Genomic DNA, 55,564 nt, shown 5'->3' with positions numbered 1-55,564 from the left:
GACACCCCGTCGCTCCACACGTTCATCCGATCATGGGCCCCACGACGGCGTGACCTCCGTGGAACCGCCGGCCGTCACCGGCCGCCCCGTCCGGGCGAGCACGGGGCCGCTCGTGCGACCTCTGCCCAGGTACCCGGCGGGGAGGGGTTGGGCAAGGCTTGAGGTGTGGCGCTGGCCACCCTCACACCCCCGGCAGCGTCCACCCGGGAGGCCCGTCCGCCCGGAAAGGACGAATCGGACCGGTCGTCTCGGTGTCCGACACCGGTGCCACCGGGCGGATCGGCCCGGTCTTCTCCTGCTCGGACTCCGCGAAGGCGGGCCCACCGACCCGGAACAGCGCGTCCGCGTGGTTCTCGCGGTCCTCCGGAGAGGGCCCGGCAGGTCTGTTCAGCTGCACGATGTACGACGCGCCCGACCCGAACATCTCCTCCACGGAGGCCTCGGCCTCCGAGTCGTCCTCAGGCCGGCCGGTCCGGAACAACGACTCCATGCTGAACGCCGTCCCCGCTCCCGGGTCCGACCCCACCGCGCGCTCCTCGGCCACCGCGCCGAACGACTCCCCCGGCCGGAAGCCCGTGTCCGCGGGCTCGGCCTCGACGGGACGGTCCGGCTGGTCCACCACCGCGGCCTGCGCCGCAGGTTCGTCGGACGACCACTCCGGAGCGGCCAGGTCCGACGCGTCCAGCTGCTCCTCGTCCGAGCGCCGCCCGGTCTCGTACGCGACCAGCGCCTCGGCCAGCAGGTCGGCGAGGCTCATCTCGCTCGGCCTGCGGCGACTGCTCGGACGGCCCGCCGGGTCTTCCGACACCGCGGCGGCGCTGATCTTCTCGGTGGCCGCGTCCCCGCCCTCGGACCTGGTGGCGAAGAAGTCGTACGACTCGACCGAGTCGGGTGACGCGGTCGCGCTGGACCCCAGGTCCGTCGCGGTCGACGGCTGCGGGTCCGCCGCGCTCGGGTCGGAGGTGAGCTCTGCCGAGCCGGGGGACGCCGTCTGGCCGGTGGCCTGCCCGGGCTCCGCGCTGTGGGCGAAGTCCGTGCTGTACGCGGACTCCTGGCCGCTACCGGACCCCGCGCCGCGACCTGGACCGGTGCCGGCGCCCCACTCGTCGCCGTTGCCCTGCTCGGTGCCGCCCGCCTCCGTGCTGCGGCTGGGCGCGCTGCCGTACTCCGCCTCGATGCTGTAGACGGGCTGCGCACCGAACCCCGCCTGCCCGCCGAAGGCCGGCTGCCCACCGAAAGCCGACTGGGTGCCGAACGTCTGCGTGCCGAAGGTCGGTTGCGTGCCGAAGCCGGCCTGGCTGCCGAAGGTCGGCTGGGCCTGCTCGGCCTGCTGTGCGCGGACCGGGGTCGTGGGGACGTCCGACGGGTCGTCGTCGACGTCGGCCGAGCTCAGGAAGCTCGTCGACAGCAGATCCGGTTCGGGGGTCTTCGGGATCTCGTCCGGGACCGGCACGTCCGGGACCGGGTCCGGGAGGGGCGGGAGCGGCTTCTTCTCCGGCTCCGCCGGGTCCGGGTGCTCCTCGGGCGCGGGCGGCGGGGACGGGACGGACGCGGTCGACTTCGAGGCACCGAAGTCGAGGCCGCTGAAGTCCAGTCCGCTGAAGTCGAGGTCGGGGAGCCTGCGCTCGTCCGGGTCGGCCGTGACGGCCGGGAAACCGTCGGCCGGGGTGTGCAGCGGGAAGGCGGGCTCGTCGGTGTGGGGGCCGAAGTCCGGGGACTCCGGTGGGCGCGAGAACGCCGCGGCCAGGCCGGACCGCGCCGGACCGTCCGGGTTCACCTGGTCGGCCAGCCGTTCGGAGCGGGAGCGGGTGCCGGCATCGGCGAAGTAGTTCGGCGACGCGTCTGCCGCCTGGTCGTCACGGCGCCGGCTCGACGGCGGTTCAACACGCCACGACGGGGCGCCGGACTGCGACTCGGCTTCGCGCGCCCGGCGGCGGCCGCCTGCCCGCAGGCCCTGCGCCTTGAGCATGTCGAGGACGCTTTCCGGCTGCGCCCCGGACGCGTCGGCGCGGCCGGCCTCCGCGCGGGCGGCTTCCTCGCGTTCGAGGGCCTGGCGGGCGGCCTCCTCGCGTTCGACGGCCTGGCGGGCGACCTCCTGGTGTGCCGCCTCCTGCCGGGCGACGTCCCTGCGCACCGCTTCCTGACGCGCCGCCTCGCGGCGGGCCTCCTCCTGGCGCACGCTCTCCAGGCGAGCCACCTCGTGGCGCACCGCCTCGTCGCGGGCGGCCAGCTGACGGGCGGCTTCTTCACGAGCCGCTTCCAGACGAGCGGCCTCTTCGCGGGCGGCTTGCTCCCGCGCCGCCTCCTGCCGCGCTGCCTCCGCGCGAGCCTCTTCCAGGCGGGCCGCCTCCTGGCGCGCGCTCTCTGCACGGGCCGCCTCCAGACGGGCGGCCGCTTCACGCTCCGACTCCAGTCGAGCGGCTTCCTTGCGCGCGGCCTCTTCGCGAGCCGCCTCCTGGCGGGCGGCCTCTTGGCGAGCCGCCTCCAGGCGGGCGGCCTCTTCGCGCGCCGCTTCCTGGCGGATCGCCTCCTGACGCGCGGCCTCTTGGCGAGCCGCTTCCTGGCGCGCCGCCTCCTCACGGGCGGCTTCCTGGCGGGCCGCCTCCTCGGCGGCCCGGGCCTCGCGTTCGGCCTGGGCGCGTTGTTCGGCGCGGGCCTGGCGTTCCGCCTCGATCTGGCGGCGCGCCTCGCGCTGCAGCTCCATGAGCTGCTGCTCGACCTTGCGCTTGCGTTCCTGCTCGACGGTCAGCTGGGGCCGCGACTCGGCCTGGGGCGGCTGCTCCGGCTCGGGAGCCGCGGGGGTGATGGGGATTTCGGCGATGGTGGTGGGCCGGTCGTCGTCGATCTCACCGGCGGCCACGCGGGCGGCACGACGCCGGCCGCTCACCATGGCGCCCGCGGAGGCGATCAGGCCCGACGCGGGGACCGTGCGGTCGGAAGGGGAAGAGGAGGGAGAGGAAGAAGGCAGGGGTGCGGGTGGCGGTTCCACGGCTTCCGGGGTCTTGTCATCGGGCTCGCCGAACGGCTGGACCATGCGCCACCGGTCGGCGGCGTGTTGTCGGGCCGCGGACAAACCCTCCACGGTCATGTCTTCGGCAGCGCGCCGAGCACGCTTGGCATTCAGCCCGTCGCCCTTGCGGACCTGGACCGGGCGCCACTGCCGGAGTTGTTGCTTCAGTGCGGCGGACAGCACGCCGTCGGTGACCACCTGCATGCCCTCGACCGGCCTGAGCACGCTCGCCAGTTGCTGGTGCAGGTCGGCCGGCTGGCGGTGCACACCGGCGAACTCCGCGGCGAGCCGGGCGCGCACCGCGTAGACGGCGCGGGCGCGGCGGCGTTCTGCGGCGTGGGCCGAGCGCAGGTCCTTCAGCGCGTCGGCCAGGTCGCCGGACACCTCGTGCACGTGGGCGAGTGCCAGCAGGCCTTCCGCCAGCAGCGTGTCGAGCTGGTGGCGCTCGGCGCTCGCCACGGCCTCGCGCAGCATCTCGCGGGCCAGTCCGACCCTGCCCGCGGGCAGGTGCACCCGCGTGGCCAGGGCCAGGCGCAACCAGCCGGTGGTGGACGCCGAAGGCGCGCGCACCGAGCGGTCGAGCAGCGGGGCGCCGACGTCGCTCGCGTCGAGCAGCCGGTTCGCGTCCATCAGCGCGAGCGCGAGTTCCAGCCTGAGCCTGCCGACGCCCTGACCGCTGTCCGCATCGGGATCGGAGAACCTGCTCAGCAGGTCGAGGCCCTCGCGTGCGGCCCCGATCGCCGCGGCGAGGTCGCCCCAGCGCCGGTGCTGGGCGGCCTGCACGGCACGGATCTGGCCACGCAGCAGCAGACGCGTGTCCTCGTCGAGCGTGGTGTCGGCGACGTAGAGCTGATCGGCCTCGGCGAGCGCCCGCGCGGGTTCGTCGCCGCGGCCGACCGTGACGAGGCATTCACTCGCCTGCACCAGGGCCGAGGCCCGCAGTTCCGCGGGCACGTCCGGCGCTTCCAGCACCGGGGTGACCGCCGCGAACCCCGTCAGCGGTGCGCCCACGGACCGGGCGCACGCCGCGAGCTCGACCCGCAGCAGCCACCCGGTCTCGTGCTCACCGGCGACCTGGGCCGCCTTCAGGGCGTCGATCGCCCTGTCGGCGACGCGGACGCCGCGGCCCATGCGGTTGCCCGCGAAGACCACGAGCGACTCCGCTCTCAGGCGGTCGGCTTCGTCGCGGCGGGTCGAGGCGAGCGCGACAGCGCGCTCACCCAGCACCAGAGCGAGCTCCGGTGCGCGCCAACGCAGCATCCAGGCGGGCACGACCAGCGTGCTCACCTCGACGTTCGCCTGCGTCTCGCCCCTCGCCGCCACGACGTCGCCGTTGCCCTCTCAGTCCCGTGTCAACTTGCGGTACGTGACACGGTGCGGCCTCGCGGCGTCGGCACCCAGGCGCTCGAGCTTGTTCTTCTCGTAGCCCTCGAAGTTGCCCTCGAACCAGTACCACTTCGACGGGTCCTCGTCCGTGCCCTCCCACGCGAGGATGTGCGTGGCGACGCGGTCGAGGAACCACCGGTCGTGGGAGATGACCACGGCGCAGCCGGGGAACTGCTCGAGAGCGTTCTCCAGCGACCCCAGGGTCTCGACGTCCAGGTCGTTCGTCGGCTCGTCCAGCAGGATCAGGTTGCCGCCGAGCTTGAGCGTGAGCGCCAGGTTCAGGCGGTTGCGCTCACCACCGGACAGCACGCCCGCGGGCTTCTGCTGGTCCGGGCCCTTGAAGCCGAACGCGCTGACGTACGCGCGCGAGGGCATCTCGACGTTGCCGACGTGGATGTAGTCGAGCCCGCCGGACACGACCTCCCACACGTTCTTCTTCGGGTCGATGCCGCCGCGGTTCTGGTCGACGTAGGACAGCAGGACCGTCTCGCCGACCTTCACGTCGCCGTTGTCCGGCTGCTCGAGACCGACGATGGTCTTGAACAGCGTGGTCTTGCCGACGCCGTTCGGGCCGATGACGCCGACGATGCCGTTGCGCGGCAACGTGAACGACAGGTCGTTGATCAGGACCCGGTCGCCGAAGCCCTTCTTGAGCTTGTCGACCTCGACCACGACGTTGCCCAGACGCGGGCCCGGCGGGATCTGGATCTCCTCGAAGTCGAGCTTGCGGGTCTTCTCCGCCTCGGCCGCCATCTCCTCGTAGCGGTCGAGACGCGCCTTGGACTTCGCCTGGCGGGCCTTGGCGCCGGAGCGCACCCACTCGAGCTCGTCCTTGAGGCGCTTCTGCAGCTTCTGGTCCTTCTTGCCCTGGACCGCGAGACGCTCGGCCTTCTTCTCCAGGTAGGTGGAGTAGTTGCCCTCGTACGGGTGGGTCCGGCCGCGGTCGATCTCGAGGATCCACTCGGCCAGGTTGTCCAGGAAGTACCGGTCGTGGGTCACGGCGAGCACGGCGCCGGTGTACTGCGCGAGGTGCTGCTCCAGCCACAGGACGCTCTCCGCGTCCAGGTGGTTGGTGGGCTCGTCGAGCAGCAGCAGGTCGGGCTTGCTCAGCAGCAGCTTGCACAGCGCGACGCGGCGGCGCTCACCACCGGAGAGCTTGGTGACGTCGGCGTCGGGCGGCGGGCAGCGCAGGGCGTCCATCGCCTGCTCCAGCTGGGAGTCGAGGTCCCACGCGTCGGCGTGGTCGAGCTCCTCCTGGAGCTTGCCCATCTCCTCCATCAGCTCGTCGGAGTAGTCGGTCGCCATCAGCTCGGCGATCTCGTTGAAGCGGTCCAGCTTCACCTTGATCTCGCCCAGGCCCTCCTGGACGTTGCCGAGGACGGTCTTCTCCTCGTTGAGCGGCGGCTCCTGCTGCAGGATGCCCACGGTGTAACCGGGCGACAGGTACGCCTCGCCGTTGTTGGGCTGGTCCAACCCCGCCATGATCTTGAGCACGCTCGACTTGCCGGCGCCGTTGGGACCGACCACACCGATCTTCGCGCCGGGGTAGAACATGATCGTGACGTCATCGAGGATGACCTTGTCACCGTGCGCCTTGCGCACCTTTTTCATGGTGTAGATGAACTCGGCCATGGCGGCGATCGTAGAGCGGTGCCCAGAGGCTCCTGACCTCGGTCGCCGACAAGCAGCCGCCCACACCCGCGACGAGCGTCACGTGAGTCGGTGACCTGCTTGTTCCGTTCGAAGGTGAACGGTTGTCGGCGATCGGTCCTCAGCGGCTCCGACCTACGAGCTTCCCTCCTTCTCCGTGGATCTCGGTACTTACATCTTCTCCGGCGCGCGCTACCCGATCGGGTGGGTTCCCGAAGTCCGGCACAGGGTTGCCCCGAACGGCTCAGAACGGAACGGGTTCCTCCGAGAGATCTTCGGCGGCCCGAGGCTCAACGAGCGTGGCGGCGCCCAGTGACTGCACGCGGCTCAAGTCCAACCCGACGTGCATGGCGTCCACGTGAACGGAGAGCTTCTTCCCGTCGTCCTTCTCGTAATAACGCATGCGCAACTTGCCCTGGACGATCACCGGATCGCCCTTGGACAGCGTGGTCTTCACGCTGTCGGCGAGCTTCCGCCAGCACGAGACGTTCATCCACAACGTCTCCCCGTCCTCCCAGTCGCCGGCCGCCGTGTTGTACCGGCGCTCGGTCGAACTCATGCGGAAGAACGCGTACGTCTTGCCGTCTTCGCCGTGCTTGTACGTGATCTCGCTGACGACAGTGCCAACGCAGGTGATCAGTGTGGAATTCCAGGACATCGGGCTCGCCTCCAGGTCGCGGGGTCGTGGTCCAGGCTGCTCCGGGAGCGGGCGGACCGGGCGGGGCGGCGGCGGATCTGTGGACAACTCGCGAGCTGGGGACAGGTCGAGATCTTGAACGGGCTCGGACCGCGGAATCGTCAGGGGTGTGTGCTAGGCCGCCGCGAGTGAGTGAGCGCCCACTCATTGACATGAGTGAGTACTCACTCATACAGTGGCGGACGTGTCAGAGGAACCACGCCGCCGCCGCGCCCCCGCGATGAGCCCGGAAGACCGCCGCGAGGCGATCGTCCAGGCCACGCTGCCGCTCGTCGTCAAGGCGGGCGCGAACGTCACCACCAGCCAGATCGCCGCCGCGGCCGGCATCGCGGAAGGCACGGTGTTCCGGGTCTTCAAGGACAAGGCGGAGCTGTTGGAGGCGTGCGTCCAGCGCGCGCTGCATTCCGACGAAGAGGTCGCACGCCTCGATGCCATCCCGTCGGACGTGCCGCTGGAGGAACGGCTCACGGCGGGAGTCGCCGCGTTCAGCGGCTACCTCGACCGCATGTGGGGCCTCATCGGTGCGCTCCGCGAGTCCGGCTACCACCCGAACGACGAGGACCACAAGAAGCACAAGGGGCCACCGATCGGCATGCAGCAGCTGTCCGACGCCGTCGGCCGCCTGTTCGGCGACGCGGACCTGCGCGTGAGCCCCGACCTGGCCGGACGGATGCTGCTCGGCACCGTCTTCACGAACCGCATGGGCTCGGGCTTCGGCCAGACCGCCGCCGAACCCGCCGCCATCGTCGAGCTTTTCCTGCACGGCGCACTCAAGGGGGAGACAAGATGAGTGAGCTCATGATCGAAGCGCATGACGTGAGCAAGAGGTTCGGTGACGTGAACGCGCTCGACGGCGTGAGCGTCACCGCGAAGAAGGGTTCCGTTCTCGGCCTCCTCGGCCACAACGGCGCAGGCAAGACCACACTGGTCAACCTCCTCACCACGATGCTGCCGCCCTCCGGCGGCACCGCGAAGGTCGCGGGGTTCGACGTGGTGGAGCAGAGCCACGAGGTCCGCAGCCGCATCGGCCTGACCGGCCAGTTCGCCGCCGTCGACGAGCAGCTGAGCGGCCACGACAACCTGGTCCTGATCGCCCGCCTGCTCGGCGCGAGCCGCAGGCAGGCCCACTCCCGCGCGGACGACCTGCTGGCGCAGTTCGACCTCACCGACGCCGCCAAGCGCAACGCCAAGACCTACTCCGGCGGCATGCGGCGGCGCCTCGACCTGGCCGCGTCCCTGGTCGGCAACCCCGAGGTGCTGTTCCTGGACGAGCCGACCACCGGCCTCGACCCCGCCAGCCGCCTCGCGATGTGGGAGATCGTCGAGAAGCTCGTCGCGGACGGCACGACCGTGCTGCTCACGACCCAGTACCTGGACGAGGCCGACCGGCTCGCCGACTCGATCACCGTGCTGTCCCACGGCAAGGTCGTCGCGTCCGGCACCTCGGCCGAGCTCAAGGCGCAGGTCGGCCAGCGCACGGTGACCGTCACGCTCGACTCGGTGTCCGAAGTGGACACGGCGCTCAAGGCCATCAACTCCGTGGGGCTCACGCCGGTCGCGGAAGGCCTCACGCTCACGACCCCCGTCAGCGCGTCACGCGACCTTGCGACGGTCGTGCGCGCGTTGGACGACAACGGCTTGGAGGCGCACGAAATCGGCCTCAAAGAGCCCACGCTCGACGACGTCTACCTCACTCTCGCCGCGAACTAGGGGGAATCATGGCGACCTTGACCTGGCACGGCAGCAGCTACCCGACCCAAGTCCTCGTACTGACCGGCCGCTCTCTGCGCGCGCTGCTGCGCACGCCCGCACTCGTGTTCTTCAGCATCCTGCAGCCGCTGATCATGCTGACGCTGTTCAGCCAGATCTTCGGCAGCATCACGTCCACGGCGAACTTCCCGCCGGGCATGAGCTACATCAACTTCCTGCTGCCCGCGATCCTCGTGAACACCGCGATGCAGTCCTCTCTCGCGTCCGGCATCGGACTCGTGCAGGACATGTCGAACGGTGTGCTCGCACGGTTCCGATCACTGCCCATCCGCCCGAGCACGGTCCTGTTGGCGCGCAACCTCTCCGACGCGGTCCGCACGGCGTTCCAGCTGGTGCTGATGATCGCGTTCGGCGTCCTGGTGTTCGGCTTCCGCCCGGACGGCGGCATGCTCGGCACCCTCGCCGCACTGGGCCTGGCCCTGGTCGTCGGGTGGGCGCTGAGCTGGGTGTTCATCGCGATCGCCGCCTGGGTGCGCAAGGCGGAGCTCATGCAGACCGTCGGCTTCCTGGCGATGTTCCCGCTGATGTTCGCGTCCAGCGCGTTCGTGCCGGTGAGCGGCCTGCCCGGCTGGCTGCAGGCGATCGCGAAGGTCAACCCGCTGACCTACGCGGTCGACGCCGCCCGCAGCCTGGCGCTCGCCCACCCGGTCACCGGTGTGGCCGGCGCACTGGTCACGAGCGGCGTGATCGCGGCGGTCGGCGCGTTCTTCGCGGTCCGCGGCTTCCGCCGCCCGCTGTCGGTCTAACCCTTCTCGGAGATCTTCCGCAGCATCGCGTTGTAGGCCTCGAGGTCGGCGTCCCCATCGGCGTCGGCCTTGCGGTCGTACCGCTTCGCGTCCCGGCCGTCCTGCCGCGCCCACTGGGTGAGCAGGGCGACCATGACCACCAGCAACGGGATCTCCCCCGCCGCCCACGCGATGCCGCCGCCGAGCCGCTGGTCCTCCAGCAGGTTCTGCACCCACGGCAGCGAGAGGCCGCGGTAGAACTGCTCGCCGATCACGGTCGTGGAGCTCATCAGGATGACGCCGAAGAACGCGTGGAACGGGATCGACGCGAACAACAGCCCCAACCGGCCGAGCGGCGGGAGCTTGTTCGGTGACGGGTCCACGCCGATCACGGGCCAGTAGAAGACGTACCCGGCGAGGATGAAGTGCGCGTTCATCGCGAGGTGCGCCCAGTGGAACGGCAGCGCGGCCTCGAAGAGCCCCGAGAAGTACAGGGCGTAGAACGAGCCGACGAACAACCCCAGCGCCACGAACGGGTTCGTCAGCAGCCGCGCGACCGGGGAGTGCACGAACGCCAGCACCCACTCCCGCGGCCCCGGCACCTCCTTGTTGACCGGCAGCGCGCGCAACGCCAGCGTGACGGGCCCGCCCAGGACGAACAGGATCGGTGTCAGCATGGATAGCACCATGTGCGCCTCCATGTGCACGCTGAACATCGCCGGCGAGTACCGGCCCATGCCCGACGACGTCGCGAACAACAGCGAGAAGCAGCCGCAGAGCCACGCGACGGTGCGTCCGACCGGCCACTTGTCACCGCGCTGGGTCAGCCTGCGCACGCCCAGCACGTAGAGCGCGGCCAGGACCAGCGCCGCGGTGCCGAAGATCAGGTCGAAGCGCCAGTCGAACAGGACGGCCGCGAGCGTCGGCGGCCCGTCGAGGTCGTAGCCGATCGCGATCTCCGTGCGGCTGGGCAGCTCGGTGCTGCCGCCGGGCGGGGGCGTGCGGGCGAGCGCCACGGCCAGGCCGATGGTGAACATCATCAGCAGGATCTCGAGGCCGGCCAGCTTGAGCAGGGCGTGCGGCCTGCCGTCGACCACGCCCTTCACGCCGCGTTCGCGCTGGAAGTAGCCGAACACGCCGAGCACCAGCAGACACGCCAGCTTGCCGAGCGTCAGCCAGCCGTAGGTGGACGTCACCAGGTCTGCCGGCGTGATGCGCACCAGCGCGTTGACCACGCCGGAGACGGCCATGACGATCCAGCAGACCAGCGCGATCTTCGAGAACCTCGTCGCGGCGAGCGGGAGGTGCGCACCGCCACGTCTGCCGTGCGCGAGCAACGCGATCAGGCCGCCCACCCAGAGCACCGCGGCGACGAGGTGGAACAACAGGCTGTTCGTCGCCATGTCGTGCGAGCCGCCGGACGACGAGTGGCCCGTGACGGCGACCGGCACCAACGCGAAGATGGCGCCGAACAGCAGGACGGTCGTCCATCCCCACGTGAGCACTAGACGGCACCCCAGTGCGAGCAACGCCACGATGATCGCCGTCAGCAGCCATGCCTTCGACTGCTCCAGCAGCATCGCCGTCGCGATCATCTGGCTGAAGGTGAACGAGCTCACCGGCCTGTCGATCGCGGCCGCCGTGGTGAACGGCACCGACAGCAGTGCACCGACGAGCCACACGAGCGCGAACCACCCAGCGGTGCGCATCGCCGCGTAGCCGTCCGCTGCGAGAGTGCCGGACTTCTGCGGTGGCACGAGGAACGCCGCCAGCAGCAACGAGCCGATGGTCACCACCGCACCCGTCTCGGTCAGCACCCGCACGATCTGCACACCGACCGGCGGGTTGCTCTCGAACGAGCTCAGCGCGACGGCCGCGAGGGCGGCCACGGCGAAGCCGATGGCGACGAGGGGCACCAAACCCGTTCTGGTGGAGCGTTCGATTGGCACGCCCCGGAGCCTACGACGCTCTAGTGTTGCCCCGTGTGAGACGTTCTCTCCTCCTGCTGTTCGTGCTGGTCTCGCTGACCGGCTGCGCGTACTCGGTCCAGGGCGACCCGGTCGCGGCCCCGTTGCCGCCGCTCGCCATCGCGACCCCGCGCAAGACCGCCGGCGTCGACCCGTGCGCCCTGGTGACGGAGAAGGACCTCAAGCCGCTCGGCACGCTGAAGTTCCAGCCCGTGCCGCGCACCGAGCTCGCGAACTCGTGCCTGTTCACGCTCAACGAGGGCTCGTACGTGATGGTGGCGGTGCCGTACCGGTCGTTCGAGGCGTCGAAGAAGTCGCAGACCGAGGGGCGCGAGGTCGAGACGTCCAAGCACGCCACCTGGCTCAGCTGCACGCGGCCGGGCGCGGGCAAGGACACGGTGTGCACGGCCACCATCGCCGTGACACGCGACGAGTCGTTGCTGGTCGCCGTCGGCATGAGCGGTGACGCCACCGAGAGCGAGGCGAGCAGGGCGTTGGAGCCGCTCAGGCAGGAAGCGCTCAAACGGATGCCGCCTGCCTAGCCGCCCTCCTGGCCAGCAGGGTCGTCGGGATGATCAGCGCCGTGACGACCGCCACGAACCCGAGGGACACCACGAGAGAGCTGACGTGTGCGAGGCCGCCCACGATCGGCGGACCGGCGAGGAAGCCGCTGTAGGCGATCGTCGTGACCAGCCCGAGTTGCCTCTCCCCACCGCTGCCGTCGGCGCGTTTGCCGGTCTCGCTCGCCAGGTCCATGACCACGGGGAACGAGAACGCGAGGCCCAGGCCGGCCAGGCCGAACCCCAGGTACCCGGCCGCCGGGACCGGGACCAGCACCGCGAGCCCCAGACCCGTCGCGGCGAGGCCACCACCCGCGGCGAGCAGGCCATGCGGGCCCAGGCGGCGTTGGAACGGTTCGCCGAACCACCGTGCGAGCGCCATCGCGACCGAGAAGCCCGCATAGGTGTACGCGCCCGCCGCGTCGCTCATACCGCGCTCACGCACCATGAACAACGCAGACCAGTCCGCCGCCGCCCCTTCCGCGATGGCACTGCACAGCGCGACGCCCGCCAACAGCCAGAGGACCGGGCTCTTGAGCACGTTCACGTGTTCGGCAGCCTCTTCCCTGTGGCGCTCCCCCACTCCTCCGGGGACGTTCTTCGCGATGAGCACGGCCACCAGTGCACCGACGAGCGCCGCCAGGAGGAAGTGCTTCATGGGCGTCCACTGCGCCTGAGCGGCGGCGGCACTGCCCAACGAGCCGATGAGGCCGCCGACGCTGAACCCCGCGTGGAACTGCGGCATCAACGGCCGCTGCAGACTGCGGACGACGACGACCGCGGCCATGTTCATCGACACGTCCATCGCGGCGATGCTCGCCCCCAGGGCCACAAGCGTCAGTCCGAACTGCAGCGGTGACTCCGACAACGCGAGCACGGGCAGAAGCAACGGACTGAGGAGGCTGCTCGCTATTAGCACCCAACGCGAGCCGTAGAGCGCACATACCCGTGCCGCCAACGGCGCCGTGAAGGCCAACCCTGCACTCGCCCCGAGCAGCGCCAGGCCGAGGCTGCCGACCTCCGCGCCGATCTGTTCGGCGAGCGCGGGCACGCGGGAGGCCCAGGTGCCGAAGACGGCGCCGTTCAAGAGGAAGACGACGAACGTGGCCAGACGCGGGGACATGCGATCCAGCATGACTGAAGCGCTTCAGGAGCGCCAGCGGGTGCGTTGCGATCTCTCGCATACGATGCGTTCGTGGACTCCGACCGCCGACGCAGGCCGACGCTGGACACCGTCGCCGCGGCCGTCGGGGTCTCCAGGGCAACGGTGTCGAACGCGTACAACCGCCCAGACCAGCTGTCGTCGTCGTTGCGCGAACGCATCCTCGAAACGGCCCGCACCCTCGGCTACGCGGGCCCCGACCCGGTGGCCCGCTCCCTGGCGACCCGCTCGTCCGCGGCAGTGGGCTTCATGCTGCCCCAGGGCCTGTCCGGGGCGTTCTCGGACCCGGCGCTGTCGATCGTGCTCGACGGCCTCGCCCAGACCGTCGACGGCCACGACCACAGCCTCGTCCTGATGCCGGGCGACTCGACCGGCGGCCCGCGCCCGTCGATCGTGTCGCGCGCCCAGGCGGACGTGATGGTCGCCTATTCCCTGCCGGACCACGCACCGGCCCTAGACGCAGTGGCCGCCCGAGGCCTACCGCTCGTGGTGATCGACCAACCGATACTGCCGAACTCCGCACGCGTGGAGGTGCAGGACTACACCGGCACGTCCGCGGCCGCGACACACCTCCTGGACCTGGGCCACACGAGGTTCGGCGTTCTGACGTTCGCACTGCGCCCGGACGGCCTAGAGGGACCGGTCTCGCACGAGCGCCGTTCGGCCGTGCCGTTCCGCGTGAGCCGGGACCGCCTGGGCGGCTACCTCGACACTTTGGAAAAAGCAGGGGTGAAACCGGACAATGTTCCGGTGTGGGAGGCGCGCGGCAGTGATCGCGAGCTCGGACGTCTAGGCGCGCGGTGGTTGCTCACCCGCACGCCACGCCCGAGCGCCTTGCTGTGCGCGTCGGACCAACTGGCCTTCGGCGCCCTCCAAGCAGCTCGGGACCTGAGCCTGTCCGTTCCCGCGGACGTCTCGGTGGTCGGCTTCGACGACGTCCCCGAAGCGGCCTACAGCGACCCGCCGCTGACTACCGTGCGTCAACCCCTGGCCGACAAGGGCCGCAGAGCGGGCGAGCTGGCCCTGAAATTACTGGCCGGCGGTAGACCGCCCCGCCCGACGAGACTCGGCGTTTCCCTCGTGGAGAGAGCCTCAACGGCCCCATGGAAGTGATCTGAGTCACGTTTAGACTGTTTTGGTCACCCGATTGGACGTAGGGCGGAAACAGTCGATCGACTCCGGACGATGTGTCCGGTGGGGGCACCGGTGGCCACGCGTCGTGGCCGCTTTCACACCCCTCCAGCCTCTGTAGCTCAGTGGAGAGAGCGAGGGACTTCTAATCCCGAGGTCGCAGGTTCGAATCCTGCCAGGGGCGCTACACCGCAGGTAGCAAGACTGTGGGCCGATCTCCTCGGAGGTCGGCCCAGTGCTTATCCAGTGGATTCACTCAGTCGGCTTCAGACCTTCCAGGGCGTCCGCCGCCCGGTGACCGACTGACTTCCGGTTCATGTACACGTCCTGGGTCATGCTGACCTGGGCGTGGCCGAGGTAGTCGGCGATCTCCCTCGCACTCAGTCCGGCCGCATCGAGCTGCGTCGCGACGAGGTGCCGGAAGGCGTGCGGATGCAGGCCCTCCCACTCTGAGCCCTCAAGGACGCTGCGCAGCGCCTTCCGGGTGTTGTCCGGATCCCGCAGCGTTCCTGACGAGGACGGGAACACCCACTCGCTCTCCGAGTTCGGCCGGCGTCTGCGGAGGACGTCCATCGCCCAGGCCGGGATCCTCAGCGTCCGCATCCCGGCGACCGACTTCGTGTGGGGCTGGACGAACAGCCCGACACCGGTCAGCCGGATCACGGTGCCCTCCAGCAGGATCACACCCTCGTCTTCTCGGACGCGGGTCCAGTCGAGCGCCAGGAACTCACCCAGCCGCGGACCTACCGCCGCGTGCATGTCCACCAGGTCGACCAGGTCGAGGTTCCGAGCCCGCTCATTGCCCAGCAGGTAGGCCCTCAGCCGGAGGTAGTCGCCCCACTCGATCTTCGTGAGCTTCTTCCTGACCGGCCTGGCCTTCTTGCTCTCCCCCAGCGCCCCGACCTCGCGGACCGGGTTGGTGCCTATCGCGTCGTACCGGACGTAGAGGCCCATGATCGCGGTGAGCACGACCTTCGCATGCTTGGCACTCCCCAGGCCTGCCGTGTCACGGATCGTCCGCAGGACGCGTTCTGCCGTGCCCGTCGTGATCTCTCGCCCGGTGAGGGAGCCGACTGCGTCCTTGAGGTCGCGGTCCCAGGACTCCCGATAGGTCCGCTTGGTGCGCGCGGCCTTCTTCGACTCGTCCAGCTCCGCGAGGTACTTGTCCGCGACCTCGGAGACCTTCGTGCGATCGGTGATCTCCTCCCCCACCACCGCACGAGCTCGATCTCTCAGTGCCTCCTTCAGCCGGTTCTTCGCGGCGTTCTCGGTCTTGGCAGTCCGCTCGACCTGCCGCGTCACTCCGTCGTAGTCGCGGTAGTTGGTGATCGCGCGGACCTTGCCGGCCGGAGTGCGGACGAACCAGATCTCGCCGTACGTCCCGAGTGCCATCGGTGGCTTGGACATCAGCCGGCCCCCTGCGGCTGCGACTCGAACCACGCCTTGACGTCCTCCGGGATGTAGCGGACGTACTTGCCGATCCGTCGTCCCGGAGGCCCGTAGTTCTTCGTCCTCCACTGGTACAGCGTCTGGGCAGGCACGCCGAGGAAGTCCGCGACGTCCTTGATGCCCCACAGCTTGCTCATGCTGCGTCCTCCCTTGCGTACTTGCGTTGACGTTGTTCCTTGCGGCCCTCTGCGATCGCGAGGGCGAGCGTGCGTTCGGCGTCGGTGTTGTAGCCCGAGCCCGTGTAGGTCCAGTCGTTGATCACGGTGACCGTGTCGGGGTCGTAGCCCATGCGGTCGAGGACTTCGAGGGTGCGGAAGGCGTGCCGTTCCTCGCGGATGGCTTTGAAGGTGGTGCTGTAGCGCTGGGATTTGCTCAGGAAGTGGCCGCGGAATCCGAGCATGTGCGCCCAGCGGCGCAGGTTGAGTGACTCGTAGGCGTCCAGGCCGCCGAGGTCCCAGGCCGTTTGGATCATGCGCCGGTGGTGGTCGGAGACTTTGAGGTGGGCGATGTGGAGTTCGGAGAGGATGCGGCGGTCTGCGGCTTCGCTCTTGCCGGTGCCCTTGGTGGCGTACTTGGCGACGTAGCCGGCCAAGCGGGCTTCGCTGATCTCCCCGTCCTGCTCGACGTCGGACGCGTTGCTGGGCCGGATGGAGCGGCAGTCGACCTGATCACCCCATCGCAGGACCAGGACCTCACCGTCAGGGCGGGGGACCTCCAGGCTCACCGAGCGGGCGGCGGCGCGGATGGCGTCCGCCAAGAGTTCGGGCGTGGCCCATCGGGGCGTCGGGTCGTGCGGTCCGTCGGGGCCGTCGATGCGGATGACGCCGTGGAAGTGGACGAGGCCGCGCCGCTGGTATTCGGCGACCTTGGCGTAGGACAGGCGGGCGTGGTGCTTGAAGTCGCCGGCGCGCAGCCCGGCCGCTTTCATCAGGGCGCGCTTGACGTTGCGGATGAACCGGCCCCACAGCTCACCCACGTTGGCCTGCCACAGGATCGAGCCGATGTAGTCGTAGGTGTCGGGGTCGACAGGGGTTCCGATGCGGGGGTCGTCGGGGTGGTGCCAGGAGCCGCACGAGCACGGGATGGTCTTGCCCCGGCTGCTCTGGCGTGCAGAGTGGACTTTGCCGAACGAGGGGGCGGTGAGGGTGGCGAAGCCGCGGGGCTTCTCAGTAACGGTGGTCGGGATGTTCTTGGAGCCGCCGGCGAGTCCGGCGTGCATGAGGTGGTAGGCATCTGCGGCGTAGCGGTCGGAGCAGGCCGGGCAGACGCTCTGCCGGCGATTGCCGCACGGGACCATGATGTCCCCGCCCTTGTGCTCGAGAACCTTCCCGTTCCGGTCGTGCAGCTGCCACGCGCCGAACATGCGGATCGGTTGGGCGCAGCCGCCGATGGCGGTGACCTTGTCGCGCCAGTCGCGGTAGTCGACCGAGCGCAGCTTGCGGACGATGCGGTCTTCCAGGCTGGTGGTCGGGTCTGCGGGCAGCACGGGGCGTCTCCTCTCGTCAGGCAGCGGTGGTCAGGGCAGGGAGTTGGTCGAGCAGGGTCAGCCCGATGTGCTCGGTGTAGGCAGGCGGTACGGCCTGGCGTCCTTCACGAGCGGACATCCAGCTGCAGCCCATCGCGTCGGCGTAGGCGCGTTCGTTGCTGTGGTTGAACGGCCGCAATCCCATCCGGTGGTTGCATGGTGCGGTGAGCTGGAGGCCCCAGCCGGAGGTCTCGAACGCGCGGTGTCGGCGTACGCGCAGGTCGAACATCGAACCGCAGAGCAGGAAGTCCGGCCGCAGCGGTGCTTCAGGGACGTTCTCGATCACCCACGGGGCGTATGACCTGGTGAGTGCGTCACGTGTGTCGGCGAGGAGATCGACGTGTTCGTCCTGGTCGCCGCGCCATCGGGTGACGTTGGCGTAGTGCTGGCAGGGCGGGGAGGCGTGCACGGCGTCGAACTCGTGGCCGTGTGCGGCGAGGAATTCGAGCGCGTCGCCCTGATGGAAGACGTGGCCCGCGTAGCGGGGCTGGGGGTTGATGTCGACGCCGGTGACGTGCCAGCCAGCCATGCGGTAGCCGTAGGCAGCGCCACCCGCCCCGCTGTACAGATCGAGCATGGTCGGTTGCACGGATGTCTCCTTCCATTGTGGCGCATGAGAAGCGGGGCACGGCCTGGGAAGGTGGCCGTGCCCCGCTCATGTGGGCAGCAGAGGGGTTGTGCTGCCAGGGTCAGGTGAAGGCGTGTCCGTTGCGCTGCTGGACTTCTGCGGCGATCTGGGCGGCCATGTCGGGTGAGACCCGGACGACCTGGCGGACATCGTCAGCGGTCAGTTCGCGTCCCTCGTTCGCAAGTTCGGTGGCTTTGGCCTTGACCTGGTCGAGGATCTGCGGGGGCAGCTTCACGCGGCTTGCCGTGGCGAGCACGGCAGGTCGTGATGGGGGAGCCTCGACCGTCGGCACGGCTGGTTGCGCGGTGGGCGCGGGTGATGCGTTGCGGGTGTGGTGTGCGGCGTCGCGGTAGGCGCGGGTGATCGCTTCGTTGAACTTGTGCTGGATCACCGGCATGACCTCGGCGACGCCGAACACCACGACCGGGACGATGATGTGGATGGCGAGGTTGCCGCCGTCGAACGGCTCGTTCCCGGTCAGCCACGGCGCGACCGCCGGCCACACGTTCATCACCAGCGTGGAGGACAGCAGCACCTTCTTGAGCCGCCCGACCCACACGTCGGTGATCGTCAGGCCGCGCGAGAGGATCTCCGCCTCGAACATCAGCAGCATGATCAGGATTCCCGCGAGCATCGGTTCCGCGAGCCACGCGGCCCACCACAGCGGGTCCGAGTGCTCACGGTGTCCGGCGAGAAAGTCCTGGACGCCGGCGGTGGTGAACGCGAGTCCGAGGGTGAGGAAGAACCACATGCCGCGCGTGATCGTCCGCCGCTGGGACTCGATGCGGACCGCGACCATGTCGGGGTCGTCCACCAAGCCGCGCAGATGGGCGGATTCGGCCTTGCGGCGGCGCAGGTCAACGACTCGCTTCGTGACCCCGGCCGCCTCGTTGATCTCGTCTGAGTCGTTGTCCTGCAAGGGTTTCACCTCCCAGAGCTGATGTACTCGTAGAGCTGGTGGCCGGTCGGCTGGAACACCAGCATTTCGGCGACGACCTCGGTGCCGGTCTCGCTGATGAGAGTCACGGCGTCCCCGAGACCCAAGAAGTTGCCGGTCAGCAACGCCTCGGTTGACAGGGCGCGGTCGATCTCGATCAGCCGCGCGGGCTGGAACTCGTCATCGCGGACCCAGGCGAAGTCGTAGTCGTCCTGCATGTCGACGAACAACGTCTGCTTCGCGACGAGATCCAGCAGGTACTCGCAGTCGTGCAGTACCCAGGCGGGCGGGAAGATGATTCCGGCCACCGGGCTCAGTCCTCCTTGGACAACTGCTCATGGAGCTGGGAACCGGCCGGGGTGAACACGAGGCGGTGCGCGGGGAAGGGCTCACCACAGTCGCGGGTGAGCGTGATCCGCTCCGCCTCGGCCAGGTAACCCCGCTCGATCAGGACCTGAGTCGCGGAGTCCACGTCGTCCCCGACCGACTCGGCCGGCCGACCGTCGCCGAAGTAGACCCAGACGAAGAAGCACGCGTCGTTCGCCTCGCGGGCGTAGGCCTGTCCAGGGGCGACGTACCGGAACACCTCCTTGACGTCCTCTTTCATCCAGGCCGGCGGGAAGTTCTTCCACCACGACGGGGTGGGGAACGGGATCGTGTTCATCGCTGGGTCCTTCCTTCTCGGTGTTCGCGGGACAGCCGGCGCCAGTGCTCGGCCTGTTCCTCGTGGATTTCGGCGAGGCGGTGCGCGATCTGCGCCGCATCGACCGCGTGCGCGTGGGGTAGTTCGCCGTGGTCGTTGGCGAAGCGCCGGACGATCGCGTCGTAGTCGTCGGCCAGGCTCAGGACGTCGGCCTGGGTGGCGACCGGGTAAGCGGCGGTCATGGGTGCTTCCTGATTCGCAGGGAGAACCAGCGCTCCAGCAGGCCCCGTCCACCTGGCGTAAGCCTGATCCGGTACACGCCCTTGGCGATCACTCCGTGTCGGAGCTCCACGACCGCACCGAGTTGGGCATACCGTTGCGCCAGCAGGCTTTCTACCGCTTCAGCTTCAGCATCCGAGGCGTAGCGGCACCGTTCGCCGCGCTCGATACGCACGATGCGGTCGTTGCTGTCCAGGCGTCCGTAGCGGCCGTCCCGGATCTCGCCGAGCACCTCGGCCACCACATCGGGCTTACCGCCGAACCCCGATTTCACGATAGGCCGGCCGGGAGCGGGAGAAGCCTCGGACTGCTCGACGTCCCCGCCGAACAGGTCGATCTGACCAGGCACCTCCACGACCACAGGACCACGGCGTGCCATCACTGTTCACCCCCGAGCAGCTCCGCGTGGAAGCCGCGGCCGGTGGCGGAGCTGATGAACAGCGTCAGCACGTAGTCGCGGGGCGGCCAGCCGTCCACCGCCAGCCAGTCCCCCCGGCCAGGGACCAGCACGCCGGCGCCGATCAGCGCGGTCACGGCCTGCTGGTCGTCGGCGTTGACGCGGACGGCGTTGCGGGAGTCGGTGAGCCGGTACGCGCGGTCCACGGTGAGCGAGAAGCCAGCGTGTTGCCGTCGACCTCGGACAGCAGCCGCAGCACCCGGTCACGGTCGAGGTCGTAGCAGCGGGTCAGCCAGGACGCCGGCGAACCGAGTCCGGCGAGGCGAAGCGGCGTGGTCATCGCCGTCACCGCCTGTCCGCGAGTTCACGGCGGTACAGATTGCCCAGCGTCCGCTTCAGGCCATACAGGCCCAGGGCGACACCGAGCGCTGCGAGGAGGAACGCGCCGTTGACGCCGCCCCACAGGTAGAGCACGAACAGCACCGCCGCGCCGACGAGGGCCCAGCGCACCATCTGCCACGACGCCCAAAGGGCGAAACCGAACTTCCACATCTCAGGCCACCACCTTCAGGCCGCTGGAACGGCCACTCGTCACGAACTCGATCAACTCTTGGATCTCGGAGTCGTCCACATAGGACGCTCGGACGCGCAGAGGAACGCGGGACTTCTCCTGCACCACGTAGCCGATGCCGGCCGTGCTGACGTCGTTGGAGATCTCGTCGGCCAGGGCTCCGCGCAAGCGCGCGTTCTCGCCCAGGGTCATGTCCACGTGTGCCGCACTCGTGACGCGCAGGCAGATCCGGACCGTGAACAGGTCGCGGACCGGGACGACGTCCTTGGAGGGCTCCTGCACGAAGCCGCACATGCTGTGACCGGTCGCGCGGCCCTGAGTCCCGATGTAGGACATGGCCTTGCGCATCGCACGGGTCACCGCGATCTCACCGAACCCGAGCAACGCGCCCATCTCATCCACGATCAGCAGGTTCAGCGGGGTCTCACGCGAGATCGAGAACTTCCGCTTTCCCTGCTCCGCCAACACCCGCTGGACACGTTCGAGGTCCTGCACGAACTCCTCGACCACGTCGACGCAGTCCTCAGGCTCAGCCGCGTAGCGGTAGGCGATGCCTTCGGTCTTGACCAGCTCCATCCGCTTCGGGTCCAACACCCACAGCCGCACCAGGCCGTCCCGGATCAACGGGGCCAGCGCCCGCAGCAGCGACCAGACCAGCGAGCCCTTGCCCGAGCCGGTCGCACCCGCGCCGAAGATGTGCTGACCGATCACCGGCACGCGCCAGTCGTTGCCGTACTCGTCCTCACCGATCACGACGTTGTCCAGGTCCACCGCGTCGGCGTCCCACGACAGCGCCGGAGCCTCGATGACCTCGGTGAACGACTCCCGCCGCTGGACGACGAGCGCGACGATCTGCGGGCGAACCTGCTCGATCCCGACCCGTTCGGCGTTGAGCGCGACGGCCAGCTCCTCGGTCTTGCTCTCCCACAACTTCGCCGTCTGGCCAGGGATCATCCGCACGTACACCGTGTCCACCGAGGACGCCGCGGAGCGCAGCTTGGTGATGCGAGGGACCTGGTGCTCACCGGTCTTGCGGTGCGCCGGCGCGAGGTCGACTGCCAGCATGGTGTCCCGCCACCACTTGCCCGTGTAGCGCGAGAACCAGCGACGACGCCACGCCCGCAGCACCGGGGCCGCGAAGTAGTCGAAGCTGTCCGGGTGCGCCCGGTACCAGCTCCCCAACGCCGTCAACGTGCCACCGGTGAGCATGCCCGTGGTCGAGGTGCCGAGCAGCACCGTGGAGGTCCCCAGGGCACCGGGCAGCACCACCATGCCGGGGTGCCGGGCCGTCCACAGCAAAGCCCGCCACTCAACACCCGTCTTGCGGTTGGAATACTTCATCGTGAATCGCCCTTCCTGGGGAGAAGCCCAACCCCACGAGAAAAGCGTTCACAGTCCACGTGGAGCCAGGCCGCCTCCACGCATCGTCTATTTCCTAACTGTCACTGATCTTCGATCGCACGTCCTCCAGTGCGACCACCAGAGCGCCGACCGCCTTACGTGCCCGCTCGTGCGAGGCACGGATTCCGCCGACGTCCGGAATGCCCTTGGTCGTGTCGCGCAGCACCTTCATCCCGATCGCGATCTCGTCCAGCACGTTGTCCACCGCGTACGACATGTCACTTCACCGCCCACTCGCGCGAGATCAGGTCCGCCTCGTGCTTCTTCGCCCTGGCCCGCAGCGTCCCGACCTGCTCGTAGACCTTCTTGAGCTGTGCCGCCAGTTCGTCCCTGGTCGGCAGTGAGAACCCCGCGCCGGCCTTGGCGTCGTCCACGCGCTCGATCAACTTTCCGGCCTCGATCAACCCCTCCTCCAGGGTGTCCATCGCGCCGATGAAGTGGCCGTACCGTTCGAGGGCCTTCTTGGTCTTGTAGTCCTCGATGATCTGAATCGCCACGATCGTGCACCTCCTCTTTCCTCATGGGAACCACGAAGACCACCGGACAAACGAACTGGCCGGAGGTCAACGTGAATCCCCGGCGCGAGAAATACGCCGGAAAAAGGCATGAATTGGCCCACTATGTAATTCTCAAAGAACAAAGGATTCCCCCGCTGTGCGACAACATCGCCTGCCGACGCGGATTCACGAAGGCGGTTCGACGGTCACGGGGGCCAGACCGAACGTGACGCGCAGAGCGTCACCAGCAGGGCGCAGATCAGGCGATCTTGGTCAAGCCCATCGCTCGGTAAGCGATGCCGGAGACCGTCTCGCCCCGACCGTTCTTGAACGAGTAGAACGACGCGCGAGGGTCGACCAGGTCCACGATGTCGCCCTCTTCGAACTCGTCGCCGGGGTCGGTCCCGAGGGTCACCTTGACCTCTTCGCCCTTCTCCCCCTTGGCCTTCATGAACAGCGACACGACGAACTGCTGCGCACCGTCCTTGTCCGTCACGATCTCGGTGTGGCCGTCGACCTCACGCGTCTTCAGCGTCGGCAGCTCCGTCAGCATCAGACGACGGTCGCTCAGGATGATCGACATGTTCTTCATGAGAGTCCTTCTTGTGTAGGGGGCCTAAACTTTCGGGCCGAGCGAACCCCCTCTAGTTGAGGGGGTCTAAACACAAGCTACGCCTGACCCGAAAAGCTGTCAAGGGGGGCTAAACTGGAGGGCATGACGACGCCTGACCCGGACGAGTTCGAGGCTGTGCGCACGGACCCTGACCCGATCAGGCGTGGCCAGCGAGCAGGAGAGCTGATCACGCTCTACCAGCAGCGAGCCACCGAACTTGCGCGGCTGCGTCGGGCGGCAATCGAGGAAGCGCGCTCCCGACTCGACATGAGTTACACCGAGATCGCGGCGAAGCTCGGCATCACGAAGGGACGGGTCACCCAGATCCGCAACAGTGCGCCAGGGCCTGAACGTGCCTTCTTCGGTGTTGGCCCAGTTGCGCTTGCGCTACCTGGCCGGATCATTCGCGAGCGGGACGACCTCGTCATCGCAGGACCCGATGACGCCACAGGCGCCCACCTTGCAGCAGAGCTGGAGAAGCTGGCATTTGCGATCAATGAGCGAGTCGTCCTCGATCCGCGTGACGAGTGGGAGCCCACTAGTGACGCCGTGGTCATCTGCGGCCCGGCATCCGCGCACATCGGGCATCAGCTCATGGCCGCCGACCCCTACTTGCGCATGACCATCGGCGACAACGTGCAGTGGTACCTCACCGACGAGGTCACCGGCGAACGGTTCCTCTCTCCAATGGATGAGCCGGAGCCACGCAAGGCCGACCACGCCTACATAGCACGGCGAAAACTGGGTAACTGGACCGTCGTGCACATCGCCGGCCTTCACGCCGCGGGCTCCGTGGGCGCTGCTCACTACATCACCCGCAACCTGCCCGAGCTGTTCGCCAGGTTCGGCGACAGCGAGTTCAGTATGGCTGTCACGACCGAGTTCGACGGGCTTACGCCTACCAGCATCGAGGTTCTAGTGCCGCCGAGGAGGTGGGAGTGATGTCATTCGAGGGTGCGTCACTCCCAGGAGGGCCGGGGAAAGGACACGATCGTTGGTGTACAACAGGTAGCGCCGCAATCGTCCTGGACGGAGCGTCGAGTTTCACTCCAGCCACTGCCGATGCGTCTGAGTACGTCGATCATCTGATGAGGGAGATCTCAGCCCGGATCAGCTCCCCGGAGGACCTTGGCGCCTCGCTAGGGGAAGCCATTCACGCGACCGCCAACCAACTGCGAGTGAAGGCGGGAGATGGACCTTCTTCCACCGTCCTGCTCGCCCGTGAGCGCGAGTCGCGCCTGGAGCTACTAGCGCTTGGCGACAGCACGGCCGTTGTGAAGACGGCTGACGGTGCTGTTCACCGTGTAACGGATGATCGCCTTTCCCGGACGGCGGCCGACCTTCGACGTCAGTACCGGTCGCGACTTGAAGCCGGCGCAGGGTACGACGACACGCACCGCACGTTGCTAGGCGAGCTTCAGCGCCACGAGCGTCAGCTCAGGAACACGGACCAGGGCTACTGGATCGCCGAGGCTCAACCTGACGCTTCACGCGAGGCCGTTCGGCGTGACTTCGTAATCGATGACGTCGCCTGGCTCGTCCTAGCGACTGATGGCGCTCAGCGGGTCATCGACCATTTGGGTCTGTCCTGGGAGGACATTGCCCTTATGGACAGTGCCGAGCTTGCTCAGCTACTTCAACGCCTTCACAGCTGGGAGCAGTTCGACGACCCAGCCGGAAAGTTTCTCCCGAGGGCGAAGCAACATGACGACAAGGTCCTGGTCCGCTGGCGCTCTGACTCCTAGGCGTGTCCAGAGTTTCTTCTCTTCATCAAGGCGGCCCCTGCGGGGCCGCGCGCCACTGTGCTTGAGCCCGCTTGGCAAGGGCCAGGGGCCCGGCTCCGCCACCCTGGCCCGCCAGCGGGCAAAGGCGCGCCTACACAGGCTGCGATCAAACAGAGGTAGACAAGAAAGGGGCCTAGAGCGGCACTAAGTAGTGTTGTTACACCATTCGCTCAATCAGCCGGATATAGCTACGCATACGAGGGTCTTCGAATCTGTAAAACCCACGGCCAGCCCGCCGCAAGATCGTCGTGCCGTCAGTTGATATTAGGCGCTTATAGTAGTTATTGAGAGAACCTTGAGAGATGTCTTCTCCGGTCCGCAAAATAACGGCATTCCGAACATCATTTGCGCTGAACTCATCTGAATCAAGCGATGCTGCGGCCGCGAGGATGTGTCGGTACATTGGACTCGGCGCTCGAACGCTATCGTCATAAATACGCTTCAGTGTACCCTCGGCGTCCGAAACCGCGCGATCCATGGCCTTTGACAAGTCATGAGGCATAATCAGAAAGCTGCCCTCGCCGATTGCATCTTCAGCGCATTTCAAGGCCAGGAGATGCGTAAAGTGCGGATAGCCTGCACTCAGGCGAACAATCGACTCAACAACTGACGTATCAAATCGCAGGCGAAGCGCATTGGCACCTGCAATAACGATTTCTTCAAGCTCCGCTCGTCCCATTCTCCTGAGCTTCGTCTCACGAAGACATCGCTGTACCGAAGGATGCGCCGCCGTCAGCTGATCTCCGGTCTCGGCGATACCTACGACCATCAGTTTAAGGTTTGATCCGGAGTCACTCAGGTGCTTGATGAGCTCAGCGACCTTACTTCTATCTTCATCCGAAGCGATCGCGTCGAATTCGTCTACAACAAGCAAGCCATCGAGCTCGTGCAACGATTCTGCGGCAGTCGATGGTGAAATCACATTGGAAACCGTGTAGGTATGCACGAGGTCCTGAGACTCTTCGTTTCCTATCTCAGCAAAGCCCAGCTTCAGTGAATCCTTGTTGGAAATTGCACGCGAACTAGAAACCTGTTGAAGAAGATGATCGGCACCTACGGCACGAAGTGGCTTCTGAATAATTGATTCGAAATTATCCGAGCGATCACACCGTTTTACGAAGATCGCTGGCTGCACTGCATGCAGGAGAACTTCGGACACGACGTTCGCCAGCGAACTTTTTCCGACGCCACGTTCGCCATATAGAAGAACATGCTGCCCAGGTGTATTTAGAGTCTCAACAAGTTTACTAACTTCTTCCTGGCGACCGAACAGTAGTTCCATGCTACTAATCGGCTGATGTGGGGTAAATACTGCACGGACCCCTGACTGAGCGATCGCCGACTCTTTGGAGAGCCCGAAGAAGTCGCGCCCTGGAGCGGGCAGCCTAGAGTTCGCCACTCGTCGCGACATGCGGCTGGCCTGCTTGTGTCGGCGCTTCGCACTTCTACCCACAGGCAGCAGCTTACTCAACCATGCCCTGAACAGTGTGACCGACACCACCAGGAGCGACAGGGGTGCGCAGTGTCGGTTCACCCCTCCAGCGCCGAGGGCCTGCCAAAGGTGATGGCCCGTGCTGCCCCTCCAGGGTGGTCATGATCAAATCCAGTGGTTGTCCAGACCAAAGGACGCCAGACACCCACAAATGATCGTCCACAGTGATGACTCGGGTTCGCGATCCGCGCAGATCAGAGGCCACGGCGGCAGAAGCCCACGACCAGCCGCGAGAAGTGGATCTCTAATTCCAAGGTCGCGGGTTCGCGGACAGCAAGGGTTATCGGTGAGTCGCAATACGGTAGCCGCACGGGAGCTCCCCCGCCGCCCCTGTCCCGGCCATCGTTTAACACCCAGAGAGCTGTGTCGAGAGCGCTACGCGTCGCTACGCGATGGCCTGAAGGCCACTCTCGACACAGCTCTCTGGGAGCTAAGCGCAGCAGGGACAAGGGGACGGGGGAGGAGTGGTCGGCGGTGTCGCACGCAGCTAAAGCCCCAGCTGACTCTGACCGCAACGACCGCTGCAACTGCTACGCCTAAGCACCATGGCCGGCGGTTCCCGAGCTGGACGAACACGAGAGTCGGGTAACCCGCTCGTTGCTGGCAGTGTGATGGTCACAGCCAAGCGAGGCGACCTGCCCGATCGAAGATCGTTTCCAGCAGTTACCCAGGCCAAACGATGCCAGCCATCGACAAACGATCGTCCAAGGCGACGGCCTCGAATCGCGATCTGCGCAGGTCAGAGGCCGCAACGGCAGACGACCACGAACACTGCGAGATGTGGATCTCTAATCCCGAGGTCGCAGGTTCGAATCCTGCCAGGGGCGCTGGAACATGTGGCCGCTGACCTGCGTGAACAGGTCAGCGGCCTTCTTCGTGTCCGGGCACGGGCCACGCCGTGGAGCCACTCGTGGTGCGTCAGGCCCACGTGCTCGTGACCGCGATGAAGTGGTCGGTGATCGCCTTCTCACAAGGGCCGTCAGCGAACTCGGCGCCGTCGAGCGAGGCGTAGGCGGGGTAGTCGCTCAGGGACGGGGCCAGCACGACGCGCCAGGTGGTGGGGTCAACCGCGAGCAGGTCGTTGTCGAACAGCAGATGCACGTCCGCGCGCAGCAACACGCCCTCGGTCGGGTTGTGGGTCTCGTGCTCGGCGAAATTGCGCAGGTGTGCTGCTTGCAGCACCTCGGCCGGGCAAGGGCCGGTGATCGCGCAGACGTGGCCGTACCGCTTGATCAGTGCCTTCCGGAACCCCCCTTGGCCGTTGCGCGCCTTCGTCTTGCTCTCACGTCGACCGCCCTTGGGGGCGTTTCCGTCGCCTTCGCCAGAGATGGCGCTGCGCGCTGATTTCACCTTTGCTGCGGTACGGGCCTCAGCCTCCAGAGAGGGCAGTGGCACTGCCACTTGTGCCAGCATCGCTTCGAGCTTGCCGAGCTCGAGAGGCCGAATGGTGTTTTCCCACGCCTCGTCGGTGCAGGCTTCCTCGACCTCGTCTGCGGTGATGGCTCCATCGAGTGCGCGCCAGGTACCGCCGTAGTACGCGACGTACTGCGTAACGGTGATGTGCTTGGTGCTCGGTTCATCGAACTCGTGGTTGCAGCCCTCACGGCGGCATCGGTGACGAGGGCGCTGCTTCCCGCGTTCGTCGAACTGTCCGCTCTCGCAGTGAGGGCACACCTCCTGCTGCCTCAGCACACCGTCCTGGCGGTCGATGCGGCTGATCCGGCCGATGCCGAGCACGTCCTCGCTGTCGCGGATGACGATCACATGGCCTTCGCGGACCTGGTGCGCGCGGTCGGCCTCGTCGTCGTACACGTAGCTCGACCCCAGGACGTCCAGATCACCGCCGTACTTCCGCTCTCCTTCCCCGAAGAAGAGCATCCAGGCCTTCGGTTCGTGTTCGGCCCGGATCTCCGCCGCCCGGCGGTGCATGGATGCCGGGTCAGCCTCGAACTCCGCAACGATGACGTTGTCCAAGGCGCCGCCGCGGGTCCTTTTACCCTTGTAGCCCGACAGCCTGGTTCCCAGGTCGAAGAGCTTGCGCTGCACGCTGTTGGCCGAGCGGAAGTTCAGGCCGCGGTCCTGCGGAGCGTGGAACGGCAGCTGCTGCAGGAACGCCGCGAGCTCCTGCACGGCCGGATCGTGGAACCGCTGGGCCACCTTGTCGTTCGAGAACAGCTGCGAACAGGCCAGGGTGAGCTCCTCGCGCGTCCACTTGGGCGGGCGCAGTTCCTTGACCTCGAAGTGCAGCGCTTCCAGCGTCTGGTTGACGAGGTCGTCGTCTCCCACGTCCTGCGGTTTCAGAGGCGCCTGGCCAGGTAGGTGGCCGTGAGCGACAGCTGTGATCACCCGTGTGCCGTACCTACGTCCGCCGGCGGCGATCACGTAGTTGCGCAACTGGTCGAAGCCGTGGTGGTCGCAGAACTCCGCCAGCCCCATCCGGTCGTGCTCCGCCAGCGCCGCACGCACCGCATCAGCGGTGATGTCCCCAAGTCCCACCTGAAGACGATTTCAACCGAACGCCGAGCAAACAGCCGCCAGATGCAGCAATGGAGGAGCGCGGCACGGCGGTGGTCGGCGTACGCCCGAAAGACCTCGGCTGAATAATCGGCACGTGGACAAGACGCGGTTGGGTGTTGGGCTGGTCGTCGGCGTGCTCGTGCTGCAAACGGTGGCGAGCCTGGCCTGGAGCGCCGACGCAACGCTGACCGGCATCGCCCTCGCCTTCAACGCCGTGGCCGCGGTGTCCACCTTCCTCTTCGTCAAGCGGGGCGGCACGGCCGCCTGGGCGGTGGCCGGGTGGTGTGCCGGGTTCTTCGGGTGGCACGTGCTCGGGCTCGGTGAGCTGGCCGGCTGGTGGACGACCGGGCTGGAGGCCGCGTTCATGGTCGGCGGCGGGTACCAGGTGTCGGTCGTCTACCAGGCGGTGCTGGCCACGGCGTCCGGATTTGCCGTGCACCTGTTGTTGCCCCGTCAGCGCCAGGTGTCCGAGACGTAGGTGTCGAAGCTGGTGGCCGGACGGCCGAGGAGGCGGGCGATGTCGTCTGTCGGGGTGACCAGGAGGCCTGCTCGCATTGCGTCGTAGAGCGCGTTGAGTTCTGTCGCCACCTCTTCCGGTAGGCCTTCTGCCAGGAGGTACGAGCGGTACTCGGCCGGGGTCAGGCGGGTCAGGGTCTTGCGGTGGCCCGTGGCGGCGGAGATCTTGGCGACGGCCTCGTCGAAGGTCAGGGCCTGCGGGCCGCTCAGGTCGTAGGTCTGGCCGTGGTGGTCGTCCGTGGTGAGGGCGAGGGTTGCCACCTCGGCGATGTCGCGGACGTCCACGAACGGTTCCGGGGTGTCGTCGACCGGGAGGGCCAGGTCGGCCGCGGTCCAGGCCTCTTCGGAGAAGTTCTGGCTGAAGTTGTTGGCCCGCAGGATGGTCCACGGGGTGCTGCCGGTTCGGAGGGCTGCCTCGGCGGCGTGCATGCCTGGTGCGAAGGTCGTGGGGACCTGGTCCAGGGAACGGCCGGAGAGCAGGACCAGGCGGCGTACGCCCGCGGTCGTGGCCAGGTCTGTGAACTGTGCCGCGTGCGCCGGGTCCTGCGGGGCGATCAGGTACACGGCGGTGACCTCGTGGAGGAACTGCTTCCAGGTCGTCGGGTCGTTCCAGTCGAAGCCGGTGGCGCGGGACGCCCTGCGCGGCGTCACCCCTGCGGCCTCGAGGGAGTCGACCACGCGGCGGCCCGTCTTGCCCGTTGCGCCCAGAACCAGGATGTCGTCTGTCATGAGGCCAGCCAACCGCGAGGGCCGCGAAGGCAACATGGGTGAGAGTTCATCGATGATGTTCGATCGTTCGGGCCGTATCTTGGAGGCATGGAGCCGTTCGACGAGCTGTTGCGGGGGATGCGGGCGGATGGGGCCGGGGTGCGCCGGACCGAGGTGTCGGGGTCGGAGGTGTTCGGCGGGCTCACCCTGTGCGCGGTGACGGCCGGGGAGGTGCGGGCCGCGGACGTGGTGGCGCGGGCCGGTGACGTGCTGGTGGTGCAGGGGTCTGTCGCGGTGCTGGGGGACGCGACGATGATCAGTGGTACGTACGACGTCATGGGGTCGGTGGCGCGGAAGCTCACCGAGGTCCTGCCGGCGGCGCTCGTGGCGCCTGGGGAGGGCGGGTGCGCGGAGTTCTACGACTCCATCGGCACGGGTGGGCCGGCTGTGGTGGCGGACCGGTTGCTGGACTGGCTGATGGTCTGCTCGCTCAAGGAGTGGTTCGACCGCGAGCACGGGGACGGGTGGCTGGGCGCTCAGGCGGACGCGGTGGTCGGGCCGGTGCTGAAGGCGATGCACGCCCATCCCGAACGGCCCTGGACGCTCGCGTTGCTGGCTCGGGAGGCCGGGGTGGCGCGGACGACGCTGGCCAGCAGGTTTGCCAAGCTGGTCGGCGTGCCGCCGCTGACATACCTCACGGAGTGGCGGATGGCCTTGGCGGCCGATCTGCTGGCCGAGTCGTCGGCGACGGTGGCGTCGGTGGCGCGCAAGGTCGGGTACGCGGACGCGTTCGGGTTCAGCGCCGCGTTCAAGCGTGTGCACGGGTTCAGTCCGAGCGAGTGTCGCAGCCGGTGCGCCGTCAGCGCGTGACGGGACGGCTCACGGGTACGGCCAACCATTGGGCGTGCACACCTTCCCGTCCTGCGGGATGACCGCGCCCTGCGGCACGCCCTGGGTGATGCGCACGATCTCGTCGTTGGACACGCTGAACGTCTGCTGCATCATCACCGGCGCCGGACCGCCCGCCACGCCGCACGGCGCGTGACCCTGCCCGAACGCGTGCCCGACCTCGTGGTTGACCATGTACGTCCGGTAGGCCGTCAGGTCCGGCAGGAACGCGACCGCGCCGCGGAACCAGCGGGCGGCGCTCAGGAACACGAAGTTGCCGTCACGGCACGAGACGTCGACCGGGATCTCGAACCCGCAGACGGAACGCGCTGTCTGCTGCGACGTGAGCCGGATGCGCACCGACGCGGCGCCGGACACGCGTTGCACCGAGCGCGCGCCACGGGCCGTCCAGCCGCGCGGGTCCGTGAGTGTGGCGTCCACGAACGCCGCGAACGCCTGTTCGTCGACCGTGATGCCGTTCTCGACCTCGACGGCGTAGGTGCGCAACGGGCCTGTGCCGACGACCGGGCCGTTTCCCGGGACCACGCGGAACGTGCCCGCGCCGACCACCGGGAACTCCGGGCCGTCCGGCAGGTCCGAGCTGGACGCGTACATCCGAACCGGCGGCGCTGACGGGACCGGGACGGGCTCCGGCGACGACGACGTGGTGGTGGTGGTCGGCGCGGCCGCGGGAGCTGTTTCGCCTGCCAGCTGGGTCGTCGTGAGCAGCAGGGCCGTCAGGCCGACGGCCGCCAGGGCCAGGTGCACCTTCATGACGGCCACGCTCGCCGGAACTGATGAAGAACCTGTTTGCGTTCCGCTTGACTGTCGTGAAGGACTGCATACTCGCTCTGTGTGTGCCCACATCCTCGTCGCCGAGGACAACGTTCACCAGGCCGAGCTCGTCCGCCGGTACCTCCAGCACGACGGGCATTCGGTGGTGGTCGTCCACGACGGGCGGGCGGCGATCGACGAGACGCGGCGGCGCAATCCCGACCTGCTGGTCCTCGACGTCATGATGCCGCTGGTCGACGGGATCGACGTGATGCGCGCCGTCCGCGCCGAGTCCGACGTGCCGATCGTGCTGCTCACCGCGCGGTCCACTGAGGACGACGTGCTGCTCGGGTTCGACCTCGGCGCCGACGACTACATCACCAAGCCGTTCCGGCCGCGGCAGATGGTGGCGCGCGTGCGCACGATCCTGCGGCGCACCGGCCGTGCGCGCGAGACGAACGCCACGGTGCTCAAGGTCGGGGATTTGACCGTCGACCCGATCCGTCACGAAGTGCGCATCAACGACGAACTGGTGAGCCTCACGCCCGCGGAGTTCCGCCTGCTGGCCAAGATGGCCGCGCAGCCGCAACGGGTGTTCACGCGCGAACAGCTGCTGGAGGACGGGTTCATCACCGCGCGCACGGTCGACGTGCACATGATGAAGCTGCGCCGCAAGATCGAGCAGGACTCGCGCCGGCCGGAACGCCTCCTCACCGTCTACGGCATCGGGTACAAGCTCGTATGAAAAGCCTCCTCGTCCGGTTCTTCCTGTTCTCCCTGGTGATCGCGGCCTGCTCGATCGCCGTCACGGCGTGGCTCGCGAGCCAGGCGACGACCGGCGCGATCCGGCAGGAGCAGGGCGAGGCGCTCGAGACCGACGCCGCGATCGTCGACGAACTGGTGGGGTACGCGGCCACGCACAGGGACTGGTCGGGCGCGAAGGGCACGGCGGACGAGATCGCGCGGAAGTACGACCGGCGCATCGCGCTGGCCGACCGCACCGGCAGGAAGCTCGTCGACACCGGCAACGAGAACTCGCCGCAGCTGCCCATCACCCCCAGGGCGGTCGTCGACCCGTTGAACGTCAACGGCGAGATCGACCGGCGGGCGGTCGGGCCGTTCAAGCTGACCGACGAGGAGCACCGGCTCCTGCACGCCTATTCGGCGCAGCTCAGCGAATGCAACCGCTACATCACCATCGTGGACGCGCCGAACGGCAGGCCGCGGCTCTCCAACGACCAGCCCGGCAACCTGTCGAAGTGGGAGGACTGCACGGTCGGCGACCGGCTCTACACCCTCACGGCCACGGAGACCGCCGCGTACGAGGAACTGCAGGCGTTGTTCACGAAGTGCCTCGCCGCGCAGGAAGGTGAACCATCCATCGTGGACAAACCGCCGAGCAGGGTGATGCTCGACTGGGACGTCCTGATGGTCCGCGACTCCCCGCCGGACGTGGTGAGCTGCATGGACACCGCGCGCCGCGAGCAGCTCGAGCCGTACGTCGCCGAGCCGGTGCAGCTGTTCCTCACGCAGGTGACGGGCGACGAGCCCCGGCCGATCGACCTGTCGACGACCGGCGCGACCCGGATCACGCTGGTGGCGCTGGGAATCCTCGCGATCGCCGGCTTCGCGTCCTGGGTCACCGCGACGCAGCTCGTGCGGCCGATCCGGGCGCTCACGGCCGCCACCAAGCGCACGGCGGAAGGCGACCGCACGGCACGGGTCGACGGCGGTGCCGGGGAGATCGGCGAGCTGGCCAAGTCGTTCAACGCCATGTCGGAGAAGCTCGCCGAGACCGAACGGCAGCGGCAGGCGATGGTCAGCGACGTCGCCCACGAGCTGCGCACACCGCTGGGCAACATCACCGGCTGGCTGGAGGCGACGCAGGACGGGCTGGCCGAGCCGGACCCGCACCTGATCGGCATCCTGCTGGAGGAATCCCTTCTGCTGCAACGACTCGTCGACGACCTGCACGACCTCGCCCAGGCCGACGCGGGCACGCTGCGGCTGCACCCCGAGCCGATCGCGCTTGACGACGTCGTGGAGCAGGTCGTCACCGCGCAGCAGAACCGCGAGGTCCTGCTGCGCGCCGAGACCACGCCGGTGCACATCACCGCGGACCCGGTGCGGCTGCGGCAGGCGCTCGGCAACCTCGTCGCGAACGCCGTCCGTTACACCGCGCCCGGAGGCGAGGTCGTCGTGAAGCTGTTCCGGGAGCAGGACAACGCGGTCCTGGAGGTCACCGACACCGGCACCGGCATCGCGCCCGAGGACGTGCCGCACGTGTTCGACCGGTTCTGGCGGGCCGACAAGTCCCGCAGCCGTCGCACCGGCGGCAGCGGGCTCGGGCTCGCGATCACGCGGCACCTCGTGGAGGCGCACGGCGGCACGGTGTCGGTGACCAGCGCGCTCGGTGAGGGCTCCACGTTCCGGATCAGCCTGCCGGCATGAGCCCCAGCAGGTCCACGTTGATCATCCCGGCCGCCTGGGCGCCCTGGGCGGCGGCGACGATCACGATGGCCGCGGGATCCGTGACGTTGCCTGCCGCGTAGACGCCGGGAACGCTCGTGCGGCCCTTCGCGTCCGTGCGCACGAACGGACCGAGCATGGTCTCCTCGGTTTCGGCGCCCAACGCCAGGAGGAACTCGTCGCGCGGCTTGACCGGTGCGGAGTACACGAGCGCATCGGCCGGCACGCGCTCACCGTTCGAGATCACCGCGACCAGCCTGTCGTCCTCGACCTCGACGTCGTCCACCGACGGGACGTGCGTGACGTCGTCCGACCACTGCCGGACCAGCGCCACCTTCATCTCCTCGCCGAACACCACGAGCTTCTGGTCGCGGACCTCGTAGCCGTGGCAGTACGGGCAGCTGAAGACGTCACGGCCCCAGCGGGCGCGCAGGACGTCCGGCACCTCGTCGACCAGGCCGGTCGCGAACAGCAGGCGCTGGGCGTGCACGGTTCGTCCGGAGAGCTCCACAGCGAACCCGTCGTCGGTCTTCGTCACGCCGCGCACCTCGTCGTTGACGATCTCGCCGCCGTATCCCTCGACCTCGGCCCGTCCGTGCTTGAGCAGCTCCAACGGCGAAAGGCCGTCTCGAGAGAGGTAGTTGTGCATGTGCGCGGCCGGGGCGTTGCGCGGCTCGGCACCGTCGACCACGAGCACGCTGCGGCGCGCCCTGGTCAGCATCAGGGCGGCGCTCAGCCCGGCCGCTCCCCCACCAATGATCACCACTTCGTACGTCATGGTTCGAGGGTGCGGTCGACAGTCCAGTTTTGGCAAAGTAAGTTGCCATTATGGCAACAACCGTGGGGCAACGGCTCGCCGCGCTGCGAGCGGAGCACGACCTGACGCTGGCGGCGTTGTCCGAGATGACGGGCATCTCCAAGTCGACGCTGTCGCGCCTCGAGACCGACCAGCGCAAGCCGACGCTGGAGCTGCTGATGCCGCTGTCGCGGACCTACCAGGTGACCCTGGACGACCTGGTGGGCGCGCCCGAGGTGGGTGATCCGCGCGTCGTGATGAAGCCGCGCGAACTGGGTCACGGCCGTGTCGGCATCCCGCTGACCAGGTCGATCGGGCCGCTGCAGGCGTGGAAGATGATCATCACCGACTCCGACCTGCACGAACCGCGCGTGCACGAGGGGTACGAGTGGTTCTACGTGCTGAGCGGGCGGATCCGGCTGCGCCTGGGCGACCAGGAGGTCGTGCTGCGCGCGGGCGAGGTGGCCGAGTTCGACTGCCGGCAGCCGCACAGCTTCAGCAGCGCGGACGGGCGGCCTGCCGAGATCCTCAGCCTGTTCGGCAAGCAGGGAGAACGCATCCACACCCGCGCGGCGCCGCCCGGCAGGTCATAGTGGAGGCATGTGCCGAAACATCCGGGTGCTCCACAACTTCGAACCGCCCGCCACGTCCGACGAGGTGCAGGCCGCGGCGCTGCAGTACGTGCGGAAGGTGGGCGGGTCGACCAAGCCGTCTGCGGTGAACCAGGCCGCGTTCGACAAGGCGGTCGCGGCCGTGGCGGCGGCGACGCAGGAACTGCTCGACGCGCTGGTCACGACGGCGCCGCCGAAGGACCGGGAGGTCGAGGCGGCGAAGGCCAAAGCGCGTTCGGCGGAGCGCTACGGGCGCTAGTCGCGCTCGCGGGTGTCGAGGTACATGCAGATCAGCTTGGCCGCGACGCCCGCGGAGCCGACGATGAAGGCCTGGTCGGGGCCGAGGGTCACGGCGATCGCCCACAGCAGCAGCGCGATCAGCACGAGGATCACGGTCACCTGGACCGCGTGCGGCCAGGTGGCGAGGTGGGCCGGCCATCTCGCCGGCTGCCACGACTGCGGAACCTCCACGTCACCCGCTCTATCGGGTGAACGCTCCGCTTTGACCGCCATCGTGCTCCCTCGCCGAAACTCTTCCTGACGAAGTCCATTCTTCCGTGTTGATCTTCTACGGAGTGTTACAGCCGCTGGTCTTGCGGTGAGCGTTCGGTGAGCGTCGGCGAACGGCAGACGAACGGTCATGTCCGTGATCGGTTGCCGGTTCGTCACAGTCCGTTCACCGATTGCGATCGAGGTCGCAACTCTACATGTCACCTAATCGAGTGATTGTTCAACATTCCGTGACCGTTGGACCGTTCGGAGCAGCGCCATTTTTGTCGGACCCCTCGGATAACGTCAGGTGAAGCTCGCGGTACGAGGGGAGAAAACGTTGCCGGACAACAACGTCAGCGTCACCGCACTGTCGTTCACCGAGTACGTCATGAGCGGTCAGCGTGGACGCATCAACATCGTGTCGGAACAGCGGGGGATGTACCTGGCCTCGGACACCAGGGTCTGCGGGTTCTACAACCCGATCCGCGACGCCATGCGACGAGCGGTCAACTCGACCGAACCGGAGATCGAGCTCAAGAAGGCGGTCCAGAACGCCAACCGCACGGGCCAGCCGCGGGCGTTCGAGGAGATCGCCGACGGCTTCCTGCCCTGGCTGACGTCGTTCAAGGCGACCGGCGTGCCCGTGGAGGGGGCCACCTACCGCGCCGGTGAGCTCACGTTGAAGGTGCGGCCGCACCTGGGGCTGCGCAAGAAGGACGGCACGACGTACGCGGTGCTCGTGCACACCAAGGAGGTGCCGCTGACCAGGGAGGCGGCCAACGTCGGGCTGCGGATCCTGCAGCACACGGTCGCGGACACGCTGCCGGGCGCCGTCCCGATGGTGCTCGACGCGCGGCGCGGCAAGGCGTACCAGATGCCGGCGCGCACGAACCTCGGCAAGCTCGACGTGCTGATCGCGGCCGAGGCGATGGGGTACGTGACGCACTGGAAGCTGTCCGGCCTGTTCGAGTCCGTCCAGGTCGGGTAGGGGGACGCGCCTGGCCTGTCGGGGGACGGGCCGGGCTGCGGGGGAAACCGGCCTGCCGGGGGCGGGTCGGGCACGAGGGGGAGCGATGCGGCCCGCCTGGGGGGTCGGGCCGTGTCGCACCGCCCGCACCACTAGGGAGAAGAGTTGCCGGGGAGCGCGGACCTGCTCAGGGTGCTCGGGCGGGAGCCGAAGGGTGTGCCCGGACAGTTGTGGGCGGAGGCCGAGGAGCACCTGGGGCTCGTGTTCCCCGGCGACTACAAGGAGTTGATGTCCGCACTGGGCAACGGCGTCTTCGACCACGTCGTCGAGGTGGTCTCGCCCATCGCGGACGACGAGTCGCTCGACGACTACCTGAGCGCCCTGCACGAGGCACCGGACGGTCTCGTCCCGTGGGGCACGGCGGACAGGGGCGTCACCTTGTTCTGGCGCGCCGACGGCGAGCCGGACCGGTGGACGATCACCTTGTGCGACGCCGAGTTCTCCAGCCGGGAGGACCATGACGGGCCGGTGAGCGCGTTCCTGCTCGACCTGCTCACCGGCGGGTTCCGCAGCGGGCTCCTCGACTTCACGCCCACCCGAAACCCGGGGTTCTGGCCGGGCTAACAGGTCTTGAGCAACGCGGCCAGCGCGTCGTGCTCCGCCTGGTCGACGGTCAGCTTGTAGGTGATCTTCACCGCGATCCAGTGCTGCGCGTACGTGCACCCGTACGCCGCGACCGGCGGCTTCCACTTCGCCGGGTCCTGGTCGCCCTTGCTGCGGTTGGACTTCGCGGTCACGGCGAGCAGCTGGATGCCGCCGAGGTCGTTGGCGAACGCCTTGCGCTCGTCGTCGGTCCACTTGTCGGCGCCGGAACGCCACGCCTCGGCCAGCGGGACGGTGTGGTCGATGTCGACCTCGCCGGCCTCCTTGATCACCACGCCGTCGTAGACGCTGTTCCAGGTGCCGGAGACGGCCTTGCAGTCCTTGTCGGTCTTGACGTCGGTGCCCTGCTTCTGCAGCACGATCTCCCTGGTGTCGCAGGAGTTCCCCTGCGAGGCCCAGTGCGGGAAGCGGTCGCGGCTGTAGCCGGCCATCTTGCCCTCCGGCGCGATCGCCAAGGCGCCCAGATCGGACGATCCGGCCGGAGCGGAACCGGTGGGCACGGGCGGCGTGGGCGGGTTCTCCTGGGAGGACTGGAGATTCGTGAGGTACCAACCCAACGCCACGAGCAGCACGAAGACCACCAGTGACGTCACCGCCGCGCGATTCATGCGGCAATGATCGACCATGCGGATCACGAGCCGGTCACCCGGCCCGTGTTCCGCGTGTCGTGTCAGGGACGGGAAGTCAGGTAACCGCCCATGTTCTTGAAGTACTCGTGCGCCTTGAGCTCGGTGCCATCGGCGGTGCGAACCTTCTTGACCAGCAACGCCTTGCTGCGGCCGCGCCGCGCCTCGGCCCCCGCGACGATCGCCACGCCGTCGCCCTCGCGGTAGAAGATCCGGCCGGGGGTTCCGCCGTAGACCTCGGAGGAGACGTCCGCCTCGATGACCTCCAGGCGCTGGCCGCGGTGGAAGCAGAACGCGCTGGGGTACGGCGCGCACTGCGCGCGCACCAGGCGGTCGAGCTCCTCGGCCGTCCAGGTGAAGTCGATGCGCAGGTCCTCTTCCGCGCGCTTGTGGAAGAACGAGGCCTGCGAACGGTCCTGCTTGGTGAAGTCCGTGCGGCCGGACGCGATCTCGGCGAGGCCGTCGACCGTGATCGGGCCGAAGAGCTCCAGCGTCTTCTCGAACAGCACCGCGGTCGTGTCGCGCGGGCCGACCGGGACCGAGCGCTGCAGCACGATGTCGCCGGCGTCGAGCGTGTCGTCCATCATGTGGGCCGTCACGCCGACTTCCTTCTCGTCGTTGAGAAGCGCCCAGATCAACGGCGAGAAGCCCGCGTACTTCGGCAGCAGCGAGTCGTGCACGTTCAACGTGCCGTGCTTGGGCAACGCGAAGACCTGCGGCGGGATCCAGGTCCGCCAGTTGCAGGCGACGATCACGTCGGGCTCGGCGGCCTTGAGCGCGTCGAGCAGCTCCTGGTCCTCCGGGCGTTCGCGGACGATCACGTCTACGCCGTTCTCCCGGGCCAGGTCCTCGACCGAATCGCTCCAGACCTTCTCGTACGCGCCCTCACCCTTGGGATGGGTCACCACCAGGACGACCTCGTGCTCGGACGCCAAAAGTGCCTGCAGGGTGCGATGACCCCAGGTCTGGAACCCGAACATGACGACCCTCATGGGGGTGTCCTCCTTCACCTCGGTGCGATACGGTCAGGCTAACCTAACTGACGGCTTGCCAAGCAAGCTTAGGCTGCCCTAAGTTCGGTGCTCATGCATCCGATCTACGACATCGTCGGTATCGGGTTCGGTCCCTCGAACCTGGCGCTCGCCATCGCTCTGACCGAGCACAACGAGCAGGCCGAAACCCCTGTCACCGCGGTGTTCCTGGAACGCCAGCAGGCCTTCGGCTGGCATCGGGGCATGCTCCTCGACGACGCCACCATGCAGGTGTCGTTCCTCAAGGACCTCGTCACCATGAGGAACCCGACCAGCCGCTTCTCGTTCCTGTGCTACCTCCGGGACCGCGGCCGGCTGATCGACTTCGTCAACCACAAGAACCTGTTCCCGCTGCGCGTCGAGTTCCACGACTACTTCGAGTGGGCCGCCGCGCAGGTCGACGACGTGGTCGCGTACGGCACCGAAGCCGTTGGCGTGGAAGCGATCCAGGACGACCTGTTCGAGGTGACGACGGCCACTGGTGACGTGTACCACGCCCGCAACGTCGTGTTCGCCACCGGACTCAGGCCGTCCGTTCCCGACGGCATCACGCTGTCGGACCGCGTGTGGCACAACAGCGAGTTCCTGCACCGCGTGGGCGAGCTGAAGAACCCGGAGCGCTGCGTCGTCGTCGGTGCCGGGCAGAGCGCCGCCGAGGCCGTGGCGTACCTGCACCGCGAGTTCCCCGGTGCCGAGGTGTGCTCGGTGTTCTCCCGCTACGGCTACTCCCCCGCCGACGACAGCTCGTTCGCGAACCGGATCTTCGACCCCGAGGCCGTCGACCACTACTACGACGCCCCGGTCGCGGTGAAGCAGCGGTTGATGGACTACCACCGCAACACCAACTACTCCGTGGTCGATGTCGACCTCATCGCGCAGCTCTACCGCACCGCGTACCAGGAGAAGGTGCTCGGCACCGAGCGGCTGAAGATGATGAAGATGACCCGGCTCGTGGCGGTCGAGGAGACCGCGGAGGGCGTCCGCGCGGTGATCCAGTCGCTGGTCACCGGCGAACAGGAGTTCGTCGACACCGACCTCGTGCTGCTCGCGACCGGCTACGACGAGGCCGCGCCGATGCTCGGCTCTCTCGAGACGGCGTGCGAACGGGACCAGAGGGGCCGTCTCGTCGTGGGCCGCGACTACCGCGTGCAGACGTCGTTGCGCGGCGGCATCTACCTGCAGGGCGGCACCGAGCACTCGCACGGCATCACGTCGTCGCTCCTGTCCAACGTCGCGGTGCGCTCGGGCGAGATCCTGGCGTCCGTGCTGACGAACACCCCCGTGCCGGTCCTCGCGACGGCGTAGAGACTCACGGGGTGCAACTCGACCTCAAGCTGACGGGCTGCCGGGCCCTCACGATGGACCCGGCACGCCCCGCCGCGCACACGATCGGCATCTGGCAGGGCCGCATCGCCGGGCTGGACGAGCAGGTCGAGGGCCTGCCCGCCGCCGAGACCGTCGACCTGGGCGGCGCCGTGGTGCTGCCCGGTTTCATCGACGCCCACACCCACCTCGCGTGGAACGGCCGCCGCACGATCGACGTCACCGGACTGGCGACGGTGTCCGGGGTCCTCGACCGGCTCGCCGGCGCTCCCGGCACCGGGTGGATCGAGGCGTCCGGGTACGACCCGCGGATCATGGACCGCCCGCTCACCGCCACCGACCTCGACGGCATCAGCGGCGGCAGGCCCGTGTACGTGGCCGACCTGTCCGGGCACGCGTGCGTCGTCAACTCCGTCGTGCTGCGCCAACTCCCAGGCATCACGAGCGACGGCTGGCTGACCGAGAACGAGCAACTGGCCGCGCGCACGTTGCGACTGCCGTACTCGCTCGACGAGATCGTCGCCGAACTGCGGACGAGTGCCGGGCAGGTGCTGGCCGAGGGCGTGACGACGTGCGCGGAGGCGGGCATCGGCGCGGGCCTGATCGCCAGCAGTCCCCTGGAAGCGGCCGCGTACCAGCGCGCCCGGCTGCCGATCCGCGTGCAGCTCATGGTGTCCGCGTACGTCCTGCACGACGTCGCCGCCGACCCGGCCGACGGGATCCCGCGCGCGATCGACCTGGGCCTGCACACGGGCTTCGGCGACGACATGCTGTCGTTGGGCGCCATGAAGCTGTGGACCGACGGCGGCATGATCGCGCGCACGGCCGCGTTGACCGAGCCGTACGCGGGCACGGACAACTCCGGTCAGCTCGCCGAGTCCGAGGAGTTCATGCGGGCGGCGATCCTCGACGGGCACCGCGCGGGCTGGCAGCTCGCGATCCACGCGATCGGTGACCGCGCCATCGACTTCACCCTGGACGCGGTGGCCGAGGCCCAGCGGCAACGGCCGCGCGCCGACGCCCGGCACCGCATCGAGCACTGCGGGCTCGTCCGTCCCGACCAGCTCGGCCGGATCGCGGAGCTCGGCATGATCCCCGTCGTCCAGCCGACGTTCCTGCACGCCTACGGCGACGACTACAGCGAGATCATGGGCCCCCGGCGGGCGCCGTGGATGTACCGCGGGCGCTCGTTCCTCGACCACGGCATCACCGTCGCGGGCAGTTCCGACCGGCCCGTCGCGGACGGGGCGCCGTTGCGCGCCATCGAGTTCATGGTGCGGCGGCGCTCGTCCGGTGGCCGGGCGGTCGGTCCGGACGAGGCGGTCACCGTCGAGGAGGCGATCCGCGCGTACACGCTCGGCGGCGCCTACGCGTGCCGCAAGGAGGACGTGCTGGGCAGCCTCACGCCCGGCAAGCTCGCGGACCTCGTCGTGCTCGGCGAGGACCCGCGCACGAGCGACGCGATCGCGGACATCCCGGTGCTGGCGACGATGGTCGGCGGGAACCTGGTGCCGCAGCGCTCGGGCTGATCGCCGCCCGCTACTGCAGGTGGAAGGTCGCGGCCAGCGTCGTGAGGCGGTCGGTGATGTCGGCGTGGACGTTCGCGCGGCGCACCCAGTTCTGGCTGCCGGACGCGGCGGACGGTGGCGTGCCGAGCGGCGTGACCGCGTCCGTGACGCCGTACTCCAGCCGGTACGCGAGCACGGCGATCGCAGACTCGAGCCAGAACGACGGGTCCGGCGTGGGGATCTCACCCAGTCCGACGCGGAACCACACGGGCATGCGCGCGTACTGGCCGAGCGCGTCGGAGATGCGCCGCGCGGCCGCGTCCTTGATCTCCTCACGCGCCTTGTCGCCCGCGAGCACGGCCTCGGTGCGCCACTCCTCACCGGAGGCGTCCTCGTCGGCCTCCAGCCGCTCCGCCGCCCGCCGCGCGCTCGCCTCGTTCGCGTTGATCAGCCACTCCATCTGCCGCACCTCGTGCGACAGCGCGTCCCGCTCGAACCGCGGCACCCGCCCACCGTCCAACTTGGACCGCGCGTCGTCGCGGCGGGCCTTGAGGCCGTCGAACTCGAGCACCTCCTGCCTGAGCTCGACGCGCGCGGGGCCGGAGAGGATCTCCTGCTCGGCGTCCCACGCCTTGCGCAGCGCCTCGACCACCGGCTCGACGTCGCCGGCCACGGCGTCGAGGTCCACCAGCGGCCCGTCGCCGGCACCGGAGAGCCGCCGCTCCAGCACGGTCAGCCGGGCCGTGACGCGCTCGAGCTCGGCGCCGAGTTGACCGACGTGGCTGATCAGGGTGGCGATCTGCGGCTCGACCACGTCGAGCCGTTCCTTCTCCGTGGGCACGCGACCAGCGAACCGGACACTGAGGACCGCGCAAAGCGGGTACCCGCCCAATACACGCATTCGAGGCGTGGTTCCGCCCACCCGTGGCACCACCCCTCACGCACCGTCACGACGCTGGGTGAACCCGGACAAAACGAGGTATTAATAGAAAATGGCGACCTCCGTTACTGAGACCGAACGCAAGTACGAGGCACCATCGGACGCGAGTCTGCCGGACCTCACAGAGATCACCGGCGTGGCGACCGGACCGGAAGAGTTCGACCTCGAAGCCACGTACTTCGACACCGACGACTACCGCCTGGCCCGCGCGGGCGTGACCCTGCGCCGGAGGACGGGCGGCTCGGACGAGGGCTGGCACCTCAAGCTGCCAGCGGGTGAGGACTCCCGTCAGGAGGTCCGCGTTCCTCTCGGCCGCACGGTGAAGAAGCCCCCGAAGGACCTCTCCTCGTTGGTCCGCGCCCACACCCGAGGCCAGAGCCTCACGCCCGTGGCCGAGATCCGCACGAACCGCCGCCGCTGGCAGCTCTCGAACGGCCAGGGCGAGATGCTGGCCGAGGTCGTCGACGACGTGGTCACCGCCCAGACCATGGGCTCCTCCACCACGACCACCTCGTGGCGCGAGATCGAGGTGGAGCTCGGCGAGAGCGGCGACCGCGAGCTGCTCGACACCGTCGAACGCCACCTGGGCGACGCGGGCATCCACCCGTCGTCGTCGAAGTCCAAGCTCTCCCAGGTGATCGGCGTGAAGCGGGACTCCGGCCCCACCCTGGGCAAGAAGCCGACGGCGGGCGACGTGGTCCTCGCGTACCTCTACGAACAGCGGGCGGCCCTGCAGAACCAGGACCCGCGCGTCCGCCGCGACGAGCACGACGCCGTCCACCAGATGCGCGTGGCCACCCGCCGCATGCGCTCGGCCCTCCAGGCCTTCGGCAAGATCGTCGACCGCGAGCAGACCCGAGCCCTCACCGACGAACTGAAGTGGCTCGCCTCGGTCCTCGGCACCTCGCGAGACCTCGAGGTCCTCCGCAAGCGTTTCGAGGACGGCCTGCACGCCCTCCCGCCGGAACTGGCCCTGGGTGACGTGGCCGCCCGCATGACCCGCTACTTCGCCCCGCTGGAAGCCCAGGCGCACAAGGACTCCGTCGCCGCGCTGGACAGCGAGCGCTACTTCGCCCTGCTGAACTCCATCGACGAGCTGCTGACCTCGCCGCCCCTGACTTCCAAGGCCGCGGGCAAGGCGAAGGACGTCCTCCCGGCCCTCGTGGAGAAGGCGCGCCACCGCCTGGACGTCCGCATCGAAGCGGCGCTGGGCGAGAACGACGGCGACGAACCGCTGCACGAGGCCCGCAAGGCGGCCAAGCGCCTGCGCTACTCGGCAGAGGTCGCGGAACCCGCGCTGGGCAAGCACGCCAAGGCCCTGCGCAAGCGCGCCAAGGACGTGCAGACGCTGCTGGGCGACCACCAGGACTCGGTGGTCGCCCGCCCGGTCCTGCTGGCACTGGGGCGGGGCGACGAGAACGGGTTCACGTTCGGCCTGTTGTACGGCAAGGAGGTGGAGCTGGCGCACAGGACGGAGGCGGCGCTGCCCGCCCTGTGGCGCAAGCTGAGCAAGGAGCACCTCTGACGCACGGGCACGCCTGATCACGCGACGCGACCACCGGCGCACCCGAAATTGGTCTGAACCTTGACACCGAAACCGGCCTCCTGAAACGGTGATCGAAGGCCGCCACCAGCAGCGGTGGCGGCGATCGCCGGATCAGGAGTGCTGGTGACCGAGACAGCTGGCCGTCTGCAGGAGTTGCTCCCCCACCCGGTCCGGGTGGAGCCCGAGCCCGACGTCACCTTCACCCTGACGCCGAACACCAAGATCCACGCGACCTCCGAGGACGCAACAGCCGCAGCCGAACTGCTGGCCTCGATCCTGCGCCCCTCCACGGGTTTCGCCCTGCCGATCGAGCACACCACGGCGGACGAGGGCATCGTCCTGACCGACGGCGCACCCGCGGAAATCGGCCAAGAGGGCTACCTGCTGGACGTCACCGAAACCCGGATCACCATCCGGGCGAACTCCGCGGCAGGCCACTTCAACGGCGTCCAGACCCTCCGCCAACTCCTCCCGGCCGAGATCGAGGCCGAGACCGAGCAGCACGTCGAGTGGCAGATCCCGGGGGTGAGCGTCCTCGACCACCCCCGGTACCACCACCGCGGCGCGATGCTCGACGTCACGCGGCACTTCTTCACCCCGGACCAGGTCAAGCGCTACATCGACCAGGTCGCCGCGTTCAAGATCAACTACTTCCACCTCCACCTCACCGACGACCAGGGCTGGCGCCTGGAGATCCAGAGCTGGCCCGAGCTCACGACCATCGGCGGCAGCACGGAGGTGGGCGGCCGCACGGGCAGGTTCTTCTACACCCAGGACGAGTACCGCGACCTGGTCACCTACGCCCAGGCCAGGGGCATCACGGTCATCCCGGAGTTCGACATGCCGGGCCACACCAACGCCGCCCAGGCGAGCTACGCCGAGCTCAACGGGGACGGCGAGAAGCGCCCGCTCTACACCGGCATCGACGTCGGCTTCAGCTCGTTGGCCATCAACGACGACGTCACGTACCGGTTCGTCGAGGACGTGATCCGCGAGATCGCCGCGATCACCCCCGGGCCGTACCTCCACATCGGCGGTGACGAGGCGCTGACGACCTCCGACGAGGACTACGCGACGTTCATGAGCCGTGTGCTGCCGCTCGTGGAGAAGTACGGCAAGACGGTCATCGGCTGGCACGAGTTCGTCAAGACCAGCGAGAACCCCGAGGCGATCCCGCAGTTCTGGGGCACCACGACGACCGACGACAACGTGGCCGCCGCGGTGAAGCGGGGCCACAAGGTCATCATGTCGCCTGGGAACCGCGTCTACCTCGACATGAAGTACGACGAGGACACCGAACTGGGCCTGAAGTGGGCGGGCCTGGTCGACGTCCGAGACTCCTACGACTGGAACCCCGGCGCCTACCTGGATGGCGTGACCGAGGAGGACGTCCTCGGCGTCGAGGCTCCACTGTGGACGGAGACCGTCCTGACCTCCGCGGACGTCGAGCACCTGGCGTTCCCGCGGCTCCCGGTGGCCGCGGAACTCGGCTGGGCGCCGGCGGAGGTCCACGACTGGGACGCCTTCGCGCGACGGCTCGGCGCGCAGGCCCCGCGGTGGAGGGTCAAGGGCATCAACTTCCACGCCGGCAAGCAGGTGCCCTGGAAGGACTAGAAGTACCCCTGCCCTCGGTCGGAGTAGCTGACCACCAGGTGCTTCACGCGGCGGTAGTCGGCGAGCACGGCCGTGTTCGCCGGGTACGCGTAGTAGTTGTTGACCCACACCCGTTCGGCGCGCAGGTCGTGGCCGACGTTGTGCGCCAGCGCCAGGTCGCGGGACCAGATGCCGGCGCCGAGCTGGGCGGTGGCCTCGTTGGCGATCTTCAGGGCGTCGTCGCGGTCGTCGAACCTCGTGACCGACACGACCGGACCGAGGACGGCGTCGGCGAACACGGCCGAGCGGTGGTCGCCCTCGAAGATCGTCGGCTGGACGTAGTGGCCCGAGGCCTCGCCACCGGTCACCAGGCGCGCGCCCTCGGCCTTGCCGCGCTCCACGTACGCAAGAACGCGATCGCGCTGTGCGAGGCTCACGACGGCGCCGACCATGGTGTCGGTGTCGAGCGGGTCGCCCACGCTCAACGCCTGCGTGCGCACGGTCGCGAGGTGCAGAAGTTGCTCGTAGGCGGCGGTCTGGATCAACGCGCGCGACGGGGCCGTGGCGATCTCGCCCTGGTTGGCCGCGAACATCGCGAAGCCCTCCAGCGCCTTGTCCAGGAAGCTGTCGCGCTGCGCCGTGACGTCGGCGAAGAAGATGTTCGGGCAACGACCGATGACGACCGGGTGGTCGTCGGAGCCGGTGACGACGTTGACGACACCGGGCGGCAGCAGGTCGGCGACCACGTTCATCAGCACGTGGATCGAGGCCGGCGTCTGCAGCGCGGGCTCCAGCACCACGGCGTTGCCGGCGGCCAGCGCCGGTGCGAGCACGCGGCACGCGTTGAGCAGCGGGAACGTCCACGAGAGGCGCTCGTGCACCACGCCGAGCGGCTGGTACGAGCGGTACTCGCAGGTGCTGCGGCCCAGCTGCTCGACCTCGCCGCTCTCGGCGCGGATGACGGCGGCGAACTGGCGGAACAGCTCGATCACCATCGGCACGTCGGCGACCAGGGCCTCGCGGACCGGCTTGCCGTTGTCCCACGTCTCGGCGACGGCGAGCTCGGTCGCGTGCTCCTCGATGCGGTCGGCGATCTCGCACAGCACGGTGGCGCGCTCTCGGGCCGTGGTGGCGCCCCACGCGCGTGCGGCGCCGCTGGCCGCGTGCAACGCACGGGCGCGGTCGGCGTCGGTGCCGCGGGCGACCTCGGTGAACACCTCACCGGTCACCGGGGTGACGTTCTCCACGTACTCGCCGCTCACGGGCGACACGTGGTCGCCGCCGATGAAGTGGTCGTACCTCGCCCGGTACGCGACCACGCTGCCGGGCTGCCCCGGCGCCGCGTACTGCGTCATCCTCGACTCCCTGCCAGAGACGGCCCACCGCGCAAGCGGGGTGGGGAAAATGAGAAAGTAGGCAGCAGAACGTTGCATGCTCGTTGCAAGCCGTGGATGGATCGGTGGCCCACGAACCCGGGCAACACAGACTGTTGCTGAGCAGAGTCAGAGATGCCGTGTTGAGTGGTACTCCCACGGTTGATTTGCCACGCTCGGTGATTTCCGCGTCGTGGCAGCGGTCACTCGCGGCCAACGTCGACCCGGACCTGCACACCGCGCCGACCGTCTTCGCCGCCGACGAGCTCTCCGACCTGCGCGAGAGGCACCCGCTGCACCCGATGCTGCCGTTGCTGCGCGAGACGCTGCTGGGCTTCGCGGAGGAGGCCGGGCACATCATGGTCGTCGCGGACGCCCAGGGCCACATCCTGTGGTGCGAGGGCTCCAAGGGCACCCGCAGCTACGCGGAGAACGTCGGCCTGGCGGAGGGAACGCTCTGGTCGGAGGGTGCGGCGGGCACGAACGGGATGGGCACCGCGCTGGCGTTGAACTCGCCCGTCACGGTCCACTCGGCCGAGCACCTCGTGCGGACCTACCACCACTGGACCTGCGCGGCGAGCCCGATCCGCGACCCCGATTCGGGGACCACGATCGGGGTCGTCGACCTCAGCGGCCCGATCGAGACCGTCCACCCCTCGATGGTGGCGCTGGTGTCGGCCTCGGCGCGCCTCGCGGAGCTGGAGATGCTCACGCGCATGCACTCGCAGGACGAGGAGCTGCGGTCGCGCAACATGCGGCACCTGATCGCGTTGCGCGGGGAGCCCGGCGCGCTGCTCAGCCAGACGGGCCGGGTCGTCGCCGTCGAGCCGTACGGGCTGCTCCCCTCGCGCGTCGACGTGTCCGCGGACCGGGTCGAACTGCCCGACGGCCGCGAGGCGGTGCTCGAACCGCTGTCCGACGGCTACCTGCTGCGCATCCCGCGGCAGCGGCACGTGCGGCGCAGCGTGCTGTCGCTGTCGTTCCTGCTGCCCGAGCCCAAGGTGGTGCTGGACGGCCGGGAGGTGCCGATCTCGTCGCGGCACGCCGAGATCCTGTGCGCGCTGGCATTGCACGGCAGGCTGACCGCCGACCAGCTCGCGTTGCGGCTCTACGGCGAGCGCGGCAACCCGACGACGGTGCGCGCGGAGCTGCACCGGCTGCGCGCCCAACTGGGGCCGGACGTGCTCGCGACCAGGCCGTACCGGCTCACCGCGGACGTCGAGGCCGACTTCCTCGCCGTCCGGACCGCGTTGAAGGCCGCCGACGTGCCGCTGGCCGCGAGCCGGTACCGCGGTTCGCTGCTGCGGCGCTCCGAGGCGCCCGTGGTGCTGGCCGAGCGGGACGACCTGGCGACCAGCGTGCGCAAGGCGGTCCTGCAGCGCGGCGACGGCAACGCGCTCTGGGCGTTCACCCAGACCGACTCGGGAGAACACGACGTCGAGGCCCTGGAACAGCTGGTCAAGCTGCTCGCACCGGACGACGTCAGGCTCGCGCTCGCCACCGCGCGTCTCCGGAGACTCGGTCAGGACGATTGACAAGACTCTCAAGAACTTAATATCTTCCCCACTAAGAGACTTAGTAGAGGGGGAGGTTGTCATGCGCGTACTCGTCATCGGAGCGGGGACCGGCGGTCTGTGCCTGGCGCACGGCCTGAAGAAGGGCGGCGTGGACGTCGCCGTCTTCGAACGCGACCGGACACCGCGCAGCATGCTGGTCGGCTACCGCGTCGGGATCAGCCCGGACGGCAGCAAGGCGCTGCACAACTGCCTGCCGCCGGAGGTGTTCGCCGAGTTCGTCCGCACCACCGCCCGGCCACCGCGGCACATCGTCATGCGGACCGAGAAGTACAAGGAACTGCTGGTCGGCGAGATCGACACGGACCGCGACGACAGCCGCAGCGAGAAGTCGGTCAGCCGGATCGCGATGCGCACGGCGTTGCTCGGCGGCCTGGAAGACGTCGTGCGGTTCGGCAAGACCTTCACGCACTTCGCCCAGAACGACGACGGCACGGTCACGGCGTTCTTCGACGACGGCACGTCCGAGACCGGCGACGTGCTGGTGGGGGCGGACGGCGCGCAGTCGAAGGTGCGCCGGCAGCACCTGCCGCACGCCAAGGTGGTCGACACGGGCATCACGTCCATCGCCGGCAAGCTGCCGCTGACCGAGGAGAACGCGAAGCTGCTGCCCCCGCTGGCCGACGGCGGCATCACGCTGCTGTTCGGGCCGCGCGGCGAGTTCGTGATCCTGCACGTCATGCGCTTCGACGGCACCGGCGTCGAGGACGACTACATCATGTGGGGCTACACGGCCTCGCACGACAAGTTCCCGGACTTGAAGGGCATGAGCCAGGCCGAGCTCAAGCAGGTCGTGCTGAACCTGACCCCGCGGTTCCACCCGGACCTGCGGAAGCTGTTCGCGCTGGCCACGCCGGAGACCGTGTTCCAGATCAAGATCCGCACGTCCGAACGGCTGGAGCCGTGGCGGCCGAGCAACGTCACGATGATCGGCGACTCGGTGCACCTCATGACGCCCGGCCGCGGCATCGGCGCGAACACGGCGCTGCGGGACGCGGAACTGTTGTCCCGCAAGCTCACCGAGGCCGCCGGGGGCAAGGACGTCGTGCAGGCCGTCGGCGAGTACGAGCGGGAGATGGTCGAGTACGGCTTCCAGGCCGTGGAGGCGTCGCGCGCGATGATGGACGGCCGCAGCCTCGTCCACAAGCCCGTGATCGGACGGGTCGCGGCAGCGTTCTCGCGGACGTTCCTGCGCGTGACCAACGCCGTGCCGCCGCTCAAGCGGAAGATGATGGCCGAGGACGCGGCCGAGCGTGATCACGTAAGTTCGGCGCATGAGGTTGTTCGCGCCGGGTGAGGTCGTGGTGCGGCGCGAGGTGCTGCACGGCAAGGTCTGGTCGGAGATGCCGACCAGGGTGGTCGTCGACGAGCCGGGGCTGCTCGCGGTGTTCGTGGAGCCCGGCACGCGGCTCACCTACCCCGACCACCACCACCCGCACCCGTGGGACAAGCCGGACCGCGGCTTCTGGCGCGGCCACGGCAAGCTCATGCTGCATCGCCCGCAGGACGCCTACTCCGTCGACCTGTTCTGGAAGGGCGAGAACCGGGTCTTCGGCAACTACTACCTGAACCTGCAGGCGCCGTACCGCCGCGTCGAGGACGGGTTCGAGACGCTCGACCACGCGCTCGACTACACCGTCGCCCCGGACGGCACGTGGGCGCAGCGCGACCTCGACGAGTTCGAGGAGCAGGTGGAGTCCGGCAAGTACTCGGCGGCCGAGGCCGAGGCGATCAGGGCCGAGGCGTCGAAGATCGAGAAGATGCTGGCCTCCGGGGACGTCTGGTGGGACCCGGCCTGGGCGGCGTGGACGCCGTGAAGGTCAGGCCGCTCACGTTCGGCACGCTCGTCGACGAGATCGTCGGCCAGGTGTCGGAGGTCGACGGACGGGTGCGCGTGCTGGTCGACGGCGCACCCGCCGCCGAACCCGGCAGGCTCGCCGACGCCGTCGTGGAACCGTTGCGCGCCTTGGGTCGCGCGGTGCAGCGGGTGTCCCTCGACGACTTCCTGCGCCCGGCCTCGGTGCGGCTCGAGCACGGTCGCACCGACTCGTACTCGTACCGGCACGACTGGTTCGACTACAAGGGCCTGCAACGCGAGGTGCTCGACCCGGCGCTGGACGGCAGGGTGCTGCCGTCGCTGTGGAACGCGGCCACCGACCGCGCCAGTCGCGCCGAGTACGTCGACCTGCCGGAGAACGGCGTCGTGCTCGTCGACGGCACCCTGATGCTCGACCGCTGGCTGCCCGCCGAGCTGACCGTGCACCTCTGGCTCTCCCCCGGCGCGCTGAAGCGCAAGACGGAAGAGGAGTGGACGCTGCCGGCGTTCGACGACTACGACCCGGTGGCCGACCTCTTCGTGCGCTACGACCACCCCGAACGGCCGGGTCTGGTCGAGTCGTGAACCGGACGCCTCTCTGCGGACATGAGTGGAGCAGAGAGGAGGGTCCGTGACCGACGAAGAACTCTGGGGGCAGGTCCGGGCCGGTGACGGCGATGCGTTCGGGCTGCTGTTCGAACGCCACGCCCAAGCCGTGTTCGCCTACTGCCTGCGCCGCACCGGTACGTGGGCGGTGGCCGAGGACCTGGTGTCCGTGGTGTTCATGGAGACCTGGCGCAAACGCACGTCCGTGACGGTCGAGGAGTCCTTGCTGCCGTGGCTGTACACCGTCGCCCTGGGCGCCACTCGCAACCACCAACGCGCCCGCACGCGGTACAAGGCCGCGCTGGGCAAGGTTCCGCCGCACGGATCGGACGACGACCACGCCGATGACGTCGCACGGCGCGTGGACGCGGAGGCCAGGACACGGGCGGTGATCGCGGAGCTGGAGAACCTGCCCGCCGGGGACCGGGAGGTGCTGGAGATGTCCGCGTGGTCGGACCTGTCCCAGGCGCAGATCGCCCAGGTGCTCGGCATCCCGGTCGGCACGGTGAAGTCCCGACTCGCTCGCGCGCAACGCACCGTGCGTGGCGCACTGGTGGAGGAGGCACTGTGAACATCACGCCCGACATCCCGCAGCTCGACCCGATGCGGTTGCAGGTCCGCAAGCACGCGCTGCTGAACGAGATCGGCGCGAAGCCGTCCCGCCGGTGGTGGCGCTTCACGGTGCCCGCGACGGCTCTCGTGGCCGCCGTGGCCGTGACGCTGGTGCTGTGGACACCGACGAACCAGGACGCCTCCGCGTCGTGGACCGCCGAACCGCGGGCCCCCGGCGACCTGGCACCCGTGCTGGCGGACTGCGGGAAGACGCTCGACCGGCACGACGCCGAACGGGGGGTGAACGGGCCGGACTGGCCTGCTCCCCGGGACGTGGCCGTCGTCGACCAGCGCGGAGACATGACGATGGTCCAGTACATCGGTCCGGAGTCCGAGATGCTGTGCCTGCGGACACCGGCGGGCGTCGGCGGGAGCGGAAGGGGGGACCTCCAGAACCAGGAACCGCTCGGCGACAGGCTGTTCGCCGACTTCTCCCCGGTCGTGGGCATGCACGACGTGGGCGGTCGCAACGCCATGACCGTCCTGAACGGACGGGTGAGCCGCGCGGTCGGCAAGGTGGTCATCAGCACCGAGGACGGGCTGGAGGTGACCGCGACCATCGGCAACGGCCGGGTTCTGGCCTGGTGGCCGAGCCTGGGCAGGCCGAAGGACGTCAGGCTCCTCGACGAAGCGGGCGTTGTCCTGCAGACCGCCCCGATTCCGGTCAAGCACAGGTAGGCTGCGAGGCATGTGGCGGCCGGAGACCAAGCAGCGGGCGATGCTCGTGCTCGCCGTCTTCCTGCCCGCCCTCTACGCCTTCACGCTGTTCTCGTCGCCGACCGAGGTCGTCGCGGCCGTGACCGCGCTCGCCCTCGCGTTGATCGTGGTCGTCGCGCTGGTGCCGCTGTCGGTGGCGCCGGCGCGGTCGCTCTCGATCCGTGAACGAGCCCAGCGCACGGCACAGCTGCGTCTGCGAAACCCCGACGCGGCAGGGAAACCCCGTCCCCGAGCACCGGGATGCCGGACGTTCTGACACGTCCGCAAGTCCCAACTCAAGACGGAGAAAACCTCCTTGTTCGCTGACCTGGGCGCTGCCCTGGCGAGCTTCGGCATGCCCGCGCTCGCCATCGTTCTGTTCACGATCGTCGTGCGGCTCGCGCTGCACCCCTTCTACCGCGCGGCCGTGCGCGGCGAGAAGGCCAAGGCCAAGCTGGCACCGGAGATCCAGAAGCTGCAGAAGAAGTACGGCAAGGACCTGATGCGGTTCTCGGAGGAGTCGCAGAAGGTCTACAAGAGCAACGGCGTGTCGATGTTCGCGGGCATGTTGCCGATGCTCGCGACCATCCCGTTCTTCATGGTCATCTACCAGGTGGTCACGACGCCGAACCCGTTGCTGGAAGGCACCTTGTTCGGCGTCTCGCTCGGCTCGCACTTCACGACAGGCTTCGCGTGGGTGTTCTTCGTGCTGTTCGGGCTGCTGGCCGTGGTCGCCTATCTGACCGTGAAGTGGCAGCAGTCGCGGATGACCGCCCCGCCGCAGCCCGGGTTCATGACCGGGCTGGTCAAGGTGCTGCCGTTCGGGACGATCCTGGTGGCGGCCTACCTGCCGCTGGCCGCCGGGTTGTACCTGCTCACGACCACGACGTGGACGATCGCGGAACGCGCGCTGCTCTACCGCATCCTGAGCTGAAGCTGGGCGATCAACCGCACGAGCGGGTCGTCCAGGTCGAGGTCGATCCGCTTGAGGCGGTACCTCAACGTGTTGGGGTGCACGTGCAGCTTGTCCGCTGCGGCGCGCACGTCACCCAACGCGTCGAGGTACGCCAGCAGTGACTTCGCGAGTTCCGGGTCGAGCGCGTCGATCCGGGGATCGCGGATCCTCGGGTTGTCCTGGAGCAGGGCCAGGATCTCGCTGACGAGCACCTGCGAGCGGACGTCGGCGAGCGTCGCGACCTCGGCGTCGAGGTCGCGGGCCATGGCGTCCAGCACGCGTTCGGCCTCCTGGCGGGAGATCCGCGCGTCGTCCAGTGTGGACACCGTGGAGCCGACCGCGGCCTGCACCGCCGTGTGCAGGTGGCGGCGTGCGGTGGTGACGATCTCCCGCGTCAGGTTCAGGAGCTGGGCGTTCGGGGCGAGGTCCGGGAGCAGGACGTAGGTGCGGCCGCCGGACTCGCTGACGAGCGCGCTGCGCCGGTACGCGGCCGCGTGCACGGAGATCAGGCCGGTCATCTCGGCGCGGCGGAGTTCGTGCTCGCTGCGGTCGCCCTCGGCGCCGCGGACCGCGAACACCACGACGGCGGCGGGTTTCCCGGGATCGGCGCCGATCTGGCCGGCGACCGTGGCGGCGTCCATCCGGCCGGTGAGCAACGCGGCCAGGAGGTTCTCGCGGAACCTCGACGTGGGCTGGTTGCGCTGCTGGATGAGGTGCGGGGCGGTGACGCGGGCGGCGCCGAGCAGGGCTCGTTCGGCCTGCTCGGTCAGCGGCTGGTCGCCCTCCTGCACCCAGATCGTGCCGAGCGGCTGCTGCCCCGCGTGGATGCCGACGGCGATGCGCCTGCGGATGCCGAGCTCGGGGCGTTCGTCGATGCGGACGACCTCCTCGCCCGAGCGGAGCAGGTTGTAGACGCCCCACTCGCGCAGCATCTTCAGGTACGGCTCGGGACCCTGGCGGCCGAGGATCGAGAGGCGGCGCAGTTCGTCGACCTCGTCGGACGAGCGGGAGTAGGCCAGCACGCGGCTCGCGGTGTCCTCGATGCTGACGATGCCGCCGGTCAGGGTGGCAATCGTTTGCGCGAGCGCGAACAGGTCGCCGAGGACCTCGCCGTCGTCGGTGGTCGTGGTCAACACGCCCTTGGCCAGCGACTCCAGGTGCCCCCAGCGGACCTCGGGCCGGACCTCCAGCAACGCCACACCCGCGTCCGTTGCCGCCTGTTCGAGCGCCTGTGAACTCTCTTTGACCGCGACGGCCGCCGCTTTCGCCCGTCCCGCGGCTCTGATCAGCGGCAACGCGGCCCGGCCGCGGGCACCGATGACCAGGGCGAGATCACCGGCCGACACGTCCGGCGGGTCGTCCGGGTCCACGATCACCACCTCGCGCACGTCCACCTCCAGGCCCTGCGGGGCGACCTGCAGTTCGACGAGCGGATCGCCGAGTGCGATCAGGACGTGGCGGAGGCTCGACACTGTTCGATCGTACATCTGACCTGGTGAATCTTGGCGGTTCGGACAACCGGGGCCAGGTCGCGCGGACTTACGGTGTGCGTACCGAACAAGCCCAGAAGGAGTTGCGAGTGGACGCGGTCACCCAGGTTCCCGCCCCGGTCAACGAGCCGGTCCTGCAGTACGCCCCCGGTACCCCGGAGCGCGCTGAACTGCAGGCCAAGCTGGTCGAACTCCAGAAG

Annotated in this window: 59 protein-coding genes and 1 tRNA gene (1 of these 60 only partly in view); 29 read left to right on the top strand and 31 right to left on the bottom strand. The window is 68.7% G+C overall.

Annotation, left to right across the window (positions count from 1 at the left end):
- Window positions 1–181 precede the first annotated feature (181 nt).
- From BMY74_RS46710 to ssb, 3 genes are all read right to left on the bottom strand, one after another.
- Window positions 182–4,333, bottom strand: a complete 4,152-nt coding sequence (locus BMY74_RS46710; protein WP_089922177.1) for a hypothetical protein — start codon at window positions 4,331–4,333, stop codon at window positions 182–184.
- A gap of 18 nt (window positions 4,334–4,351) precedes the next feature.
- On the bottom strand, window positions 4,352–6,028 hold the full coding sequence (gene ettA, locus BMY74_RS31760) for an energy-dependent translational throttle protein EttA (RefSeq protein WP_089922176.1): 1,677 nt from the start codon (window positions 6,026–6,028) through the stop codon (window positions 4,352–4,354).
- 262 nt (window positions 6,029–6,290) lie between these two features.
- Window positions 6,291–6,704, bottom strand: coding sequence for a single-stranded DNA-binding protein (gene ssb, locus BMY74_RS31755; RefSeq protein WP_089922175.1), 414 nt, complete (start codon window positions 6,702–6,704; stop codon window positions 6,291–6,293).
- A gap of 223 nt (window positions 6,705–6,927) precedes the next feature.
- On the opposite strand from ssb, the gene BMY74_RS31750 reads away from it, so the two are divergent.
- The 3 genes from BMY74_RS31750 to BMY74_RS31740 are packed head-to-tail and all read left to right on the top strand — an operon-like array spanning window position 6,928 to window position 9,259.
- Complete coding sequence (locus BMY74_RS31750) at window positions 6,928–7,533, top strand: TetR/AcrR family transcriptional regulator (protein ID WP_089922270.1); 606 nt, start codon at window positions 6,928–6,930, stop codon at window positions 7,531–7,533.
- The gene (locus tag BMY74_RS31745; protein WP_089922174.1) at window positions 7,530–8,453 is read left to right on the top strand and encodes an ATP-binding cassette domain-containing protein; all 924 of its coding nucleotides are present in this window, start codon (window positions 7,530–7,532) and stop codon (window positions 8,451–8,453) included. The genes BMY74_RS31750 and BMY74_RS31745 overlap by 4 nt, the downstream gene beginning before the upstream one ends.
- 8 nt (window positions 8,454–8,461) lie before the next feature.
- Window positions 8,462–9,259, top strand: a complete 798-nt coding sequence (locus BMY74_RS31740; protein WP_089922173.1) for an ABC transporter permease — start codon at window positions 8,462–8,464, stop codon at window positions 9,257–9,259.
- Here the strand turns inward: BMY74_RS31740 and BMY74_RS31735 are convergent.
- Entirely contained in the window at window positions 9,256–11,187 is a 1,932-nt protein-coding gene (locus BMY74_RS31735; RefSeq protein WP_245786470.1) for a bifunctional copper resistance protein CopD/cytochrome c oxidase assembly protein, read from the bottom strand. The genes BMY74_RS31740 and BMY74_RS31735 overlap by 4 nt on opposite strands.
- Window positions 11,188–11,222: 35 nt before the next feature.
- Here BMY74_RS31735 and BMY74_RS31730 point away from each other — a divergent pair, with 35 nt between their 5' ends.
- The gene (locus tag BMY74_RS31730) at window positions 11,223–11,747 is read left to right on the top strand and encodes a hypothetical protein (protein ID WP_089922171.1); all 525 of its coding nucleotides are present in this window, start codon (window positions 11,223–11,225) and stop codon (window positions 11,745–11,747) included.
- Here BMY74_RS31730 and BMY74_RS31725 read toward each other — a convergent pair.
- A complete protein-coding gene (locus BMY74_RS31725) occupies window positions 11,725–12,888 on the bottom strand; it encodes an MFS transporter (protein ID WP_089922269.1) in 1,164 nt (387 codons plus the stop codon). The two genes, BMY74_RS31730 and BMY74_RS31725, sit on opposite strands and share 23 nt — an antisense overlap.
- A gap of 72 nt (window positions 12,889–12,960) precedes the next feature.
- Between BMY74_RS31725 and BMY74_RS31720 the strand changes: the two genes are divergently transcribed.
- Window positions 12,961–14,040 (top strand): LacI family DNA-binding transcriptional regulator, encoded by a 1,080-nt coding sequence (locus BMY74_RS31720; RefSeq protein WP_089922170.1) that lies wholly within the window; start codon window positions 12,961–12,963, stop codon window positions 14,038–14,040.
- A gap of 129 nt (window positions 14,041–14,169) precedes the next feature.
- Window positions 14,170–14,242, top strand: a tRNA-Arg gene (locus BMY74_RS31715).
- A 68-nt stretch (window positions 14,243–14,310) separates the two neighbouring features.
- Here the strand turns inward: BMY74_RS31715 and BMY74_RS31710 are convergent.
- The 15 genes from BMY74_RS31710 to BMY74_RS31640 all read right to left on the bottom strand — a co-directional run bounded on the left by BMY74_RS31710 (window position 14,311) and on the right by BMY74_RS31640 (window position 22,977).
- Window positions 14,311–15,465 (bottom strand): site-specific integrase, encoded by a 1,155-nt coding sequence (locus BMY74_RS31710; RefSeq protein ID WP_089922169.1) that lies wholly within the window; start codon window positions 15,463–15,465, stop codon window positions 14,311–14,313.
- Window positions 15,465–15,644, bottom strand: a complete 180-nt coding sequence (locus BMY74_RS31705; protein WP_089922168.1) for a helix-turn-helix transcriptional regulator — start codon at window positions 15,642–15,644, stop codon at window positions 15,465–15,467. Before BMY74_RS31705 ends, BMY74_RS31710 begins: the two co-directional genes overlap by 1 nt.
- The gene (locus BMY74_RS31700; protein WP_245786469.1) at window positions 15,641–16,993 is read right to left on the bottom strand and encodes a replication initiator; all 1,353 of its coding nucleotides are present in this window, start codon (window positions 16,991–16,993) and stop codon (window positions 15,641–15,643) included. Before BMY74_RS31700 ends, BMY74_RS31705 begins: the two co-directional genes overlap by 4 nt.
- 16 nt (window positions 16,994–17,009) lie before the next feature.
- Window positions 17,010–17,621, bottom strand: coding sequence for a DNA cytosine methyltransferase (locus BMY74_RS31695; RefSeq protein ID WP_245786468.1), 612 nt, complete (start codon window positions 17,619–17,621; stop codon window positions 17,010–17,012).
- A 100-nt stretch (window positions 17,622–17,721) separates the two neighbouring features.
- The gene (locus BMY74_RS31690) at window positions 17,722–18,579 is read right to left on the bottom strand and encodes a hypothetical protein (protein WP_143091772.1); all 858 of its coding nucleotides are present in this window, start codon (window positions 18,577–18,579) and stop codon (window positions 17,722–17,724) included.
- A 5-nt stretch (window positions 18,580–18,584) separates the two neighbouring features.
- Entirely contained in the window at window positions 18,585–18,905 is a 321-nt protein-coding gene (locus BMY74_RS31685; protein WP_089922166.1) for a hypothetical protein, read from the bottom strand.
- A gap of 5 nt (window positions 18,906–18,910) precedes the next feature.
- Window positions 18,911–19,261, bottom strand: coding sequence for a hypothetical protein (locus tag BMY74_RS31680; RefSeq protein ID WP_089922165.1), 351 nt, complete (start codon window positions 19,259–19,261; stop codon window positions 18,911–18,913).
- Complete coding sequence (locus BMY74_RS31675) at window positions 19,258–19,482, bottom strand: hypothetical protein (RefSeq protein WP_089922164.1); 225 nt, start codon at window positions 19,480–19,482, stop codon at window positions 19,258–19,260. Before BMY74_RS31675 ends, BMY74_RS31680 begins: the two co-directional genes overlap by 4 nt.
- Window positions 19,479–19,880 (bottom strand): hypothetical protein, encoded by a 402-nt coding sequence (locus BMY74_RS31670; protein WP_089922163.1) that lies wholly within the window; start codon window positions 19,878–19,880, stop codon window positions 19,479–19,481. The genes BMY74_RS31675 and BMY74_RS31670 overlap by 4 nt, the downstream gene beginning before the upstream one ends.
- Before the next feature lie 17 nt (window positions 19,881–19,897).
- Window positions 19,898–20,122, bottom strand: a complete 225-nt coding sequence (locus BMY74_RS31665; protein ID WP_089922162.1) for a hypothetical protein — start codon at window positions 20,120–20,122, stop codon at window positions 19,898–19,900.
- Between the two features lie 139 nt (window positions 20,123–20,261).
- A complete protein-coding gene (locus tag BMY74_RS31660) occupies window positions 20,262–20,468 on the bottom strand; it encodes a hypothetical protein (RefSeq protein WP_089922161.1) in 207 nt (68 codons plus the stop codon).
- 1 nt (window position 20,469) lies between these two features.
- The gene (locus BMY74_RS31655; RefSeq protein WP_089922160.1) at window positions 20,470–21,828 is read right to left on the bottom strand and encodes an FtsK/SpoIIIE domain-containing protein; all 1,359 of its coding nucleotides are present in this window, start codon (window positions 21,826–21,828) and stop codon (window positions 20,470–20,472) included.
- A 94-nt stretch (window positions 21,829–21,922) separates the two neighbouring features.
- Window positions 21,923–22,105: a hypothetical protein gene (locus BMY74_RS31650; RefSeq protein ID WP_089922159.1), complete on the bottom strand. Its 183-nt coding sequence runs from the start codon at window positions 22,103–22,105 to the stop codon at window positions 21,923–21,925.
- A gap of 1 nt (window position 22,106) precedes the next feature.
- Window positions 22,107–22,385: a helix-turn-helix domain-containing protein gene (locus BMY74_RS31645; RefSeq protein ID WP_089922158.1), complete on the bottom strand. Its 279-nt coding sequence runs from the start codon at window positions 22,383–22,385 to the stop codon at window positions 22,107–22,109.
- A gap of 259 nt (window positions 22,386–22,644) precedes the next feature.
- Complete coding sequence (locus BMY74_RS31640; protein WP_089922157.1) at window positions 22,645–22,977, bottom strand: hypothetical protein; 333 nt, start codon at window positions 22,975–22,977, stop codon at window positions 22,645–22,647.
- 123 nt (window positions 22,978–23,100) lie between these two features.
- Between BMY74_RS31640 and BMY74_RS31635 the strand changes: the two genes are divergently transcribed.
- Complete coding sequence (locus BMY74_RS31635; protein ID WP_089922156.1) at window positions 23,101–23,940, top strand: hypothetical protein; 840 nt, start codon at window positions 23,101–23,103, stop codon at window positions 23,938–23,940.
- Entirely contained in the window at window positions 23,940–24,743 is an 804-nt protein-coding gene (locus tag BMY74_RS31630) for a PP2C family serine/threonine-protein phosphatase (RefSeq protein ID WP_143091771.1), read from the top strand. Before BMY74_RS31635 ends, BMY74_RS31630 begins: the two co-directional genes overlap by 1 nt.
- A gap of 196 nt (window positions 24,744–24,939) precedes the next feature.
- Here the strand turns inward: BMY74_RS31630 and BMY74_RS31625 are convergent, their stop codons facing one another.
- The gene (locus BMY74_RS31625) at window positions 24,940–26,064 is read right to left on the bottom strand and encodes an nSTAND1 domain-containing NTPase (protein WP_218159804.1); all 1,125 of its coding nucleotides are present in this window, start codon (window positions 26,062–26,064) and stop codon (window positions 24,940–24,942) included.
- A 1,128-nt stretch (window positions 26,065–27,192) separates the two neighbouring features.
- Window positions 27,193–28,770 (bottom strand): HNH endonuclease signature motif containing protein, encoded by a 1,578-nt coding sequence (locus BMY74_RS31620; protein WP_089922153.1) that lies wholly within the window; start codon window positions 28,768–28,770, stop codon window positions 27,193–27,195.
- A gap of 115 nt (window positions 28,771–28,885) precedes the next feature.
- Here BMY74_RS31620 and BMY74_RS31615 point away from each other — a divergent pair, with 115 nt between their 5' ends.
- Complete coding sequence (locus tag BMY74_RS31615) at window positions 28,886–29,269, top strand: hypothetical protein (protein WP_089922152.1); 384 nt, start codon at window positions 28,886–28,888, stop codon at window positions 29,267–29,269.
- Here BMY74_RS31615 and BMY74_RS31610 read toward each other — a convergent pair.
- A complete protein-coding gene (locus BMY74_RS31610) occupies window positions 29,245–30,036 on the bottom strand; it encodes an NAD(P)H-binding protein (RefSeq protein ID WP_089922151.1) in 792 nt (263 codons plus the stop codon). The genes BMY74_RS31615 and BMY74_RS31610 overlap by 25 nt on opposite strands.
- 87 nt (window positions 30,037–30,123) lie before the next feature.
- Here BMY74_RS31610 and BMY74_RS31605 point away from each other — a divergent pair, with 87 nt between their 5' ends.
- Window positions 30,124–30,885, top strand: coding sequence for an AraC family transcriptional regulator (locus BMY74_RS31605; protein ID WP_089922150.1), 762 nt, complete (start codon window positions 30,124–30,126; stop codon window positions 30,883–30,885).
- A 9-nt stretch (window positions 30,886–30,894) separates the two neighbouring features.
- On the opposite strand, the gene BMY74_RS31600 is transcribed toward BMY74_RS31605, so the two are convergent.
- Window positions 30,895–31,677 (bottom strand): DUF3152 domain-containing protein, encoded by a 783-nt coding sequence (locus tag BMY74_RS31600; RefSeq protein WP_089922266.1) that lies wholly within the window; start codon window positions 31,675–31,677, stop codon window positions 30,895–30,897.
- 79 nt (window positions 31,678–31,756) lie between these two features.
- Between BMY74_RS31600 and BMY74_RS31595 the strand changes: the two genes are divergently transcribed.
- Together BMY74_RS31595 and BMY74_RS31590 are read left to right on the top strand one after the other, a co-directional pair.
- On the top strand, window positions 31,757–32,422 hold the full coding sequence (locus tag BMY74_RS31595; protein ID WP_089922149.1) for a response regulator transcription factor: 666 nt from the start codon (window positions 31,757–31,759) through the stop codon (window positions 32,420–32,422).
- Window positions 32,419–34,128 carry a sensor histidine kinase gene (locus BMY74_RS31590; RefSeq protein WP_089922148.1) on the top strand — a complete coding sequence of 570 codons (1,710 nt, stop codon included), beginning with the start codon at window positions 32,419–32,421 and terminating at the stop codon, window positions 34,126–34,128. The genes BMY74_RS31595 and BMY74_RS31590 overlap by 4 nt, the downstream gene beginning before the upstream one ends.
- Here the strand turns inward: BMY74_RS31590 and BMY74_RS31585 are convergent.
- Entirely contained in the window at window positions 34,112–34,924 is an 813-nt protein-coding gene (locus BMY74_RS31585; RefSeq protein ID WP_089922147.1) for an NAD(P)/FAD-dependent oxidoreductase, read from the bottom strand. The genes BMY74_RS31590 and BMY74_RS31585 overlap by 17 nt on opposite strands.
- Window positions 34,925–34,974: 50 nt before the next feature.
- Between BMY74_RS31585 and BMY74_RS31580 the strand changes: the two genes are divergently transcribed.
- Together BMY74_RS31580 and BMY74_RS31575 are read left to right on the top strand one after the other, a co-directional pair.
- Window positions 34,975–35,535: a cupin domain-containing protein gene (locus BMY74_RS31580; protein ID WP_089922146.1), complete on the top strand. Its 561-nt coding sequence runs from the start codon at window positions 34,975–34,977 to the stop codon at window positions 35,533–35,535.
- Between the two features lie 7 nt (window positions 35,536–35,542).
- Window positions 35,543–35,812 (top strand): DUF2277 domain-containing protein, encoded by a 270-nt coding sequence (locus BMY74_RS31575; RefSeq protein ID WP_089922145.1) that lies wholly within the window; start codon window positions 35,543–35,545, stop codon window positions 35,810–35,812.
- Here BMY74_RS31575 and BMY74_RS31570 read toward each other — a convergent pair.
- On the bottom strand, window positions 35,809–36,024 hold the full coding sequence (locus tag BMY74_RS31570) for a hypothetical protein (RefSeq protein WP_089922144.1): 216 nt from the start codon (window positions 36,022–36,024) through the stop codon (window positions 35,809–35,811). The genes BMY74_RS31575 and BMY74_RS31570 overlap by 4 nt on opposite strands.
- Before the next feature lie 358 nt (window positions 36,025–36,382).
- On the opposite strand from BMY74_RS31570, the gene BMY74_RS31565 reads away from it, so the two are divergent.
- Entirely contained in the window at window positions 36,383–37,033 is a 651-nt protein-coding gene (locus BMY74_RS31565) for a hypothetical protein (protein ID WP_245786467.1), read from the top strand.
- A 144-nt stretch (window positions 37,034–37,177) separates the two neighbouring features.
- Window positions 37,178–37,636 (top strand): SMI1/KNR4 family protein, encoded by a 459-nt coding sequence (locus BMY74_RS31560; RefSeq protein ID WP_089922143.1) that lies wholly within the window; start codon window positions 37,178–37,180, stop codon window positions 37,634–37,636.
- Here BMY74_RS31560 and BMY74_RS31555 read toward each other — a convergent pair.
- Both BMY74_RS31555 and BMY74_RS31550 read right to left on the bottom strand, forming a co-directional pair.
- Entirely contained in the window at window positions 37,633–38,283 is a 651-nt protein-coding gene (locus tag BMY74_RS31555) for an HNH endonuclease family protein (RefSeq protein ID WP_089922142.1), read from the bottom strand. The two genes, BMY74_RS31560 and BMY74_RS31555, sit on opposite strands and share 4 nt — an antisense overlap.
- 62 nt (window positions 38,284–38,345) lie before the next feature.
- Complete coding sequence (locus BMY74_RS31550; RefSeq protein ID WP_089922264.1) at window positions 38,346–39,293, bottom strand: methionyl-tRNA formyltransferase; 948 nt, start codon at window positions 39,291–39,293, stop codon at window positions 38,346–38,348.
- A gap of 93 nt (window positions 39,294–39,386) precedes the next feature.
- Here BMY74_RS31550 and BMY74_RS31545 point away from each other — a divergent pair, with 93 nt between their 5' ends.
- A complete protein-coding gene (locus BMY74_RS31545) occupies window positions 39,387–40,637 on the top strand; it encodes a lysine N(6)-hydroxylase/L-ornithine N(5)-oxygenase family protein (RefSeq protein ID WP_089922263.1) in 1,251 nt (416 codons plus the stop codon).
- An 11-nt stretch (window positions 40,638–40,648) separates the two neighbouring features.
- The gene (locus BMY74_RS31540; RefSeq protein WP_218159803.1) at window positions 40,649–42,184 is read left to right on the top strand and encodes an amidohydrolase; all 1,536 of its coding nucleotides are present in this window, start codon (window positions 40,649–40,651) and stop codon (window positions 42,182–42,184) included.
- A gap of 10 nt (window positions 42,185–42,194) precedes the next feature.
- Here the strand turns inward: BMY74_RS31540 and BMY74_RS31535 are convergent, their stop codons facing one another.
- Window positions 42,195–43,004, bottom strand: coding sequence for a hypothetical protein (locus BMY74_RS31535; protein ID WP_089922141.1), 810 nt, complete (start codon window positions 43,002–43,004; stop codon window positions 42,195–42,197).
- 151 nt (window positions 43,005–43,155) lie between these two features.
- On the opposite strand from BMY74_RS31535, the gene BMY74_RS31530 reads away from it, so the two are divergent.
- Window positions 43,156–44,628, top strand: a complete 1,473-nt coding sequence (locus BMY74_RS31530; RefSeq protein WP_089922140.1) for a CYTH and CHAD domain-containing protein — start codon at window positions 43,156–43,158, stop codon at window positions 44,626–44,628.
- 144 nt (window positions 44,629–44,772) lie between these two features.
- Window positions 44,773–46,263 (top strand): beta-N-acetylhexosaminidase, encoded by a 1,491-nt coding sequence (locus BMY74_RS31525; RefSeq protein WP_245786466.1) that lies wholly within the window; start codon window positions 44,773–44,775, stop codon window positions 46,261–46,263.
- Here the strand turns inward: BMY74_RS31525 and BMY74_RS31520 are convergent.
- The gene (locus BMY74_RS31520) at window positions 46,260–47,597 is read right to left on the bottom strand and encodes an aldehyde dehydrogenase family protein (protein WP_089922138.1); all 1,338 of its coding nucleotides are present in this window, start codon (window positions 47,595–47,597) and stop codon (window positions 46,260–46,262) included. The genes BMY74_RS31525 and BMY74_RS31520 overlap by 4 nt on opposite strands.
- A 197-nt stretch (window positions 47,598–47,794) precedes the next feature.
- Here BMY74_RS31520 and BMY74_RS31515 point away from each other — a divergent pair, with 197 nt between their 5' ends.
- The 8 genes from BMY74_RS31515 (at window position 47,795) to BMY74_RS31480 (ending at window position 53,853) form a co-directional block, all read left to right on the top strand.
- On the top strand, window positions 47,795–49,150 hold the full coding sequence (locus tag BMY74_RS31515) for a GAF domain-containing protein (RefSeq protein WP_245786465.1): 1,356 nt from the start codon (window positions 47,795–47,797) through the stop codon (window positions 49,148–49,150).
- Window positions 49,151–49,211: 61 nt separating this feature from the next.
- Window positions 49,212–50,486 (top strand): FAD-dependent oxidoreductase, encoded by a 1,275-nt coding sequence (locus BMY74_RS31510; RefSeq protein WP_089922136.1) that lies wholly within the window; start codon window positions 49,212–49,214, stop codon window positions 50,484–50,486.
- Window positions 50,464–51,006 carry a ribonuclease FAU-1 family protein gene (locus BMY74_RS31505; protein ID WP_089922135.1) on the top strand — a complete coding sequence of 181 codons (543 nt, stop codon included), beginning with the start codon at window positions 50,464–50,466 and terminating at the stop codon, window positions 51,004–51,006. Before BMY74_RS31510 ends, BMY74_RS31505 begins: the two co-directional genes overlap by 23 nt.
- The gene (locus BMY74_RS31500; protein ID WP_089922261.1) at window positions 51,003–51,590 is read left to right on the top strand and encodes a nucleoside/nucleotide kinase family protein; all 588 of its coding nucleotides are present in this window, start codon (window positions 51,003–51,005) and stop codon (window positions 51,588–51,590) included. The genes BMY74_RS31505 and BMY74_RS31500 overlap by 4 nt, the downstream gene beginning before the upstream one ends.
- Before the next feature lie 46 nt (window positions 51,591–51,636).
- The gene (locus BMY74_RS31495; protein WP_177230010.1) at window positions 51,637–52,182 is read left to right on the top strand and encodes an RNA polymerase sigma factor; all 546 of its coding nucleotides are present in this window, start codon (window positions 51,637–51,639) and stop codon (window positions 52,180–52,182) included.
- A complete protein-coding gene (locus tag BMY74_RS31490) occupies window positions 52,179–52,901 on the top strand; it encodes a hypothetical protein (RefSeq protein WP_089922133.1) in 723 nt (240 codons plus the stop codon). Before BMY74_RS31495 ends, BMY74_RS31490 begins: the two co-directional genes overlap by 4 nt.
- Window positions 52,902–52,911: 10 nt before the next feature.
- A complete protein-coding gene (locus BMY74_RS31485; RefSeq protein WP_245786463.1) occupies window positions 52,912–53,196 on the top strand; it encodes a DUF6412 domain-containing protein in 285 nt (94 codons plus the stop codon).
- A 39-nt stretch (window positions 53,197–53,235) separates the two neighbouring features.
- Window positions 53,236–53,853: a YidC/Oxa1 family membrane protein insertase gene (locus BMY74_RS31480; protein ID WP_089922132.1), complete on the top strand. Its 618-nt coding sequence runs from the start codon at window positions 53,236–53,238 to the stop codon at window positions 53,851–53,853.
- Here BMY74_RS31480 and BMY74_RS31475 read toward each other — a convergent pair.
- Window positions 53,835–55,361, bottom strand: a complete 1,527-nt coding sequence (locus BMY74_RS31475) for a PucR family transcriptional regulator (protein WP_089922131.1) — start codon at window positions 55,359–55,361, stop codon at window positions 53,835–53,837. The two genes, BMY74_RS31480 and BMY74_RS31475, sit on opposite strands and share 19 nt — an antisense overlap.
- Window positions 55,362–55,453: 92 nt before the next feature.
- On the opposite strand from BMY74_RS31475, the gene pruA reads away from it, so the two are divergent.
- Window positions 55,454–55,564, top strand: the 5' end (the start) of a protein-coding gene (pruA, locus tag BMY74_RS31470) for an L-glutamate gamma-semialdehyde dehydrogenase (protein ID WP_089922130.1). 1,515 nt of this gene lie beyond the right edge of the window; only the first 111 of its 1,626 coding nucleotides appear in the window; the start codon lies at window positions 55,454–55,456; the stop codon falls past the right edge of the window.

Origin of the sequence: Lentzea albida (genome assembly GCF_900111005.1) — a bacterium.
Taxonomy (GTDB): domain Bacteria; phylum Actinomycetota; class Actinomycetes; order Mycobacteriales; family Pseudonocardiaceae; genus Lentzea; species Lentzea albida.
This window is presented reverse-complemented; position numbering and strand designations above follow the sequence as displayed.

What these genes read in the sequence shown, in the direction of transcription:
- BMY74_RS31545 (WP_089922263.1), top strand. Translation starts at nt 39,387, where the DNA reads ATGCATCCGATCTACGACATCGTCGGTATCGGGTTCGGTCCCTCGAAC.
- ettA (WP_089922176.1), bottom strand. Translation starts at nt 6,028, where the DNA reads ATGGCCGAGTTCATCTACACCATGAAAAAGGTGCGCAAGGCGCACGGT.
- BMY74_RS31740 (WP_089922173.1), top strand. Translation starts at nt 8,462, where the DNA reads ATGGCGACCTTGACCTGGCACGGCAGCAGCTACCCGACCCAAGTCCTC.
- BMY74_RS31600 (WP_089922266.1), bottom strand. Translation starts at nt 31,677, where the DNA reads ATGAAGGTGCACCTGGCCCTGGCGGCCGTCGGCCTGACGGCCCTGCTG.
- BMY74_RS31725 (WP_089922269.1), bottom strand. Translation starts at nt 12,888, where the DNA reads ATGTCCCCGCGTCTGGCCACGTTCGTCGTCTTCCTCTTGAACGGCGCC.
- BMY74_RS31650 (WP_089922159.1), bottom strand. Translation starts at nt 22,105, where the DNA reads ATGTCGTACGCGGTGGACAACGTGCTGGACGAGATCGCGATCGGGATG.
- ssb (WP_089922175.1), bottom strand. Translation starts at nt 6,704, where the DNA reads ATGTCCTGGAATTCCACACTGATCACCTGCGTTGGCACTGTCGTCAGC.
- BMY74_RS31630 (WP_143091771.1), top strand. Translation starts at nt 23,940, where the DNA reads ATGTCATTCGAGGGTGCGTCACTCCCAGGAGGGCCGGGGAAAGGACAC.
- BMY74_RS31660 (WP_089922161.1), bottom strand. Translation starts at nt 20,468, where the DNA reads ATGTGGAAGTTCGGTTTCGCCCTTTGGGCGTCGTGGCAGATGGTGCGC.
- BMY74_RS31520 (WP_089922138.1), bottom strand. Translation starts at nt 47,597, where the DNA reads ATGACGCAGTACGCGGCGCCGGGGCAGCCCGGCAGCGTGGTCGCGTAC.
- BMY74_RS31705 (WP_089922168.1), bottom strand. Translation starts at nt 15,644, where the DNA reads ATGAGCAAGCTGTGGGGCATCAAGGACGTCGCGGACTTCCTCGGCGTG.
- BMY74_RS31625 (WP_218159804.1), bottom strand. Translation starts at nt 26,064, where the DNA reads ATGGAACTACTGTTCGGTCGCCAGGAAGAAGTTAGTAAACTTGTTGAG.
- BMY74_RS31640 (WP_089922157.1), bottom strand. Translation starts at nt 22,977, where the DNA reads ATGAAGAACATGTCGATCATCCTGAGCGACCGTCGTCTGATGCTGACG.
- BMY74_RS31575 (WP_089922145.1), top strand. Translation starts at nt 35,543, where the DNA reads ATGTGCCGAAACATCCGGGTGCTCCACAACTTCGAACCGCCCGCCACG.
- BMY74_RS31530 (WP_089922140.1), top strand. Translation starts at nt 43,156, where the DNA reads ATGGCGACCTCCGTTACTGAGACCGAACGCAAGTACGAGGCACCATCG.
- BMY74_RS31590 (WP_089922148.1), top strand. Translation starts at nt 32,419, where the DNA reads ATGAAAAGCCTCCTCGTCCGGTTCTTCCTGTTCTCCCTGGTGATCGCG.
- BMY74_RS31635 (WP_089922156.1), top strand. Translation starts at nt 23,101, where the DNA reads ATGACGACGCCTGACCCGGACGAGTTCGAGGCTGTGCGCACGGACCCT.
- BMY74_RS31745 (WP_089922174.1), top strand. Translation starts at nt 7,530, where the DNA reads ATGAGTGAGCTCATGATCGAAGCGCATGACGTGAGCAAGAGGTTCGGT.
- BMY74_RS31550 (WP_089922264.1), bottom strand. Translation starts at nt 39,293, where the DNA reads ATGAGGGTCGTCATGTTCGGGTTCCAGACCTGGGGTCATCGCACCCTG.
- BMY74_RS31655 (WP_089922160.1), bottom strand. Translation starts at nt 21,828, where the DNA reads ATGAAGTATTCCAACCGCAAGACGGGTGTTGAGTGGCGGGCTTTGCTG.
- BMY74_RS31680 (WP_089922165.1), bottom strand. Translation starts at nt 19,261, where the DNA reads ATGAACACGATCCCGTTCCCCACCCCGTCGTGGTGGAAGAACTTCCCG.
- BMY74_RS31555 (WP_089922142.1), bottom strand. Translation starts at nt 38,283, where the DNA reads ATGAATCGCGCGGCGGTGACGTCACTGGTGGTCTTCGTGCTGCTCGTG.
- BMY74_RS31510 (WP_089922136.1), top strand. Translation starts at nt 49,212, where the DNA reads ATGCGCGTACTCGTCATCGGAGCGGGGACCGGCGGTCTGTGCCTGGCG.
- BMY74_RS31505 (WP_089922135.1), top strand. Translation starts at nt 50,464, where the DNA reads ATGAGGTTGTTCGCGCCGGGTGAGGTCGTGGTGCGGCGCGAGGTGCTG.
- BMY74_RS31580 (WP_089922146.1), top strand. Translation starts at nt 34,975, where the DNA reads ATGGCAACAACCGTGGGGCAACGGCTCGCCGCGCTGCGAGCGGAGCAC.
- BMY74_RS31485 (WP_245786463.1), top strand. Translation starts at nt 52,912, where the DNA reads ATGTGGCGGCCGGAGACCAAGCAGCGGGCGATGCTCGTGCTCGCCGTC.
- BMY74_RS31675 (WP_089922164.1), bottom strand. Translation starts at nt 19,482, where the DNA reads ATGACCGCCGCTTACCCGGTCGCCACCCAGGCCGACGTCCTGAGCCTG.
- BMY74_RS31610 (WP_089922151.1), bottom strand. Translation starts at nt 30,036, where the DNA reads ATGACAGACGACATCCTGGTTCTGGGCGCAACGGGCAAGACGGGCCGC.
- BMY74_RS31710 (WP_089922169.1), bottom strand. Translation starts at nt 15,465, where the DNA reads ATGTCCAAGCCACCGATGGCACTCGGGACGTACGGCGAGATCTGGTTC.
- BMY74_RS31585 (WP_089922147.1), bottom strand. Translation starts at nt 34,924, where the DNA reads ATGACGTACGAAGTGGTGATCATTGGTGGGGGAGCGGCCGGGCTGAGC.
- BMY74_RS31475 (WP_089922131.1), bottom strand. Translation starts at nt 55,361, where the DNA reads ATGTACGATCGAACAGTGTCGAGCCTCCGCCACGTCCTGATCGCACTC.
- BMY74_RS31605 (WP_089922150.1), top strand. Translation starts at nt 30,124, where the DNA reads ATGGAGCCGTTCGACGAGCTGTTGCGGGGGATGCGGGCGGATGGGGCC.